Origin of the sequence: Paracoccus yeei ATCC BAA-599, assembly GCF_000622145.1 — a bacterium.
GTDB lineage: Bacteria > Pseudomonadota > Alphaproteobacteria > Rhodobacterales > Rhodobacteraceae > Paracoccus > Paracoccus yeei.
In genome coordinates this window covers 227221-282606 of sequence record NZ_KK211402.1, presented here as the reverse complement: position 1 = coordinate 282606, position 55386 = coordinate 227221, and the positions used below count along the sequence as shown (strand labels likewise).

General features: G+C 69.3%; 54 protein-coding genes and 2 riboswitches (2 of these 56 cut by a window edge). Of the genes, 25 read left to right on the top strand and 29 right to left on the bottom strand.

Going from position 1 to position 55386, the window contains the following annotated elements; all coding sequences use genetic code 11:
• The 3 genes in view from cobN to BU28_RS0119060 are tightly spaced (at most 19 nt apart) and all read right to left on the bottom strand, a layout consistent with a single transcriptional unit that may run on beyond the window.
• Window positions 1-716 carry the 5' end (the start) of a cobaltochelatase subunit CobN gene (gene cobN / locus BU28_RS0119070; protein WP_028720836.1) on the bottom strand. Its footprint begins 2515 nt before the window's first position, so the window shows 716 of its 3231 coding nt (coding positions 1-716); it begins with the start codon at window positions 714-716; the stop codon falls past the left edge of the window.
• Between the two features lie 19 nt (window positions 717-735).
• Window positions 736-1782, bottom strand: a complete 1047-nt coding sequence (gene cobW, locus BU28_RS0119065; protein WP_028720835.1) for a cobalamin biosynthesis protein CobW — start codon at window positions 1780-1782, stop codon at window positions 736-738.
• On the bottom strand, window positions 1779-2144 hold the full coding sequence (locus BU28_RS0119060; protein ID WP_028720834.1) for a DUF1636 family protein: 366 nt from the start codon (window positions 2142-2144) through the stop codon (window positions 1779-1781). Before BU28_RS0119060 ends, cobW begins: the two co-directional genes overlap by 4 nt.
• 103 nt (window positions 2145-2247) lie before the next feature.
• Window positions 2248-2460: riboswitch (cobalamin riboswitch) on the bottom strand.
• A 31-nt stretch (window positions 2461-2491) separates the two neighbouring features.
• Between BU28_RS0119060 and cobO the strand changes: the two genes are divergently transcribed.
• Window positions 2492-3133 carry a cob(I)yrinic acid a,c-diamide adenosyltransferase gene (gene cobO, locus BU28_RS0119055; protein ID WP_028720833.1) on the top strand — a complete coding sequence of 214 codons (642 nt, stop codon included), beginning with the start codon at window positions 2492-2494 and terminating at the stop codon, window positions 3131-3133.
• On the opposite strand, the gene BU28_RS0119050 is transcribed toward cobO, so the two are convergent.
• The 5 genes from BU28_RS0119050 to BU28_RS0119030 form a co-directional block, all read right to left on the bottom strand.
• Entirely contained in the window at window positions 3130-3543 is a 414-nt protein-coding gene (locus tag BU28_RS0119050; protein WP_028720832.1) for a pseudoazurin, read from the bottom strand. The two genes, cobO and BU28_RS0119050, sit on opposite strands and share 4 nt — an antisense overlap.
• Before the next feature lie 3 nt (window positions 3544-3546).
• Window positions 3547-4314: an ABC transporter ATP-binding protein gene (locus tag BU28_RS0119045; protein ID WP_028720831.1), complete on the bottom strand. Its 768-nt coding sequence runs from the start codon at window positions 4312-4314 to the stop codon at window positions 3547-3549.
• Window positions 4311-5351, bottom strand: a complete 1041-nt coding sequence (locus tag BU28_RS0119040) for a FecCD family ABC transporter permease (protein ID WP_028720830.1) — start codon at window positions 5349-5351, stop codon at window positions 4311-4313. The genes BU28_RS0119045 and BU28_RS0119040 overlap by 4 nt, the downstream gene beginning before the upstream one ends.
• Window positions 5348-6358: an ABC transporter substrate-binding protein gene (locus BU28_RS0119035; protein WP_036763576.1), complete on the bottom strand. Its 1011-nt coding sequence runs from the start codon at window positions 6356-6358 to the stop codon at window positions 5348-5350. Before BU28_RS0119035 ends, BU28_RS0119040 begins: the two co-directional genes overlap by 4 nt.
• Window positions 6359-6518: 160 nt before the next feature.
• A riboswitch (cobalamin riboswitch) is annotated at window positions 6519-6729 on the bottom strand.
• A gap of 41 nt (window positions 6730-6770) precedes the next feature.
• Window positions 6771-7535, bottom strand: a complete 765-nt coding sequence (locus BU28_RS0119030; RefSeq protein WP_028720828.1) for a DeoR/GlpR family DNA-binding transcription regulator — start codon at window positions 7533-7535, stop codon at window positions 6771-6773.
• Between the two features lie 178 nt (window positions 7536-7713).
• Here BU28_RS0119030 and glpD point away from each other — a divergent pair, with 178 nt between their 5' ends.
• The 8 genes from glpD (at window position 7714) to glpK (ending at window position 16891) form a co-directional block, all read left to right on the top strand.
• Complete coding sequence (gene glpD / locus BU28_RS0119025; RefSeq protein ID WP_036763733.1) at window positions 7714-9303, top strand: glycerol-3-phosphate dehydrogenase; 1590 nt, start codon at window positions 7714-7716, stop codon at window positions 9301-9303.
• Window positions 9300-10382 (top strand): ABC transporter ATP-binding protein, encoded by a 1083-nt coding sequence (locus BU28_RS0119020; protein WP_028720826.1) that lies wholly within the window; start codon window positions 9300-9302, stop codon window positions 10380-10382. The genes glpD and BU28_RS0119020 overlap by 4 nt, the downstream gene beginning before the upstream one ends.
• Window position 10383: 1 nt before the next feature.
• Window positions 10384-11475, top strand: coding sequence for an ABC transporter ATP-binding protein (locus tag BU28_RS0119015; RefSeq protein WP_028720825.1), 1092 nt, complete (start codon window positions 10384-10386; stop codon window positions 11473-11475).
• The gene (locus BU28_RS0119010; RefSeq protein WP_028720824.1) at window positions 11475-12350 is read left to right on the top strand and encodes a carbohydrate ABC transporter permease; all 876 of its coding nucleotides are present in this window, start codon (window positions 11475-11477) and stop codon (window positions 12348-12350) included. The genes BU28_RS0119015 and BU28_RS0119010 overlap by 1 nt, the downstream gene beginning before the upstream one ends.
• On the top strand, window positions 12347-13150 hold the full coding sequence (locus BU28_RS0119005) for a carbohydrate ABC transporter permease (protein ID WP_028720823.1): 804 nt from the start codon (window positions 12347-12349) through the stop codon (window positions 13148-13150). The genes BU28_RS0119010 and BU28_RS0119005 overlap by 4 nt, the downstream gene beginning before the upstream one ends.
• Window positions 13151-13284: 134 nt before the next feature.
• Window positions 13285-13566, top strand: a complete 282-nt coding sequence (locus BU28_RS0119000) for a DUF2160 domain-containing protein (protein WP_088239200.1) — start codon at window positions 13285-13287, stop codon at window positions 13564-13566.
• 57 nt (window positions 13567-13623) lie between these two features.
• Window positions 13624-15345 (top strand): ABC transporter substrate-binding protein, encoded by a 1722-nt coding sequence (locus tag BU28_RS0118995; protein WP_028720821.1) that lies wholly within the window; start codon window positions 13624-13626, stop codon window positions 15343-15345.
• Between the two features lie 52 nt (window positions 15346-15397).
• Window positions 15398-16891 (top strand): glycerol kinase GlpK, encoded by a 1494-nt coding sequence (gene glpK / locus BU28_RS0118990; RefSeq protein WP_028720820.1) that lies wholly within the window; start codon window positions 15398-15400, stop codon window positions 16889-16891.
• A 61-nt stretch (window positions 16892-16952) separates the two neighbouring features.
• Here the strand turns inward: glpK and BU28_RS0118985 are convergent, their stop codons facing one another.
• The 4 genes from BU28_RS0118985 to BU28_RS0118970 are packed head-to-tail and all read right to left on the bottom strand — an operon-like array spanning window position 16953 to window position 19549.
• Entirely contained in the window at window positions 16953-17495 is a 543-nt protein-coding gene (locus BU28_RS0118985; RefSeq protein WP_028720819.1) for a DUF2076 domain-containing protein, read from the bottom strand.
• Between the two features lie 43 nt (window positions 17496-17538).
• Window positions 17539-18264, bottom strand: coding sequence for a Bax inhibitor-1/YccA family protein (locus BU28_RS0118980; protein WP_028720818.1), 726 nt, complete (start codon window positions 18262-18264; stop codon window positions 17539-17541).
• A gap of 15 nt (window positions 18265-18279) precedes the next feature.
• Window positions 18280-19056: an anti-sigma factor gene (locus tag BU28_RS0118975; RefSeq protein ID WP_028720817.1), complete on the bottom strand. Its 777-nt coding sequence runs from the start codon at window positions 19054-19056 to the stop codon at window positions 18280-18282.
• On the bottom strand, window positions 19040-19549 hold the full coding sequence (locus BU28_RS0118970) for a sigma-70 family RNA polymerase sigma factor (protein ID WP_232525935.1): 510 nt from the start codon (window positions 19547-19549) through the stop codon (window positions 19040-19042). Before BU28_RS0118970 ends, BU28_RS0118975 begins: the two co-directional genes overlap by 17 nt.
• 333 nt (window positions 19550-19882) lie before the next feature.
• Here BU28_RS0118970 and BU28_RS0118960 point away from each other — a divergent pair, with 333 nt between their 5' ends.
• From BU28_RS0118960 to BU28_RS0118935, 6 genes are read left to right on the top strand one after another with little or no spacing between them, the layout of a single operon-like run.
• Complete coding sequence (locus BU28_RS0118960; RefSeq protein WP_028720815.1) at window positions 19883-21082, top strand: ABC transporter substrate-binding protein; 1200 nt, start codon at window positions 19883-19885, stop codon at window positions 21080-21082.
• Entirely contained in the window at window positions 21082-21855 is a 774-nt protein-coding gene (locus BU28_RS0118955) for an ABC transporter ATP-binding protein (protein ID WP_036763569.1), read from the top strand. Before BU28_RS0118960 ends, BU28_RS0118955 begins: the two co-directional genes overlap by 1 nt.
• On the top strand, window positions 21852-22556 hold the full coding sequence (locus tag BU28_RS0118950; RefSeq protein WP_028720813.1) for an ABC transporter ATP-binding protein: 705 nt from the start codon (window positions 21852-21854) through the stop codon (window positions 22554-22556). The genes BU28_RS0118955 and BU28_RS0118950 overlap by 4 nt, the downstream gene beginning before the upstream one ends.
• A gap of 1 nt (window position 22557) precedes the next feature.
• Window positions 22558-23445 carry a branched-chain amino acid ABC transporter permease gene (locus tag BU28_RS0118945; RefSeq protein WP_028720812.1) on the top strand — a complete coding sequence of 296 codons (888 nt, stop codon included), beginning with the start codon at window positions 22558-22560 and terminating at the stop codon, window positions 23443-23445.
• 1 nt (window position 23446) lies between these two features.
• Window positions 23447-24445, top strand: coding sequence for a branched-chain amino acid ABC transporter permease (locus BU28_RS0118940; protein WP_028720811.1), 999 nt, complete (start codon window positions 23447-23449; stop codon window positions 24443-24445).
• Complete coding sequence (locus BU28_RS0118935; protein WP_028720810.1) at window positions 24445-26040, top strand: GMC family oxidoreductase; 1596 nt, start codon at window positions 24445-24447, stop codon at window positions 26038-26040. The genes BU28_RS0118940 and BU28_RS0118935 overlap by 1 nt, the downstream gene beginning before the upstream one ends.
• A 19-nt stretch (window positions 26041-26059) precedes the next feature.
• Here the strand turns inward: BU28_RS0118935 and ilvD are convergent, their stop codons facing one another.
• Window positions 26060-27907 (bottom strand): dihydroxy-acid dehydratase, encoded by a 1848-nt coding sequence (gene ilvD, locus BU28_RS0118930; RefSeq protein WP_028720809.1) that lies wholly within the window; start codon window positions 27905-27907, stop codon window positions 26060-26062.
• Between the two features lie 108 nt (window positions 27908-28015).
• On the opposite strand from ilvD, the gene BU28_RS0118925 reads away from it, so the two are divergent.
• Entirely contained in the window at window positions 28016-28915 is a 900-nt protein-coding gene (locus BU28_RS0118925) for a LysR family transcriptional regulator (RefSeq protein ID WP_198944962.1), read from the top strand.
• A gap of 3 nt (window positions 28916-28918) precedes the next feature.
• Here BU28_RS0118925 and BU28_RS0118920 read toward each other — a convergent pair whose 3' ends face one another.
• The 6 genes from BU28_RS0118920 to ssuD are packed head-to-tail and all read right to left on the bottom strand — an operon-like array spanning window position 28919 to window position 34755.
• The gene (locus BU28_RS0118920) at window positions 28919-29698 is read right to left on the bottom strand and encodes an ABC transporter ATP-binding protein (RefSeq protein ID WP_081791478.1); all 780 of its coding nucleotides are present in this window, start codon (window positions 29696-29698) and stop codon (window positions 28919-28921) included.
• Window positions 29685-30503 (bottom strand): ABC transporter permease subunit, encoded by an 819-nt coding sequence (locus BU28_RS0118915; RefSeq protein WP_028720806.1) that lies wholly within the window; start codon window positions 30501-30503, stop codon window positions 29685-29687. The genes BU28_RS0118920 and BU28_RS0118915 overlap by 14 nt, the downstream gene beginning before the upstream one ends.
• 11 nt (window positions 30504-30514) lie before the next feature.
• On the bottom strand, window positions 30515-31495 hold the full coding sequence (locus BU28_RS0118910) for an aliphatic sulfonate ABC transporter substrate-binding protein (RefSeq protein ID WP_028720805.1): 981 nt from the start codon (window positions 31493-31495) through the stop codon (window positions 30515-30517).
• An 11-nt stretch (window positions 31496-31506) separates the two neighbouring features.
• A complete protein-coding gene (locus BU28_RS0118905; protein WP_028720804.1) occupies window positions 31507-32085 on the bottom strand; it encodes an NAD(P)H-dependent oxidoreductase in 579 nt (192 codons plus the stop codon).
• 26 nt (window positions 32086-32111) lie between these two features.
• A complete protein-coding gene (locus BU28_RS23850; protein WP_051578320.1) occupies window positions 32112-33557 on the bottom strand; it encodes an FAD/NAD(P)-binding protein in 1446 nt (481 codons plus the stop codon).
• Between the two features lie 4 nt (window positions 33558-33561).
• Window positions 33562-34755: an FMNH2-dependent alkanesulfonate monooxygenase gene (gene ssuD, locus BU28_RS0118895; protein WP_028720803.1), complete on the bottom strand. Its 1194-nt coding sequence runs from the start codon at window positions 34753-34755 to the stop codon at window positions 33562-33564.
• A 272-nt stretch (window positions 34756-35027) separates the two neighbouring features.
• Between ssuD and BU28_RS0118890 the strand changes: the two genes are divergently transcribed.
• Complete coding sequence (locus tag BU28_RS0118890) at window positions 35028-35855, top strand: DUF6635 family protein (protein ID WP_028720802.1); 828 nt, start codon at window positions 35028-35030, stop codon at window positions 35853-35855.
• Here the strand turns inward: BU28_RS0118890 and BU28_RS0118885 are convergent.
• The 6 genes from BU28_RS0118885 to pcaD all read right to left on the bottom strand — a co-directional run bounded on the left by BU28_RS0118885 (window position 35852) and on the right by pcaD (window position 40658).
• Window positions 35852-37165 (bottom strand): class-II fumarase/aspartase family protein, encoded by a 1314-nt coding sequence (locus tag BU28_RS0118885; protein ID WP_028720801.1) that lies wholly within the window; start codon window positions 37163-37165, stop codon window positions 35852-35854. The genes BU28_RS0118890 and BU28_RS0118885 overlap by 4 nt on opposite strands.
• Before the next feature lie 82 nt (window positions 37166-37247).
• A complete protein-coding gene (locus BU28_RS0118880) occupies window positions 37248-38084 on the bottom strand; it encodes a 3-oxoadipate:acetyl-CoA acetyltransferase (RefSeq protein ID WP_028720800.1) in 837 nt (278 codons plus the stop codon).
• A 12-nt stretch (window positions 38085-38096) separates the two neighbouring features.
• The gene (gene pcaG, locus BU28_RS0118875) at window positions 38097-38708 is read right to left on the bottom strand and encodes a protocatechuate 3,4-dioxygenase subunit alpha (RefSeq protein ID WP_036763567.1); all 612 of its coding nucleotides are present in this window, start codon (window positions 38706-38708) and stop codon (window positions 38097-38099) included.
• Complete coding sequence (gene pcaH / locus BU28_RS0118870) at window positions 38708-39502, bottom strand: protocatechuate 3,4-dioxygenase subunit beta (RefSeq protein WP_081791477.1); 795 nt, start codon at window positions 39500-39502, stop codon at window positions 38708-38710. The genes pcaG and pcaH overlap by 1 nt, the downstream gene beginning before the upstream one ends.
• Entirely contained in the window at window positions 39499-39882 is a 384-nt protein-coding gene (gene pcaC / locus BU28_RS0118865; protein ID WP_028720797.1) for a 4-carboxymuconolactone decarboxylase, read from the bottom strand. The genes pcaH and pcaC overlap by 4 nt, the downstream gene beginning before the upstream one ends.
• On the bottom strand, window positions 39879-40658 hold the full coding sequence (gene pcaD / locus BU28_RS0118860; RefSeq protein WP_028720796.1) for a 3-oxoadipate enol-lactonase: 780 nt from the start codon (window positions 40656-40658) through the stop codon (window positions 39879-39881). Before pcaD ends, pcaC begins: the two co-directional genes overlap by 4 nt.
• A 66-nt stretch (window positions 40659-40724) precedes the next feature.
• Here pcaD and BU28_RS0118855 point away from each other — a divergent pair, with 66 nt between their 5' ends.
• The 4 genes from BU28_RS0118855 (at window position 40725) to pobA (ending at window position 45286) form a co-directional block, all read left to right on the top strand.
• Window positions 40725-41639 carry a LysR substrate-binding domain-containing protein gene (locus BU28_RS0118855; RefSeq protein WP_158212787.1) on the top strand — a complete coding sequence of 305 codons (915 nt, stop codon included), beginning with the start codon at window positions 40725-40727 and terminating at the stop codon, window positions 41637-41639.
• Window positions 41640-41787: 148 nt separating this feature from the next.
• Window positions 41788-43062, top strand: a complete 1275-nt coding sequence (locus BU28_RS0118850; protein WP_028720794.1) for an MFS transporter — start codon at window positions 41788-41790, stop codon at window positions 43060-43062.
• A gap of 55 nt (window positions 43063-43117) precedes the next feature.
• Window positions 43118-44005 (top strand): helix-turn-helix domain-containing protein, encoded by an 888-nt coding sequence (locus tag BU28_RS0118845; RefSeq protein WP_036763563.1) that lies wholly within the window; start codon window positions 43118-43120, stop codon window positions 44003-44005.
• A gap of 114 nt (window positions 44006-44119) precedes the next feature.
• The gene (gene pobA, locus BU28_RS0118840; RefSeq protein WP_028720792.1) at window positions 44120-45286 is read left to right on the top strand and encodes a 4-hydroxybenzoate 3-monooxygenase; all 1167 of its coding nucleotides are present in this window, start codon (window positions 44120-44122) and stop codon (window positions 45284-45286) included.
• A gap of 51 nt (window positions 45287-45337) precedes the next feature.
• On the opposite strand, the gene BU28_RS23845 is transcribed toward pobA, so the two are convergent.
• From BU28_RS23845 to panB, 3 genes are all read right to left on the bottom strand, one after another.
• On the bottom strand, window positions 45338-47248 hold the full coding sequence (locus BU28_RS23845; RefSeq protein ID WP_051578336.1) for a DEAD/DEAH box helicase: 1911 nt from the start codon (window positions 47246-47248) through the stop codon (window positions 45338-45340).
• A gap of 142 nt (window positions 47249-47390) precedes the next feature.
• Window positions 47391-48245, bottom strand: a complete 855-nt coding sequence (gene panC / locus BU28_RS0118830; RefSeq protein ID WP_028720791.1) for a pantoate--beta-alanine ligase — start codon at window positions 48243-48245, stop codon at window positions 47391-47393.
• Entirely contained in the window at window positions 48242-49072 is an 831-nt protein-coding gene (gene panB / locus BU28_RS0118825; RefSeq protein ID WP_028720790.1) for a 3-methyl-2-oxobutanoate hydroxymethyltransferase, read from the bottom strand. Before panB ends, panC begins: the two co-directional genes overlap by 4 nt.
• Before the next feature lie 155 nt (window positions 49073-49227).
• Here panB and BU28_RS23840 point away from each other — a divergent pair, with 155 nt between their 5' ends.
• Window positions 49228-50760 carry a phospholipase D-like domain-containing protein gene (locus BU28_RS23840; RefSeq protein WP_036763559.1) on the top strand — a complete coding sequence of 511 codons (1533 nt, stop codon included), beginning with the start codon at window positions 49228-49230 and terminating at the stop codon, window positions 50758-50760.
• Between the two features lie 83 nt (window positions 50761-50843).
• On the opposite strand, the gene BU28_RS0118815 is transcribed toward BU28_RS23840, so the two are convergent.
• Window positions 50844-51521: a DnaA N-terminal domain-containing protein gene (locus tag BU28_RS0118815; protein ID WP_028720789.1), complete on the bottom strand. Its 678-nt coding sequence runs from the start codon at window positions 51519-51521 to the stop codon at window positions 50844-50846.
• 479 nt (window positions 51522-52000) lie between these two features.
• On the opposite strand from BU28_RS0118815, the gene BU28_RS0118810 reads away from it, so the two are divergent.
• The 3 genes from BU28_RS0118810 to BU28_RS0118800 all read left to right on the top strand — a co-directional run.
• The gene (locus BU28_RS0118810) at window positions 52001-53305 is read left to right on the top strand and encodes an AAA family ATPase (protein WP_028720788.1); all 1305 of its coding nucleotides are present in this window, start codon (window positions 52001-52003) and stop codon (window positions 53303-53305) included.
• Entirely contained in the window at window positions 53302-54411 is a 1110-nt protein-coding gene (locus BU28_RS0118805) for a ParB/RepB/Spo0J family partition protein (protein WP_028720787.1), read from the top strand. Before BU28_RS0118810 ends, BU28_RS0118805 begins: the two co-directional genes overlap by 4 nt.
• Before the next feature lie 203 nt (window positions 54412-54614).
• Window positions 54615-55386, top strand: partial view of an ROK family protein gene (locus tag BU28_RS0118800; protein WP_028720786.1) — the 5' portion only. 137 nt of this gene lie beyond the right edge of the window; 772 of the gene's 909 nt are visible here — the first part of the coding sequence; the start codon lies at window positions 54615-54617; its stop codon lies beyond the right edge, outside the window.

The window sequence follows — 55386 nt, the reverse complement described above, 5'->3', positions numbered from 1 at the left end:
GAGGGCACGAACAGCCCCGCCGCCGAAAAGCCGCGCGCGCGCAGGGCCGCGATCAGGGCGCAGACTGGCTGGGTGTCCCCGGCCACCAGCCAGGCGCGATAGAAGACGACGGCCACGGCAGGCCCCTCGCCCACGGGCGGCGCCGAAATGACGCCCCGGTCGGGATCGAACCAGCCGCAATCGGGCAGCGCCTGGCCTTGCGGGGGTGGCGCGGCCTCAAGCCCCGCCGCCCGGGCCAGCGCCGAAAGCGCCGCCCAGCCCGCATCCGGCCCGCCCGCCCGGCACAGGTCCGAGAGTTCGCGCAGCACGGAAACCGGCAGCGTGGACAGGTCGTCGAGACGCGGATCCTCGGCCCCATCGCCGGGCAGGACCGCAAGCGCGATCCCCTGCCGGCGGGCCAGGTCCTGCACCGCCATCAGGCCGTAGGACCAATAGCTTTCCCCGCCGATCAGCCGGACCAGAATGGCCCGGGCGCCCGCCAGCGTGCGTTCGACATAGGTATCGACCGACACCGGATGGCGCAGCGCCGCAAGGTTCGCAAGCCGCAACCCGGGCAGCGGCCGTCCCGCCGCCCGAGCGCGGTGCCAGCCCTCGGCAAAGCCGCCGAGGTCGCTGTCCGAAAACGACAGCACCACCAGATCGGCCGGGTCCTGACCCAGGTCGGTCGGCACCGCCGCATCCTCAAGCCCAAGGCTCTCGCGAAAGACGACGTGCATCAGAGGGGACCGTGCCCGCTCATGGCGCGGCCGGGGCCGGGACCAGCGCAGCGTGCAGCGCCGCGGCGTCCAGGTCGCCCTTTTCCGCGATCACCACCAGGCGCGAGGCGCGCGGGCCACTCCAGGGCCGGTCGTACTGATGACGCACCCGGTCGCCCACTGCCTGCACCAGCAGCCGCATGGGCTTGCCCTGCACGGCGACATGGCCCTTGATGCGCAGCAGACGGTGGTCGCGGGCCAGCCGCGCAAGCCTGTCCGCCAGCGCCGCGGGATCGGCGATCTCGGGCAGGTCCAGCACCACCGTGTCGAAATCGTCGTGCTCGTGATCCTCGGCCCCGTCGTGGTGCGAGGGGCGGGCCGACAGGTCGTCCTCGGCCCGTGCGTCCAGGCCCAGGACCAGGCGCGGGTCGATCACCCCCTCGGTCAGGGGCAGGATGGGGACCGGGCGCGACAACTCGGCATGGACGGCCGCCAGCGCTGCGGCGACGCCGGCCTCTCCGGCCAGATCGGCCTTCGACAGCAGCACGATGTCGGCGCAGGCGATCTGATCCTCGAACACCTCGGACAGGGGCGTTTCGTGGTCCAGGCTGTCGTCGGCCGCGCGCTGCGCCGCGACCGCCGCGGGGTCGGGGGCAAAGCGGCCCGCCGCCACCGCCTCGGCATCGGCCAGCGCGATCACCCCATCCACCGTGATGCGCGAGCGGATCGCCGGCCAGTCGAACGCCTTGAGCAGGGGTTTGGGCAGCGCAAGGCCCGAGGTCTCGATCAGGATGTGGTCGGGACGCTCGGGCAGCGCCATCAGCCGTTCGATGGTCGGGATGAAGTCGTCGGCCACGGTGCAGCAGATGCAGCCGTTGGCCAGTTCGACGATATTGCCCTCGGGGCAGTTCTCGTCGGCGCAGGCACGCAGCAGGTCGCCATCGACGCCGAGCGCGCCGAATTCGTTGACCACGACCGCCAGCCGCTTGCCCTGCGGATGGGCCATCAGGTGGCGGATCAGGGTCGTCTTGCCCGCGCCCAGAAAGCCGGTGATGACGGTGACGGGGATCTTGTTCAGGTCGGTCATGGCAGAGCCTCGGCTGGGGGGATACGGGCAAGCGTCTGCTTGCGGAACAGGATCGAGCGATCGCGCCAGGGCACGATGCCGTCGGGGGCGGCGGCATAGGCGGTCGCGCCGGCGACGATCTCGGGGGCGTGGGCCTCGGCCAGGCCGGCATAGACATAGGTCCAGCGGCCCGGGGCCGACAGGACCAGCGCACAGCCCTGCGAGCAGGCGGACAGGCAGGCGACCGGGCGCAGGGCGAAGGGCGCGCCTGCGGGACGCGCGGCCTGAACCGCCGCGAACAGGCGCTCGCCCGCGCAGGGCACGCCTTCGTGTTGCGGCTGGCCCGCGCGGCAGGTCGTGCAGATCGTCAGCGTGACCGTCATATGCCCTTCGTCCCATGGGACGGGCGGGGACGGACCTGCGGGGACGGGACGTGCGCAAGCGGACGCGACCCTGCCCAAGCCGGTCGCGGAACACCCCGTCCGCCGTTGCTCCTTGACGCTGGCAGGTCTCCCGGCTTGCGGATATCGGGGCCTTCGGCCCCGGCGGCGCCGCGCTCCTTCCCAGGCCCTTGCGGGGCCCAGTGGCATCGCGGACCTTCCCGGTCACGGTCGCGGGGGCGGCTGCGTTCGGGGCCAAGACCCCTTCGCATTCCCTCTTGGCCTGTCATAGACAGGAACCAGCGCGCGCCCAGATGACCGGGAACGCGGGGCAATGTCAAGGAGAGGCCATGACCGACGCAACCCTTCCCCCCCCTGCCGTTTCCCCCGAGGAAGCCGCCCGGCACGCGCAGAAGAAGGCCCGCATCAAGCAGGCCCGCGACCGCATGATGGCCGAAAAGACCGGCAAGAAGGGGCTGGTCATCGTCCATACCGGGCCCGGCAAGGGCAAGTCCTCGGCCGCGTTCGGGATGATCTTTCGCATGATCGCCCATGACATGCCCTGCGCCGTGGTGCAGTTCATCAAGGGCGCGCGCCAGACCGGGGAACGCGCCCTGATCCAGCGCCATTTCGCGCATCTGTGCCAGTTCCACACCATGGGCGAGGGGTTCACCTGGGAAACCCAGGACAAAGCCCGCGACATCGCCGCCGCCCGCGCCGCCTGGGACAAGGGCAAGGCGCTGATCCGCGACCCCGCCATCCACATGGTGCTGCTGGACGAGATCAACATCGCCCTGCGCTACGGCTACCTGGACCCGGCCGAGGTCGCGGCCTTTCTGCAGGGCGAAAAGCCGCCGATGACCCATGTGGTGCTGACCGGGCGGAACGCGCCGCCCGAAGTGCTGGAGATCGCCGACTTGGCGACCGAGATGGCGCTGATCCGCCACCCGTTCCGCGACGGCATCAAGGCCCAGCCGGGGGTCGAGTTCTAGTCCCCAGCCAGGATCGCCTGGAACCGTTCGCGGGCGCGGGCGGGCAGGTCGTCGGGCAGGACCGGGGGCTCGGCCTCGCCCACCTCGATCAGCATGACCATGCCCATCGCGACATGGGGCGAGCACTTGATGCCATAGCTGCCCGGCCGGATCAGCGTGACCGAGAAATCCTCGTTGATCTTCGAGCGGAAGGGTTCGGCCCCCTCGGGGATCATGCCGTCGATGGTGGCGGCGTTGTGGCCGGGCTGGGTCGGCAGGAACCGCACCGTGTCGCCCGGCGCGATGCGCAGGCGCTGGGGTTCATAGACCATCGGCCCCTGGTCGTTGCGGTTCAGCATGTGGACCTCGTGCACCTCGGCCAAGGCGGCATGGGGCAGGATCAGCAGGGCGGCGGTCAGCAGGGTTTTCATGGCTTATTCCTTGAGACAGTGAAAGCGCAGCAGCGTCGCCGCGTCGACCGGATCGGTCAGGCGGCGCGCGCCGACGCGGAAGGTCCCGGCAAGGCGGGCATCGTCCAGCACCGCGGCCGGGGGGCCGCTGGCGACCATCCGGCCGCCCGCCATCACCCCCAGCCGATCGCAGCCCATTGCCTGGTTCAGGTCGTGCAGCGCCACGATCACCGTCACCGGCAAGCCGGCGATCAGGCGCAGCAGCGACAGCTGGTGGTGGATGTCCAGATGGTTCGTCGGCTCGTCCAGCAGCAGCAGGCGGGGCCGCTGGGCCAGGGCGCGGGCGATGCTGATGCGCTGGCGTTCGCCCCCCGACAGCGTGGCCCAGGGGGCGTCGGCCAGGGCCATCATCCCCACCGCCGCCAGCGCCTGTTCGACGATGGCCGCATCGGCATCCGAAAAGGGTGCCAGCGCCGACAGCCAGGGCGTGCGGCCCAGGGCCACCACCTCGCGCGCGCTCAGCGCCTCGGCGGTGTCGGCCTGCTGCTCGACCAGCGCCACGCGCTGCGCGATCTGGCGCCGGGACAGCGAGGCCAGGGGCGCGCCGTCCAGCGCGACCTGCCCCAGGGCGCGCGGCAACAGGCCCGCGACCAGCCGAAGCAGCGTGGACTTGCCCGAGCCGTTCGGACCGACCAGGCCGAACGTCTCGCCCGCGGCGATCGACAGGCTGACGCCCTGGACGATGGCGCGGGGGCCGGCGCGCCAGCCCAGGTCGCGGGTCTCGACCCTCATACCCGCCTCCGGTTGCCGATCAGGATCAGGGCAAAGCCCGGCGCCCCGACCAGCGCGGTGACGACGCCGATGGGCACGACCTGGCCGGGGATCAGCAGGCGCGAGGCGACGTCGGCTGCGATCAGGAACACCGCCCCCGCCAGGGCCGAGGCCGGGACCAGCGCGCGGTGGCCCGGCCCTACCAGAAAGCGCATGGCATGGGGCACGACCAGCCCGACGAAGCCGATCGAGCCGACCAGGCTGACCATCACCGCCGTCATCAGCGTGGTCACGCCGATCAGCACCACCTGGACGCGCCGCACGGGCACCCCCAGCGCCGCCGCCGACTGCGCGCCAAAGGCAAAGGCATCCATCGCCCGCGCGTGCCACAGACAGGCCAGATAGCCCAGCAGCGCCGCGGGGACCGCCAGCGTCACGTCGGGCCAGCGCACGCCCGACAGGTTGCCCAGAAGCCAGAACATGATGCCGCGCGCCTGTTCGGCGTTGGCCGAACGCGCGATGAAGAACGAGGTCAGCGCATTGAACAGCTGCGATCCCGCGATGCCCGCCAGGACCAGCTGCGCGGGTCCGCCCCCCGCCGCCCGGGCCAGCGCCGCGACCAGGCCAAAGGCCAGCCCCGCCCCGGCAAAGGCGCCCATCGACAGGCCGATCAGCCCGCCGCCCAGGCCCATGATCGTGACCGCGACCGCCCCGGTCCCCGCCCCGGCCGAAACGCCCAGCAGATAGGGATCGGCCAGCGCGTTCCTGACCAGCGACTGCAGGACGACGCCCGCCAGCGCCAGCCCCGCCCCGCACCCCGCCGCGACCAGCGTGCGGGGCAGGCGATAGTTCCACAGGATGCCGGCCTCGATCGGGTCGACCGCGTGGGTCCCCAGGCCCAGCCGGTCGGCCAGCACCGCCAGCACGGTCAGGGGCGAGACCGGGGTTTCCCCGATCGCGACCCCGGCCAGCACGGCCAGCGCCAGCAGGGCCGCGCCAAGCGCCCTCCGCCGCAGCAGGACGGGCGCGCGCGGGGCCGGGGCTGCGGCCTCGGTCATTTCAGGCCAAGGCCGGGCAAGGCCTCGGCCAGGGTCTCAAGCGCCGCGACGTTGCGGATCGAGGGGTCCATCGAATGGGCGTCCAGCACGATGATGCGGTCGTTCCTGACCGCGTCCATCTGGCTGGCCACCGGGTCCGATTTCAGGAAGGCGAGCTTCTTTTCCACGTCGTCCGCCTCGAATCGGCGGCGGTCCATGCGCGCCACAACGATGACCGAAGGGTTGGCGCGGGCGATGCTTTCCCAGCTGACGGTCGGCCATTCCTCGTCGCTTTCGACCACGTTGCGCAGGCCAAGCGCCTGCATCATAGAGCCGGGCGGCCCCTTGCGGCCTGCCACATAGGGGTCGATGTCCATCTCGGCCGAGGAAAACCAGAACACCGCCGAGGCGTCCTTGAGGTCCAGCGCACGGGCCTTTTCGACGGCGGCGGCCTCGCGCGCCTTCAGGCTGTCGACCAGCGCCTCGCCCCGGTCGGGCACGTCGAAGATCTGCGACAGTTCGCGCACGCCGGCATAGACGCTTTCCATCTCGAACATGGCGGTGCGCGTGCCGTCGGATCCGGTCGAATTGTCCTTGGCCCAGCAATCGGCCGGCAGGATATAGGTCGGGATGCCCAGGTCGTCGAACTGCTCGCGCGTGGCCACGATCCCCTGCGGGCCGACGTGCCATTCGTATTGCACGGCGACCAGCCCGGGCCGCTTGGCGACCACGGCTTCGAAGGAAGGATCGTTGTCGGCCAGCCGCTCGATCCCGGCATTCACAGCCTCGTATTCGGGCAGGACCTTGGTGAACCAGACGGCGGTGCCGGTCACCTTGTCGGCCAGGTCCAGCGCATAGAGCACCTCGGTCGCGGCCTGGCCCAGGCTGACCACGCTGTCGGGCGCCTGCTGGAAGGTCAGCGTGCGGCCGCAGTTTTCAAGCTGCAGCGGATAGGCGGCTTCGGCCGCGGCGGGCAGCGCAAGACAGGTCGCGCCGAGCAGCGGGGCGAGAAAGCGGGCAGACGTCATGGGTGATCTCCGGTCATGAGAGCGACCGGAGACAGGCGAACGGGAGGAGCAGCCCAGGACCAGGCGCGCGCCGGGGCGGCGCGGTCTGACGGAAACGGGCGTAACGGGTCACACCAGGGGCAAACATCATAGGACACCTCCCCGGACACCCCGCCCGGGCCGCGTTGCATTTGTGCCGGCAGGTCTCCTGACTGGCGGATCGCGGGGTTGTCGCGTCCTTCCCATGACAAGCGCCACAGTGGATGCGTTGCGAAAACCCTAGCCGCCTACAGTTGCGGGGGCAGTTCCGGTTCGCCTTGCGGGGTCGGACCCCGGGCCGGCGGCGGATTCCCTTTCAATTCCTTTCGGAAACCGACGCATCCAGATAGCCCGGGCCGCACCACCGGGCAAGCCCCTTGTCACCGCGCGCGCGTCAGGGCGGGCAAAGCCGCACCGTGGTCCCCCAGTCGGCGCAGCGGGCCGCAAGGGCGCGGGGCAGCGGCTGGTCGGTGAAGACGGTGTCGATTTCGGACAGGCTGGCGATGCGGGCGGGTGCAGGGCGGCCCAGCTTGGAATGGTCGGTGACCAGGAAGGCGCGCCGCGCCTGGCGCAGGATCGCGCGGCTGACGCGCACCTCGGCCAGGTCGAAATCCAGCAGATCCCCGTCGATGTCCAGCGCCGAGGTGCCGATCACCGCATAATCGACCTTGAACTGTTCGAAGAACTGGGTGGTCAGTTCGCCCACCAGCCCGCCGTCCGAACGCCGCAGCGCGCCCCCCGCCACCATGATCTCGCAGCCCGGGTTCGCCAGCAGGATGTTCGCGACGTTCATGTTGTTCGTCACCACCGTCAGGTTCTGGTGGTGGACCAGCGCGCGGGCCACCGCCTCGGTCGTGGTGCCCAGGTTCAGGATCAGGCTGGAGTTGTCGGGGATCGCCGCGGCGCAGGCGGCGCCGATGACGGCCTTGGCCTCGGCGTTCATGCGGCGGCGCGATTCGTAGCCCAGGTTCACGGCGCCCGCGCGCGGCACCGCGCCGCCATGCACCCGGTCCAGCAGCCCCGCCTCGGCCATCTCGCCCAGGTCGCGGCGGATGGTCTGCAACGTCACCTCGAACCGCTGGGCCAGATCCTCGACCAGCACGCGGCCCTCGGACCGGGCAAGGTCCAGGATCTCGTTCTGCCGGATGCTCAGGGCCATGCGCCGTCCTTTCCTGTCCGACCGTCGCGCATGTGCGCAAACCGGCCGATCCGCGCGATCAGAGGCGCATGATTGTTCGTTTTCCCGAATTTCGCAAGACAAACGAAAATATTCATTGACGACTGCGTGAGCGGCGATGCACCTTCGCCCCAAGGGCTGAGGCCGTGGAGGGGTTTTGGTGTCGACACAGCCGGGGTCGGTCAGCGACCTGTTCATCCTTGGGGGCGGCATCAACGGCTGCGGCATCGCGCGGGACGCCGCCGGCCGGGGCCTGTCGGTCACGCTGGCCGAGATGGGGGACCTGGCGCAGGCCACCTCCAGCGCCTCGACCAAGCTGTTCCACGGCGGGCTGCGCTATCTGGAGTTCTTCGAGTTCCGCCTGGTCCGCGAGGCCCTCGCGGAACGCGAGACGTTGCTGCGCGCCATGCCCCACATCAGCTGGCCCATGCGCTTTGTCCTGCCCTGGTCGCCCGAGATGCGCTTTGAAAGCGACACGCCCACCTCGCGCCTGCTGGGGCTGGTCATGCCCTGGATGCGCGGGCGGCGGCCGGCCTGGCTGATCCGGCTGGGGCTGTTTTTGTACGACCACATCGGCGGGCGGCGCATCCTGCCCGGCACGCGCCGGCTGGACCTGTCGACGGACCCGCTGGGCGCGCCGCTGAAGCCGTTCCGCCGCGCCTGGGAATATTCCGATTGCTGGGTGCAGGACGCCCGGCTGGTGGTGCTGAACGCCCGCGACGCCGAGGCGCGTGGTGCAACCATCCTGCCCCGCACCCGGGTCACCCGTGCGACCCGCACGGACGGGCTGTGGCAGATCCGGACCGAGGGCGAGGACGGCCCCCGCACCCACCACGCCCGCGCGCTGGTCAATGCCGCCGGTCCCTGGGTGGCCGAGGTGATCCGCGACGTCGCGCATATCGGCTCGGCCGAAAGCGTCCGCCTGGTGCGCGGCAGCCATATCGTCGTGCCGCGCCTTTACGACCACGACCGCTGCTATTTCTTCCAGGGCAGCGACGGGCGGATCATCTTTGCCATTCCCTATGAACAGGACTTCACCCTGATCGGCACGACCGACGTGGACCACCACGGCGCGCCCGGCGAGGCCCGCTGCACGCCTGATGAGCGCGACTACCTGTGCCGCTTCGCCAGCGCCTATTTCCGCGCGCCGGTCACGCCCGACCAGGTGGTCTGGACCTATTCCGGGGTGCGGCCGCTTTACAACGACGGCGCCAAGTCGGCGACGGCGGCGACGCGCGACTATGTGCTGAGCCTGGACCAGGACGGCCCGCCGCTGCTGAACGTCTTTGGTGGCAAGATCACCACCTATCGCCGCCTGGCAGAAGGCGCCCTGGCGAAACTCGGGCCGTTCTTTCCCAAGGCGGGCGGGCCCTGGACCGCCGGCGTCCCCTTGCCCGGCGGCGATTTCCCGGTCGATGGCGTCGAGGCGCTGGAGGCCGGGATCGCCGCCCGCTATCCCTTCCTGACCCCGCGCGAGGTGCGGCGCCTGCTGCGCACCCACGGGACGGAAACCTTCGCCGTCCTGGGCACGGCGCAGGCGCGCGAGGACCTGGGCCGGGACTTCGGCGCCGGCCTGTCCGAGGCCGAGGTGCGCTGGTTCCTGGATCGCGAATTCGCCCGGACGGCAGAGGACATCCTGTGGCGGCGCACCAAGCTGGGCCTGCACATGACCCTGGCCCAGATCGCGGCGCTGGGGGAGTGGCTGGGCGAAACGGCCCCCTCCGCCGCGGCGCAGGGGGGCCATCCATGACGCTGGAGCTGCAAGGTGTGTCCCGATCGGTCGAAGGCCGGGTCCATATCCATCCGACGGACCTGGTGTTTCGGGGCGGCACGATGAACGTGCTGCTGGGCCCGACGCTTGCCGGCAAGACCAGCCTGATGCGGCTGATGGTCGGGCTGGACCAGCCGACCACCGGCCGCATCCTGTGGGACGGCGCGGACGTGACCGGCCAGCGCGTGCAGGATCGCGGCGTCGCCATGGTCTATCAGCAGTTCATCAACTATCCCGGCCTGACGGTCTACGAAAACATCGCCTCGCCCCTGCGCATCTTGCGCCGGCCCCGGGCCGAGATCGACGCCCGCGTGCGCGAGATCGCCGCCATGCTGCGCCTGACCCCGATGCTGGACCGCCGCCCGCTGGACCTGTCGGGCGGCCAGCAGCAGCGCTGCGCGCTGGCGCGCGCGCTGGTCAAGGGGGCGGGGCTGGTGGTGCTGGACGAGCCGCTCGCGAACCTCGACTACAAGCTGCGCGAGGAGCTGCGCGTGGAAATCCCCCGCATCTTCGAGGCTTCGGGCGCGATCTTCGTCTATGCCACCACCGAACCCGAGGAGGCGCTGCTGCTGGGCGGCAACACCGCGACGCTGTGGGAAGGCCGCGTGACGCAGTTCGGGCCGACGCCGCAGGTCTATCGCCAGCCGCAGGACGCGATCACCGCGCGGGTGTTTTCCGACCCGCCGATGAACTTCGCCCCGGCCGAACGCCGGGGCGGGCGGCTGGTGCTGGGCCAGGGCGTCGCCGCCCCCGCGGCGGCCGGGGACCTGGCCGACGGCACCTATCTGGCGGGCTTTCGGGCCAATCACCTGTCGATCGCGCGCCCTTCCCCGGCGGCGCTGGAGTTCCCCTGCGAGGTTGTCGTGACCGAAATCACCGGATCGCAAAGCTTCCTGCACGTCACTCACGGCCCGGAACGCTGGGTGGCGCTGGTCGAGGGCGTCCACGACCTGGCCCCCGGGACCGCCCTGCCGCTGTGGCTGGATCCCGGCCATGTCTATCTGTTCGACGGCGACGGGCGGCTGGCCGCCTCGGCCCGCCATGCGCGGGCGGCCTGACATGGCGCGGATCACCCTGGAAAACCTGGCCCACAGCTACAGCCCGAACCCTCGGGGCGACGGCGACTTCGCGCTCAAGACGATGACCCACGTCTGGCAGGACGGCGGCGCCTATGCGCTGCTCGGCGCCTCGGGCTGCGGCAAGACCACGCTTCTGAACATCATCTCGGGGCTCTTGCATCCCAGCCAGGGCCGCATCCTGTTCGGCGACCGCGACGTGACGAACGCCCCCACGGCCGCGCGCAACATCGCCCAGGTGTTCCAGTTCCCTGTCGTCTACGACACCATGACCGTGGCCGAGAACCTGGCCTTTCCCCTGCGCAACCGCGGCCGGGACGCAGCCTATGTCAAGGACCGCGTGGACCGCATCGCCCGCATGATCGGTCTGGAGGCGATGCTGCCCCGCCGCGCCCAGGGGCTGACGGCGGATGCCAAGCAGAAGATCAGCCTGGGCCGGGGCCTCGTGCGCGAGGACGTGAACGCGATCCTGTTCGACGAGCCGCTGACCGTGATCGACCCGCACATGAAATGGGAACTGCGCGCGCAGCTGAAACAGCTGCACCGCCAGTTCGGCCATACGATGATCTACGTCACCCACGACCAGACCGAGGCGCTGACATTCGCCGATCGGGTCGTGGTCATGCACGACGGCCGCGTGGTCCAGACGGGCACGCCGCAGGAACTGTTCGAAACCCCGGCCCACAGCTTCGTCGGCTATTTCATCGGCTCGCCCGGGATGAATTTCCTGGATGCGACGGTCGAGGGGCGCGCGGCCCGGCTGGAGGACGGGCAGGTGCTGGACCTTGGCGCCGCCTATCCGCCGCTGTCGGGCCGGGTCCAGGTCGGCATCCGGCCCGAACACGCGCATCTGACGGATCACGGCGGGCTGGCCGCCACCATCCGCCGGGTCGAGGACGTGGGCCGCCACCGCATCCTGCGCGCGGAACTGGCCGGCCGACCCTTCGATGTGATCCTGCCCGAAGGCGCCCCCCTGCCCCCCGGCCCCGCCCGGCTGGCCTTTGCTCCGGGGCGCGTGGGCGTCTATGCCGACGACTGGCGGGTGGCGCCGCTTTCCGGGGAAAGGGCCGCATGATGGGCAAGGTCCAGAACAACAAGGCGTGGTTCCTGGTGCTGCCGGTGCTGCTGCTGGTCGCCTTTTCCGCCGTCATCCCGCTGATGACGGTGGTGAACTATGCCTTCAACGACACCTTCGGGAACAACGAGTTCTTCTGGGCCGGCCTCGAGTGGTTCGACGAGATGGTCCATTCCTCGCGCCTGCATGCGGCGCTGGGACGGCAGGTGCTGTTTTCCGCCGCCATCCTGGCGATCGAGGTGCCGCTTGGCATCTTCGTCGCGCTGAACATGCCCAAGCGCGGCTTCTGGGCATCCTTCTGCCTGGTGGTGATGTCGCTGCCGCTGCTGATCCCGTTCAACGTGGTGGGGACGATCTGGCAGATCTTCGGGCGCATGGACATTGGCCTGCTGGGCCACACGCTGGCGGCCCTGGGCATCGACTACAATTACACGAACGACCCTGTCGACGCCTGGGCGACGGTGATCGTGATGGATGTCTGGCACTGGACCAGCCTTGTCGCGCTGCTGTGCTATGCGGGGCTGCAATCCATCCCGCAGGCCTATTACCAGGCGGCGCGCATCGACCAGGCCAGCCGCTGGGCGGTCTTTCGCCATATCGAACTCCCGAAGATGAAGGGCGTGCTGCTGATCGCGATCCTGCTGCGCTTTATGGACAGCTTCATGATCTATACCGAGCCCTTCGTCGTCACCGGCGGCGGGCCGGGCAACTCGACCACCTTCCTGTCCATCGATCTGGTCAAGATGGCGGTGGGCCAGTTCGACCTGGGGCCGGCGGCGGCGTTCAGCCTGATGTATTTCCTGGTCATCCTGCTGGTTTCATGGGTGTTCTACACGGTGATGACCAACCTGGACAACGAGGAGGCGGCGCCATGAAGCTGCGCGGCGCGGGCGTCGTGATGACGCTTTACCTGCTGTTCCTGATGATCCCGGTCTATTGGCTGCTGACCATGAGCCTCAAGACCAATGCCGAGATCACCGGCGCCTTCAGCCTGTTTCCCCACCAGCCGACCCTGCGCAACTATCGCGTCATCCTGACCGATCCCAGCTGGTACATGGGTTACGTCAACTCGATCATCTATGTCGTGATGAACACAGTGATTTCCATCTCGGTGGCGCTGCCGGCGGCCTATGCGTTCAGCCGCTATCGCTTCATGGGCGACAAGCACCTGTTCTTCTGGCTGCTGACGAACCGCATGGCGCCGCCGGCGGTCTTTGCGCTGCCGTTCTTCCAGCTTTATTCCTCGATCGGGCTTTTCGACACCCATATCGCGGTGGCGCTCGCACATTGCCTGTTCAACGTGCCGCTGGCCGTCTGGATCCTGGAAGGCTTCATGCGCGGCGTCCCGCGCGAGATCGACGAGACGGCCTATATCGATGGCTATTCGTTCCCGCGCTTTTTCATCCGCATCTTCATGCCGCTGATCGCAAGCGGAATCGGGGTCGCGGCCTTCTTCTGCTTCATGTTCAGCTGGGTCGAACTGCTGCTGAGCCGGACCCTGACCTCGGTGAATGCCAAGCCCATCGCCGCCACCATGACCCGCACCGTCAGCGCCTCGGGCATGGACTGGGGCGTGCTGGCCGCCGCGGGCGTCCTGACCATCGTGCCCGGCGCCTTGGTCATCTGGTTCGTGCGCAACTATATCGCCAAGGGCTTCGCCCTGGGAAGGGTGTGATGGCCGGCCCCGCCGCCCGCCCCGCCCGCTGGCCCGCGATCTATGCGATGGCCGTCCTGATCCTGGGCGCCGCGCTGGCCTTTCTTGTCTGGGCCACACCCGTCCGGGACGGCGCCCGCGACTGGACCGCGCCGATGATCCCGGGCGGCTGGATGGCCTGGACATTCCCGGTCGCGGCCTTCTTCTGGACCATCGCCAGCCTTCTTGTGCTGTTCACCATCCTAGCGATCCGTTTTCCCGAAACCCCGCGGCGCGGCATCCTGCGGACGCTGACGACGCGGGGCGACCGGCTGTTCATCACGCTGCTCGGCTCGGCCTTCATCTGCCTGGGCTGGCTGTTCTTTGCCGGGCCGCCGCTGTGGTGGGCGCTTGGACTGTGCCTTGTCTATGCCGCAGCGGTGTTCCGCTGGGTCTGAAATACCCGCCGCAGAGGGGGCGGCGGGAACGCAGGACGTCTCATCAGGGAGGATGACATGAGACCGACACGAACGACCACCGCCATCGCGCTGGCGCTGATGGTGACGGGGGCCCCGGCCTGGGCCGACATGGAGGCCGCCAAGACATTCCTGGACGCCGAGATCGGGGATCTGTCCACCCTGTCCCGCGCCGACCAGGAAAAGGAGATGCAGTGGTTCATCGACGCCGCCAAGCCCCTGGCCGGGATGGAGATCAAGGTGGTGTCCGAGACGATCACCACCCATGAATACGAATCCAAGGTCCTGGCCCCGGCCTTCAGCGCCATCACCGGCATCAAGGTCACCCACGACCTGATCGGCGAAGGCGACGTCGTCGAAAAGCTGCAGACCCAGATGCAGACCGGCGAGAACATCTATGACGGCTACATCAACGACAGCGACCTGATCGGCACGCACTGGCGCTATCAGCAGGCCCGCGACCTGACCAAGTGGATGGCCGAGGAGGGCAAGGCCTTTACCAGCCCGACGCTGGACCTGCCCGATTTCATCGGGCTGAAGTTCACCACCGCGCCCGACGGCGACCTGTATCAGCTGCCCGACCAGCAGTTCGCGAACCTCTACTGGTTCCGCTACGACTGGTTCAACGACCAGAAGACCAAGGACGACTTCAAGGCCAAGTACGGCTATGACCTGGGCGTGCCGGTGAACTGGTCCGCCTATGAGGACATCGCCGAATTCTTCACCGGCCGCGACATGTCCTATATCGAGGGCGGCCCCGCCAAGGCCTGGGGCAACATGGACTATGGCAAGAAGGACCCCAGCCTCGGCTGGCGCTATACCGATGCCTGGATGTCCATGGCCGGCATGGGCGACAAGGGCGAGCCGAACGGGCTCCCGGTCGACGAATGGGGCATCCGCGTCGACGAGAACTCGCGTCCCGTGGGGTCCTGCGTCGCGCGCGGCGGCGCGACGAACGACGCCGCCGCCGTCTACGCGGTGACCAAGGCGATCGACTGGCTCAAGAAATACACCCCGCCCGAAGCCCAGGGCATGACCTTCAGCGAGGCGGGGCCGGTTCCCGCGCGCGGCGACATCGCCCAGCAGATGTTCTGGTACACCGCCTTTACCGCCGACATGGTCAAGGAAGGCACGCCGGTCATGAACGCGGACGGTACGCCGAAATGGCGCATGGCGCCCAGCCCGCACGGCGCCTACTGGTCCGAAGGCACCAAGATCGGCTATCAGGACGTGGGATCCTGGACGCTGATGAAATCCACGCCCGTGGACCGCGCGCAGGCCGCCTGGCTTTACGCGCAGTTCGTGACCTCGAAGACCGTGGACGTGAAGAAATCCCACGTCGGGCTGACCTTCATCCGCGACAGCACCATCCACGACAAGTCCTTCACCGAGCGCGCGCCCAAGCTGGGGGGCCTGATCGAGTTCTATCGCTCGCCCGCGCGCACCCAATGGTCGCCGACCGGGACCAATATCCCGGACTATCCCAAGCTCGCGCAGCTGTGGTGGCAGAACATCGGCGATGCCATGTCGGGCGCCAAGACCCCGCAAGAGGCGCTGGACAGCCTGTGCGCCGAACAGGAACGCGTGCTGGAACGGCTGGAACGCGCCGGCGTGCAGGGCGACCTTGGCCCCAAGATGAACGAGGAAAAGGACCCGCAGGAATGGCTGGACGCCCCCGGCGCGCCCGTCGCCAAGCTGGACAATGAAAAGCCCAAGGGCGAAACCGTGTCCTATGACGAGTTGATCAAGTCCTGGCAGTAACACCAAAGGGGGCGGGGCGCCTGTCCCGCCCCCAGGCGACGGCGGAGCGTTCATGTCCCATATCCTTTCCATCGACCAGGGAACCAGTTCCTCGCGCGCGATCGTCTTCGATGCCGCGCTGCGGGTGGTGTCCGTGGCGCAGGCCGAATTTCCCCAGCACTTCCCGCAGCCCGGCTGGGTCGAACACGACCCCGGCGACCTGTGGGCCACGGTCGCGGCGACCGCGCGCTCGGCCATCGAACGGGCCGGCGCGCCCCGGATCGCGGCCATCGGCATCACCAACCAGCGCGAAACGACGCTGCTGTGGGACCGCGCGACAGGCAGGCCGCTGCACCGCGCCATTGTCTGGCAGGACCGCCGCACCGCCGACCTGTGCGAAGCGCTGGCCCCGCATCAGGCGCTGATCCGCGACCGCACGGGGCTGCTGCTCGACCCCTATTTCTCGGGGACCAAGCTGAAATGGCTGCTGGATCATGTCGAGGGCGCCCGCGCGCGGGCCCGGGCGGGCGAGTTGGCCTTCGGCACCGTGGATAGCTGGCTGATCTGGAACCTGACCGGCGGCAAGGCCCACGCAACCGACGCCACAAACGCCGCGCGGACGCTGCTTTACGACATCGGCGAGAACCGCTGGGACGAGGAAATCTGCGCCCTGCTGGACATCCCCATGGCGCTGCTGCCCGATGTGCGCGATTGCGCGGCCGACTTCGGCACGACGCGGCCCGACCTGTTCGGCGGCGGCATCCCGATCCTGGGCGTCGCGGGCGACCAGCAGGCCGCGACCGTGGGGCAGGCCTGTTTCCAGCCCGGCATGATGAAATCGACCTATGGCACGGGCTGTTTCGCGCTGCTGAACACCGGGGCGGAACGCGTCGCCTCGCAGAACCGGCTGCTGACCACGATCGCCTATCGGCTGGGGGGACGGACGACCTATGCGCTGGAAGGCTCGATCTTTGTCGCGGGCGCGGTGGTGCAATGGCTGCGCGACGGGCTGAAGATCATCCGCCAGGCGGCCGAGACCCAGCCCCTGGCCGAGGCCGCCGATCCGGCCCAGCAGGTGGTGATGGTCCCCGCCTTCACCGGGCTTGGCGCGCCCTATTGGCGGCCCGAGTGCCGGGGCGCGATCTTTGGCCTGACGCGCAATTCGGGGCCTGCGGAACTGGCGCGCGCGGCCCTGGAAAGCGTGGGATACCAGACCCGCGACCTGTGGCAGGCCATGCAGGCCGATTGGCCCGGCGCGGGCCAGGCGGTGCTGCGCGTGGACGGCGGGCTTGCCGCCAGCGACTGGTCGATGCAGTTCCTGGCCGACATCCTGGGCGCGCCCGTGGATCGGCCGAAGGTGACCGAGACGACGGCCCTTGGCGCCGCCTATCTGGCGGGGCTGCAAGCCGGCCTCTGTCCCGAGCCGGCCGAGTTTGCCGGACAATGGGCGCTGGATCGCCGGTTCGAGCCGCAGATGGACGAAGCCGAGCGCGCCAGGCGCTACCAGGGCTGGCAACGCGCCGTGCGCGCCACCATCGCCGCCGCCCCGGACGGCGCTGCCTCCTGAGCCAACGAAAAAGGGCGGCACCCGGCCGCCCCTTTCCCGATCCTGCCTTCGGGGCGCGAACCTACCACTCGCCGCCGTCGTCAAAGCCCGCGTCTTCTTCCTCTTGCGGCTCCTCCTGGTCCTCGGCGGGGGCCGGTTCGGCGGCATTGGCTTCGCCCCCGAACATGCCCATCACGGCATTGCCCAGCAGGACGCCCCCCGCGACGCCCATCGCGGTCTGGGCCGCGCCGGCCAGAAAGCCGCCGCCCTGCCCGGGCATCGGCCGGCCGCCGCTTTGGAACGGGCCGCCCTGCGCGCCGCCATAGGCCGGGGCGGGCTGGGGCCGGGCCTGCGCCGCCGCGGCACCGCCGCCGAACATGCGCGACAGGAAGCCGCCGCCCTGCTGGGCCTGCTGTTCCAGTTGCTCGATCCGGGCCTGCGCCGCGTTCAGCGCCTGTTCCTGCACGACGATGGTCTGGGCCATGAAATAAGGCGCGCCGGGCTGGCGGGCAATCTGGTCGCCGATGAAGCGCTCGGCCTCGGCGTCGCGGGGCGGCGCCTGCCGTTCGACCTGCGAGAGCTTGCCGAACAGCGTCTCGATGGCATGCCTGTCGTTCTGGTCCATGTCTGTTTCCTTTTTCTTGTGGGCCGGTTTTCTCAAAGGGCGGTCATTCCTCGCGCTGGCCGGTCAGGCTCAGCAGAAGCTGGAAGATGTTGACGAAGTTCAGGTACAGCGACAGCGCGCCCATCACCGCCAGCTTCTGGCGCGTCTCGTCGTCGTGGTGTTCGGCATATTGCAGCTTGATCGACTGGGTGTCCCAGGCGGTCAGGCCGACGAACACCAGGATCCCGATGATCGAGATCGCGAACTGCAGCGCCGACGAGCCCAGGAAGATGTTGATGATGCTGGCGATGATGACGCCGATCAGGCCCATGATCAGGAAGCTGCCGAACTGGCTGAGATCGCGGTTCGTGGTATAGCCGTAAAGGCTCATCGCGCCGAACATGGCGGCGGCGCCGAAGAAGGCCCGCGCGATCGAGGTGCCGGTGAAGACCAGGAAGACCGAGGCCAGCGACAGGCCCATCACCCCGCAGAAGGCCCAGAACAGCGTCTGCGCCGTCGCGCCCGAAATCGCCTCGATGCGGAAGGACAGGAACATCACGAAGCCCAGCGGCGCCAGCATCACCAGCCATTTCAGCGGCGTGCCGAAGATCGGGACGTAAAGCGCGGGGACCGAGGCGACCAAGACCGCGACCAGCCCGGTCAGCACCAGTCCCAGCCCCATGTAGTTGTAGATGCGCAGCATATGGGCCCGCAGCCCCTGGTCATAGGCAATGGCCTGCGTCCCGGCGGGGGCAAAACCGGCGCTGCGGCCTCGGGTGTCGTAATCCATGGGTGTCTCCTTTTTTCAGTAGAGAGTGGCGGACAGGCGGCGCGCGGTCGCCTCGAGCGTCTCGACGCTGCCGCGGTCGGCGATCAGGACATGCGCCGTCTCGCCGATCTGGAACCAGGCGACGCTGTCGCCGTGAAGGTCCTGGGCGTGGGGCATGGTGACGGCAAAGCTGCCGGTGCGAACGGCAAAATGGGTCACGCGCCCCAGGGTGCCGCTGTCAAAGACCAGCTCGATCCCAGGGCCCTGGGGCGAGGGGAAGACCTGCGCGTCGCGCATCCGCCAACCCTCGTCGAAGCGGGGCAGCAGGATGCCGGTGGCGGCCCGCATCTCGGCCGCGTCAAGCTCGGGGCTTTGCGGCTGCGACCGCATGGGCAGGCGCACCAGCGCGGCGTCGCGCGCGGACAGCGCGGCCTGAACCACCGGGGGCACGGGATGGGCCGCGACAAGAGGCGTCACCGACAGCGGCCCCAGCCCGGCATGGGCCAGCCAGCCCGCGACGACCAGGGCCGCGACCGGGACAAGCCGGACAAGGCGGCGCAGCCGCCGGTCGCGCCGCATCGCGCGGTCCAGTTGCGCCGCCGCCATCCGCAGGCCGGCGGGCGCGGGCGAGGCAGGCGCCAGCGCCAGCCGCAGTTCGCGCCGCAGCCGGATGTCGTGCATGACCCGCGCGGCGTCCTGCGGATGGCGCGACAGGTGGTCCTCGACCCGCATGCGCTGCCAGTCGTCCAGCTGTTCGTCGACATAGGCGGTCAGGTCCAGATCCGAGACGGTGGTATCAGGGGCGGTCTGCATCGCGTCCTCCGACCAGTTTCAGGGCAGGACCGTCGCCTTGGGCGGTCCCGCCGTCCTCGAATTCGCGCAGCCAGGCACGGGCGCGCGACACCCGCGACATCAGCGTGCCGACCGGTACGCCGGCCAGCGCCGCGGCCTCGGCATAGGTCAGCCCCTCGACCGCGACCAGGGTCAGGGCCTCGCGCTGTTCGTCGGGCAGCATCATCAAGGCCGCGCGCAGTTGCGACAGGCGCACGGCGGCGTCCTGGGGCGCGTCCATGGACAGGGGGGCGTGGGCGGCCACCTCGGCTTCGCGCCGCGCCTCGGCCTTGCGCGAGCGGCTGCGGTCCAGAAAGGCGTTGCGCAGGATGGAAAACAGCCAGGACCGCAGGTTGCCGCCCGGCCGAAAGCTGCGCCGTCCTTCGTGCCCGCGCAGCAGCGCCTCCTGCACCAGGTCGTCGGCATCGGCCTGGTTGCGGGTCAGCGCCAGGGCATATCGCCTCAGGGCGGGCATCTGGGCCTGTATGGGTGCATCATCATCCATTGCTACAGATATACGACGCCGAACCCGAAGACCTTGCATCGCACCGGCAAAAAAATGGCGCCCGCCGACGCGCTGCGGGAACATGCCGTCGCGTCAAGCTTTTTTTCACCGGACGGCCGCCACGTCACGGCGGCCGATCGCCGCAAAGCCGGCCCCCGAACGGGCTTGTGCGACGAAAAAAATCCGGCCATCCTTGCCGTCGAAGCGGGGGTCACAGGCCATGACCGCGCCCGTTTCGAAGCAGCGTTCCCACCCGACGGGCCCGTCCCCGCGGCAGAAGGAACGCACCAGGGGAGGAATGAAATGCGAAAGTTTCTGCTGTCGACCGTTGCGGTCGGCCTGTCCGTCACGCCTGCGCTGGCCGAGGTTTCGGACGGCAAGGTCAAGATCGGCATCCTGAACGACCAGTCCGGCGTCTATGCCGACTTTGGCGGCAAGTCGTCCTATCAGGCCGCGCTGATGGCGGTCGAGGATTTCGGCGGCAAGGTCCTGGACGCGCCCATCGAGGTCGTGACCGCCGACCACCAGAACAAGGCCGACATCGCCTCGAACATCGCGCGGCAATGGTATGACACCGAACAGGTCGACAGCATCATGGAGCTGACCACCTCGTCCGTGGGTCTGGCGGTGCAGGCGTTGTCGCTGGAAAAGAAGAAGATCACCATCAACACCGGCGCCGCGACGACCGAACTGACCGGCGCGCAATGCTCGCCCTATGGTTTCCACTGGGCCTATGACACGCATATGCTGGCGGTGGGCACCGGCGGCGCGCTGGTCAAGGCGGGCGGCGACAGCTGGTTCTTCCTGACGGCGGACTACGCCTTCGGCTATTCGCTCGAGGAACAGACCTCGAACCTGGTCAAGGCCCAGGGCGGCACCGTGGTGGGCGCGGTCCGTCACCCGCTGGCGACGACGGATTTCTCGTCCTTCCTGCTGCAGGCGCAAAGCTCGGGGGCCAAGGTCATCGGCCTGGCCAACGCCGGCATGGACACCCAGAACGCGATCAAGCAGGCGTCCGAATTCGGCATCACCCAGGGCGGGCAGAAGCTTGCCGCGCTGCTGTTCACCCTGGCCGAGGTGCATGGCCTGGGGCTTGATGCCGCGCAGGGGCTGAACCTGACGGAAAGCTTCTACTGGAACCGGGACGAGCCATCGCGCAAGTTCGCCGAGCGATTCAAGGAACGGGCCGGCGTGATGCCGAACATGGTCCACGCCGGGACCTATTCCGCCGTGACCCAGTATCTGAAGGCCATCGAGGCCGCCGGCACGGACGAGACCGAGGCCGTCGCCGCCAAGCTGCACGAGATGCCGGTGGACGATGTCTTTGCTCAGGGCGGCAAGGTTGGCGCCAATGGCCGCCTGATCAAGGATGTCTACCTGATGGAGGTCAAGAAGCCCGACGAGGTGACCGAGGACTGGGATTATTACCGCATCGTCGCGACCATCCCCGGCGCCGAGGCCTTCGCCGACCCGGCCGAAAGCGGCTGCCCGCTGGCCAAGTGATGGCGGCCCCTGCCCCGCAGGCCGAACCGCGGGTGGTCCTGTCCGCCCGCGGCCTCGGCAAGGATTTCGCCGGCTTCACCGCCGTGAACGACGTCGATCTGGATGTGGAACATGCCCGCATCCATGCGCTGATCGGGCCCAATGGCGCCGGCAAGACCACCGTGTTCAACCTCTTGACCAAGTTCCTGCAACCGACGCGGGGCCAGATCACGCTGCTGGGGCACGACATCACCCGCGAGCGGCCCGACAAGGTGGCGCGGATGGGGCTGGTGCGCAGCTTCCAGATCTCGGCGGTGTTTCCGCACCTGACGGTGCTGGAAAACGTCCGCGTCGCGCTGCAACGGCCTGCCGGGCTTGCGGTCCAGTTCTGGCTGCCGCTCTCGTCGCTCGACCGGCTGAACGACCGGGCCGAGGCGCTGATCGAAAGCCTTGGCATCGCGCAATACCGCGACCACCGCGCGGCCGACCTGTCCTATGGCAGGAAACGCGTGCTGGAGATCGCCACCACCCTGGCGCTGGACCCGCAGGTCCTGCTGCTGGACGAACCGATGGCCGGGATGGGCCAGGAGGACGTGCGCATGGTGGCCGAGATCATCCGCGAGGTCGCCCGCACCCGCGCCGTGCTGATGGTCGAACACAACCTGAACGTGGTCGCCGACATCTGCGACCATGTCACCGTGCTGCAAAGGGGCGAGATCATCGCGCGCGGCGATTATGCCACCGTGGCCGCCGATCCGCGCGTCCGCACCGCCTATATGGGGACCGACGCATGAGCGCGCCGCTGCTCGAGGTCCGCGACCTCAACGCCTGGTACGGCGAAAGCCACGTCCTGCACGGCGTGAACCTGCATGTCGACCAGGGCGAGACGATCTGCGTCCTGGGCCGCAACGGCATGGGCAAGACCACGACCCTGCGCGCGATCATGGGCATCCTGCGCAAGCGCAGCGGAACCATCCGCTTCGACGGGCGCGACCTGATGGCGATGCCGCTGCACGGCGTCGCCCGCGCGGGCCTGGGCTTCGTCCCCGAGGAACGCGGCATCTTCGCCACCCTCTCGGTCGAGGAAAACCTGATGCTGCCCCCGCGCGTCGCCGATGGCGGCATGTCGGTCCAGGAGATCTATGCGCTGTTCCCGAACCTCCAGGAACGCCGGAACAGCCCCGGCACCAAGCTGTCGGGGGGCGAACAGCAGATGCTGGCCATGGCCCGCATCCTGCGCACCGGGGCCCGCTGCCTTTTGCTCGACGAGCCGACCGAGGGTCTGGCCCCGGTCATCATCCAGGCCATCGGCGAGGTTCTGGTCCAGCTCAAGGCGCGCGGCATGACCGTCGTGCTGGTCGAACAGAACTTCCGCTTCGCCTCGAAGGTGGCGGACCGCTTTTACCTGATGGACCACGGCGTGATGACGGCCGAGTTCCCGACCCGCGACCTGCCGCAACGGATGGACGCATTGCACCAGGTTCTGGGGGTATGACATGACCATGATCTTTGGCGTGCCGGTCCAGGCGCTGATGGGGCAACTGCTGGTCGGGCTGATCAACGGCAGCTTCTATGCGCTGCTGTCGCTGGGGCTGGCGGTGATCTTTGGCCTGTTGCGGGTGATCAACTTTGCCCATGGCGCGCAATACATGCTGGGCGCCTTCACCGCGCTTCTGCTGCTGACGGTGGGCGGCGTGAACTACTGGTTCGCGCTGATCCTCGCGCCGGTCATCGTGGGCCTGTTCGGCGCGGTGATCGAACGGACCATGCTGTCGCGGCTTTACAAGCTGGACCACCTTTACGGTCTCTTGTTCACCTTCGGCCTGGCGCTGGCGATCGAGGGCACCTTCCGCTATTTCTACGGCGCCTCGGGCAAGCCCTATGCGCCGCCGTCGCAACTGACGGGGGCGGTGAACCTGGGGTTCATGTTCCTGCCGATCTATCGCGGCTGGGTGGTCGTCGCCTCTCTGGCGGTCTGCATCGCGGTCTGGCTCTTGATCGAGAAGACCAAGCTTGGCTCCTATCTGCGCGCGGCGACCGAGAACCCGGTGCTGGTGCAGGCCTTTGGCGTCAACGTGCCCCTGCTGCTGACGCTGACCTATGCGCTGGGGGCGGGGCTTGCGGGCTTTGCCGGGGTGCTGGCCGCGCCGGTCTATCAGGTCAGCCCGCTGATGGGATCGAACCTGATCATCATCGTCTTTGCCGTGGTCGTCGTCGGCGGCATGGGCTCGATCCTGGGGGCCATCGTCACCGGCTATCTCCTGGGCGTAATCGAGGGGCTGACCAAGGTCTTCTACCCCGAGGCCTCGAACATCGTGATCTTCGTCATCATGGCGATCGTGCTGATCCTGCGGCCGGCCGGCCTTTTCGGAAAGGATGCCTGACATGTCCGCGAAATCCGACGCACCCGCCGGCGAACACATCCCTGCCCACCCGCATGCCGGCCGCTTCCAGCTTGCCCTGTTGGCCCTGGGGCTGGTCCTGCTGCTGGTTGCGCCGCAGTTCCTGTATCCCGTCTTCCTGATGAAGCTTCTGTGCTTTGCGCTCTTTGCCTCGGCGTTCAACCTGCTCCTGGGCTACACCGGGCTTCTGAGCTTTGGCCATGCGGCCTTCTTCGGGGGCGCTGCCTATTTCACCGCGCATGCGGTGAAGGAATGGGGCTGGCCGCCCGAGGCCGGCATCCTGCTGGGCGTCGCCGGCGCGGCCCTGCTGGGGCTGGTGATGGGCGCCATCGCCATCCGCCGCCAGGGCATCTATTTCGCCATGATCACGCTGGCGCTGGCGCAGATGTTCTTCTTCTTCTGCCTGCAGGCCGGCTTCACCCATGGCGAGGACGGCATCCAGTCGGTCCCGCGCGGGCACCTGTTCGGCCTGATCGACCTGGGCCAGACCATGAACATGTATTACTTCGTCCTGGCGGTCTTCGCCCTGGGGCTGCTGGTGATCTGGCGCTTCGTGAACTCGCCCTTCGGCATGATCCTGAAGTCGATCCGGGAAAACGAACAGCGTGCCATATCGCTGGGCTATTCGGTCGCGCGCTACAAGCTGGGCGCCTTCGTCATGTCGGCGGCGCTGGCCGGGCTGGCCGGGGGCCTCAAGGCGCTGGTCTTTCAGTTCGCGACCCTGACCGACGTGGGCTGGCAGATGTCGGGCGAGGTCATCCTGATGACGCTCTTGGGCGGCATCGGCACGCTGGCCGGGCCGGTCTTCGGGGCGGGGCTGGTCGTCACCTTGCAGAACTACCTGGCAACCTCGGACTTTCCCGTCACCATCATCACCGGCCTCGTCTTCATGGTCTGCGTGCTGCTGTTCCGCCGCGGGCTGGTCGGAGAGTTCTTCGCCTCGCGCCTGGGCCGGCGGCTGGGCTTCCGGTCCGAATCCTGATGCAGGGCGCGGATTACATCGTGATCGGGGCGGGCAGCGCGGGCTGCGTGCTGGCCAACCGCCTGTCCGCCGATCCCCGCAACCGCGTCCTGCTGGTCGAGGCCGGGGGCCGCGACAACTATCACTGGATCCACATTCCGGTCGGCTATCTCTATTGCATCGGCAATCCGCGCACCGACTGGCTGTTTCGCACCGAGGCCGAGCCGGGGCTGAACGGCCGGTCGCTGCTTTACCCGCGCGGCCGGGTTCTGGGCGGCTGCTCCTCGATCAACGGCATGATCTATATGCGCGGCCAGGCGGCGGATTACGACCATTGGCGGCAGATGGGCTGCACCGGCTGGGGCTGGGACGACGTGCTGCCCCTGTTCCGCGCGCAAGAGGATTTCTATCGCGGCGCCGACGACATGCACGGCGCGGGCGGCGAATTGCGGGTCGAAACGGCCCGTGTCCGCTGGGCGGTGCTCGACGCCTTCATGGAAGCGGCCGAACAGGCCGGCATCCCGCGCACGCCCGATTTCAACCGTGGCGACAACGAGGGCAGCGGCTATTTCGACGTGACCCAGCGCCGGGGCTGGCGCTGGTCGGCGGTCAAGGCGTTCCTGCGCCCCGCCCTGCCGCGTCCGAACCTGACGGTGCTGACCGGGGCCGAGGTCGAGCGCCTGCTGATCGAAGGGGGCGAGGTCCGAGGCGCCGTCATCCACCACAAGGGCCAGCGGCAGGAAATCCGGGCGGCGCGCGAAACCGTGCTGTCGGCGGGGGCCATCGGCTCGGTCCAGATCCTGGAACGCTCGGGCATCGGCCGGGGCGAGGTTCTGCAGGCTGCGGGCATCGCTCCCCTGGCCGAGGTGCCGGACGTGGGCGAGAACCTGCAGGACCATCTGCAACTGCGGCTGGTCTACAAGGTCAGGGGCGTGCCCACGCTGAACGAAAAGGCATCGCGTCTGATGGGCAAGGCGGCCATCGGGCTGGAATACCTGCTGAAACGGTCGGGCCCCATGGCGATGGCGCCCAGCCAGGTCGGCATCTTTACCCGCTCGGGGCCCGACAAGGCGACAGCGGATCTGGAATATCACGTCCAGCCCGTCAGCCTGGACAAGTTCGGCGAGCCGGTGCACCCCTTTCCGGCGATGACCGCCAGCGTCTGCAACCTGCGCCCCGAAAGCCGCGGCTCGGTCCATGTGACCGGCGCCGATTTCCGCGCCCCGCCGGCGATCCGGCCGAACTACCTGTCGACCCCCGGCGACCGCGCGGTCGCGGCGCGCGCCATCCGCCTGACCCGCAAGATCGCGGCCCAGCCCGCGTTCGCCCGCTTCGACCCCGAGGAGCATTTGCCCGGCATCGCCTTCCAGACCGAGGCGGACCTGGAAAAGGCGGCGGGGGCCATCGGCACGACCATCTTTCACCCCGTCGGCACCTGCCGCATGGGCGCGGACGGCGGCGCGGTGGTCGATCCGCGGCTGCGGCTGCGGGCGCTGGGGCGGCTGCGCATCGCCGACGCCTCGGTCATGCCGGCGATCACCAGCGGGAACACCAACGCCCCCGTGATGATGATCGCCGAAAAGGCCGCGCGCATGATCCTCGAGGACGCGCGCTAGCCCAAAGGCCGAGTCTTACTTACTCGATCTGGCTCACGTCGCGGACAGCCCCGCGCGAGGCGTTGGTGGTCAGCGCCGCATAGGCGCGCAGCGCCGGCGAGACGTGGCGCTTGCGGCCCTTGGGTTTCCACGCATCCTTGCCTCGCGCCTCCATCTCCTCGTGACGGCGGGCAAGTTCCGCATCGTCCACCACCAGCCGGATAACCCGGTTCGGAATGTCGATCAGGATCCTGTCGCCCGGCGCGACCAGGCCGATCAGCCCGCCCTCGGCCGCCTCGGGCGAGACATGACCGATGGACAGCCCCGAGGTGCCGCCCGAGAAGCGCCCGTCGGTAATCAGCGCACAGGCCTTGCCCAGGCCCTTCGACTTCAGATAGCTGGTCGGATACAGCATCTCCTGCATCCCGGGCCCGCCCTTGGGGCCTTCGTAACGGATGACGACAACGTCGCCTTCCTTGACGTCGCCGCCCAGGATCGCGACCACGGCGGCCTCCTGGCTTTCATAGACCTTGGCGTTGCCTTCAAAGACCAGGATGGATTCGTCCACGCCCGCCGTCTTGACGATGCAGCCCTCGGGGGCAAGGTTGCCGTACAGAACGGCCAGGCCGCCGTCCTTGCTGAAGGGATGCTCGGCATCGCGGATCACGCCGCCGACGCGGTCCAGATCCAGTTCTTCCCAGCGGGTGGACTGGCTGAAGGCCTGGGTGGTGCGCACGCCGCCCGGCGCCGCGCGATAGAATTCGCGCACGCTGTCGCTGTTGGTGCGGCCCACGTCCCAGCGGTTCAGCGCATCGGCCATGCTGGGCGAATGGACGGTGGGCAGGCTGGTGTCCAGCAGCCCCGCCTTGTCCAGTTCGCCCAGGATCGACATGATGCCGCCGGCGCGGTGCACGTCCTCCATGTGGACGTCGTTCTTGGCGGGCGCGACCTTGCACAGGCAAGGCACGCGGCGCGACAGCCGGTCGATGTCGGCCATGGTGAAATCGACCTCGCCCTCGATGGCGGCGGCCAGCAGGTGCAGCACGGTGTTGGTCGACCCGCCCATGGCGATGTCCAGACTCATGGCGTTTTCGAACGCGGCCCGCGTCGCGATGGAGCGCGGCAGCGCGCTCGCGTCGTCCTGTTCGTAATAGCGCCGCGCCATGTCGACGATGGTGTGGCCCGCCTCGCGGAACAGCTTCTCGCGGTCGGCATGGGTCGCCAGGACCGAGCCGTTGCCCGGCAGCGACAGCCCCAACGCCTCGGTCAGGCAGTTCATCGAATTCGCGGTGAACATGCCCGAGCACGACCCGCAAGTCGGGCAGGCGGCTTCCTCGATCGCCTGCACTTCCTCGTCGGTATAGGATTCGTCGGCGGCGACGACCATGGCGTCCACCAGGTCCAGCGCGACCGTCTTGCCGCGAATCTGCGCCTTGCCCGCCTCCATCGGCCCGCCCGAGACAAAGATCGCCGGGATGTTCAGCCGCATCGCGGCCATCAGCATGCCGGGGGTGATCTTGTCGCAGTTGCTGATGCAGACCAGCGCGTCGGCGCAATGGGCGTTGACCATGTATTCCACCGCATCCGCGATCAGCTCGCGCGAGGGCAGCGAATACAGCATCCCGTCGTGGCCCATGGCGATCCCGTCATCGACCGCGATGGTGTTGAATTCCTTGGCGACGCCGCCCGCGGCCTCGATTTCGCCGGCGACCAGCTGGCCCAGGTCCTTCAGGTGGACGTGGCCCGGCACGAACTGGGTGAAGCTGTTGGCGATGGCGATGATCGGCTTGCCGAAATCGCCGTCCTTCATGCCTGTGGCGCGCCACAGGCCGCGGGCGCCGGCCATGTTGCGGCCGTGGGTGCTGGTGCGGGAACGATATTGGGGCATGGGTCTATGGCTCGTCTGGATACGTTTTGGCTGGCCGCGACCATAGACCCTTGGCACTAGGTTGTGAAATATATTATTATGGCATGATTAATTCACCACAGGATATGAATGGCCATCGACCTGCGCCAGTTGCGCCATGTCCTGACCCTGGCGCAGACCCTGCATTTCGGCCGCGCGGCCGAAATCCTGGGCATGACCCAGCCGCCGCTGAGCCAGTCGATCATGGCGCTGGAGCGGGAACTGGGCGCGGCCCTGTTCCTGCGCTCCAAGCGCAGCGTCGCGCTGACCGAATTCGGCCGGCAATGGCTGGACCACGTCCGCCCGGCGCTGGCCGCCGTCGAGGCCCTGCCCGAGATCGCCCGCCAGCTGCGCGAGGGGCGCGCGGGCCGGCTGTCCCTGGCCTTCGTCAGCACCGCCGATTACAGCATCCTGCCGCGCCTGATCCACGATCACGCCCTGGCCTATCCGGGCGTCGAGATCGAGCTGATCGAGGCGACCAGCGACCGCCAGTTCCAGGACCTGGCCGAAGGGCGCATCCATGCAGGCATCGCCATTCCGCCCGACACCGCCCTGCCGCCCTCGCTGGATTACCGGCCCCTGCTGCGCGAGCCGCTGATCGCCGCCGTGCCGCAGGACTGGCTGGACGGCAAACAGATCCTCGCCCGCGCGGGGAGGATCGCGGGCGAGGACTGGATGCGCCACCCGCTGGTCATCTTTCCGCGCAGGGTGGCGCCTCGGTTCCATGACCTGATCCTGGGCCATTACCGGGGGCGGGGCCACCAGCCGCGGATCCGGCAAGAGGCGATCCAGATGCAGACGATCATCAGCCTGGTTTCGGCCGGGATCGGCATGGCGCTGGTGCCGCAGTCGCTGCGCAGCCTGGCGCGGACGGGCGTGCGCTATCTGGACATCGACGACGCGCCGGTGCTGGAAACCGGGCTGGTCTGGCGGCGGGGCGACGATGCGCCCACGCTGGCCGGGCTGCGGCGGCTCGCCCTGGGCGAATGACCCTCAGGCGGCAAAGATCGCGTCCAGGATCTCGGCCTCGATGGCGGCCAGTTCGGCGCTGCCCCGGGTGACGGGCCCGACGCGCAGGATCTCGGTCTCGTTCAGGATGCCGCCTTGGCCCAGGACGATGATGCGGTCCGACATGGCCACCGCCTCGGCCACGTCATGGGTGACCAGGACGGCGGTAAAGCCCGCGCGGTCGTGCATGTCGCGGATGAGGTTCTGCATGGTCAGCCGGGTCAGCGCGTCCAGCGCGCCCAGGGGCTCGTCCAGCAGCAAAAGCCCCGGATGGCTGACCAGCGCGCGGGCCAGCGCGACCCGCTGGCGCTGCCCGCCCGACAGTTGCGCCGGCCAGAAGTCCGCCTTGTCGGCCAGTTGCACCGACTCCAGCGCTTCGGCCACCGCCTTCGGGTCGGGCCCGCCGCGCAGGCCCACGGCCACATTGCCCGCGACCGAGGCCCAGGGCAGCAGGCGCGGTTCCTGGAACATGATCCGCAGCCGGTCCCCGGCCTGATGCGCGGGCGTGCCGTCCACCGTCACGCTGCCGACCGAAGGCCGGTCGAGCCCGGCGATCAGCCGCAGCAGCGTGGACTTGCCGCAGCCGCTTTTGCCGACGATGGACAGGAACTCGCCCGGCCGCACCGTCAGATCCAGGTTGGCCAGCACCCGGTTGCCGTCGAAGCTGCGGCTGACATGGCTCAGGGCGACGGCGGCACCGGCACGGTTTGCGCGCAGCATGGGCGGCACCGCGATGTCGCGGGGCAGAAGCTCAGCGGTTTGCATAGGCGGGGCTCCATTTCAGGGCGCGGCGTTCCAGCGCGCGGGTCAGCGTGTCCGCCAGCTTGCCAAGCGCCGCGTAAAGCAGGATCGACAGCACGACGACATCCAGCACCATGAATTCGCGCGCCTGCATCGCCATGTAGCCCAGTCCCGACGAGGCCGAGAGCGTTTCGGCCACGATCAGCGTCAGCCACATGATGCCCAGCCCATAGCGCAGCCCGACGAAGATCGAGGGCAGCGCGCCCGGCAGCACGATGCGGCGGAACAGTTGCCGCCCGTTCATGCCATAGGCGCGGCCCATCTCGATCAGTTGCGGATCGACGTTGCGGATGCCGTGCAGCGTGTTCAGGTAGATCGGAAAGAACACGCCAAGCGCGACCAGGAACAGCTTGGCGCCCTCGCCGATGCCGAACCACAGGATGACCAGCGGGATCAGCGCCAGATGCGGGATGTTGCGCACCATCTGCAGGGTGCTGTCGGTCAGCGTCTCGCTGATGCGCGAGGCGCCGTTGGCGACCCCCAGCGCAAAGCCGATGCCGCCGCCGACGACCAGTCCGGCCAGCGCCCGCGCGGCCGAGACGCCGAGATGGGTGAACAGCTCGCCCGACAGCGTCATGCGCACGGCCGTGGCCAGGATCTCGGACGGGCGCGGCAGGACGCGGTCGCCGATCAGGCCGGTCGCGCCGGCGATTTCCCAGGCCAGCAGGATGGCAGCGGGCACCGCATAGGGCAGCAGCGCGCGGCCAGGGGGCAGGCCCGGCCGCCATCCGGCCAGGCGCTGCACGTTCAGGGTTTCGGCAAGGCTCATGGACTGTCTCCTCAGCTTGCGGTCTGCGGGGTCCAGACGACCGAGGCGATGTCCAACTGCCGGGGGATGATCCCGAGCTTGAAGAACTCGTCCGCGACGCCCTGTTCATAGGCGACGTGCTTGGGCTCGACGAAGCCGACCAGCCCGAGGTCGCTGCCCTTGCGCGTCAGGAAGCGGTGCATGACGGCTTCCGACAGGCCGGTTTCCCGGGCAAAGGTGCGGGTCGTCGTGTCCAGGTCCTGCTGCCCCTTCTGGCCCACCGCCTGCACGGTGCGGACCAGCTGGGCGACCAGTTCGGGATTTTCCTTGGCATAGTCGCCGTTCGCGGAATAGAAGTTGTAGTCCTGTTCCAGCCCCTCGGTCGTGCGCAGGACACGGGTGTTCGGGCGCTCCTCGGCCATGGCGAAATAGGGGTCCCAGATCGTCCAGGCGCCGATCGCGCCGGCGTCGAAGGCGGCGATGGCGTCGGGCGGGGCCAGGTCCTGGGGGGTGATGTCATCCAGCGTCAGCCCCGCCGTTTCCAGCAGCCTGATCGTGGCGTAATGGGCGGAACTCCCGCGCTTGAAGGCGACCTTCTGGCCCTTCAGGTCGGCCACGGTCCTGATCGGTGAATCCGCCGGCACCAGGATCGCATGGCCTTCCCGCGAGCCCTGGGCCGCGCCCACAAAGACCAGGTTGCCGCGCGCGGCATGGGCAAAGATCGGCGGCACGTTGCCGGTATAGCCGAAGTCCAGCGCATTGGCCGACAGCGCCTCAAGCAGCGGCGGGCCCGAGGTGAATTCGGACCAGCTGACGCTGATGCCTTGCTGGGCCAGCGCGTCCTCGAAGGCCTGCGAGCCCTTGACCAGGCCCAGAAGGCCGCCCTTTTGCCAGCCGACGCGCAGCGCCTTGGCGGGGGCGGCGCGCACCAGCGCCGGGGTGGCCAGCGTCGCCAGGGCGGCAAGCCCCAGGCCCAGGGCGGCGCGGCGCGAGACTGTCGTGGTCGTCGTCATGGTCTGTCCTTTCAAAGCGCGCGCAGGATGACGGGTTCGGGGGCCGAGCGGGACGGCGCGGAGGCGAGATAGGGGGCGAACTGGGTCACCGCGCGGCCAAGGCGCGCCCGCGCCGCCTCGTCCGCCAGCTTGCCGCCGACGAACTCGCGGTCCGAGACATAGACGCCGGTGGCCAGGCTCTGCGCCTCGAAAAAGCCGAACAGCGGGCGCAGCTGGTGTTCGATCACCAGCGCGTGGCGATCGCCGCCGCCGGCGGCCGCCAGCAGGATCGGCTTGCCGGCCAGCATGCCCGGGTCCAGCAGGTCGAAGACATGCTTGAAGAGCCCGGCATAGCTGCCCTTGTGGACCGGGCTTGCGATCACCAGCGCGTCCGAACGGATCAGCGCGGTGACATGCTCCAGCGCCTCGGGCTCAAGATCGCCCAGATGGCGCGCGGCGCCCAGCGAGGGGCCGAGGTCGTTCAGGTCGAAGACATGGCCGATGGCGTCGAAACGCTGGGTCGCCAGCTCGACGGCGGCTTCCACCAGCGAGCGTGTGCGCGAAGGCGCGGAAAGGCTGCCGGCAAAGCCGGTGATGGTCAGGGTGGTCATGGGATGCACGACTCCGTCAAAGGGGGTCAGGTCGGGCGGGCGCCTCGGGCTTGCTGGCCAAAGGCGGGCCTCAGGATCGGCGCGAGCATGACGCGCCGGGCGATTTCTCGGGCAATGTGGCGGGCGTGGGCGGCGCATTCCGGCGCGCCGACCAGTTCGCCCACATGGCCCCGCGCCAGGGGACCGGCAATCAGGATGCGGTCGCTGGTCCGGCCCTGCGCATCCTGGGCCTTGCAGATCGCGGTCGTGGCAAGACCAAGGCCCAGCGGACAGGGCGCGATCAGCCCCAGACGGGCCAGCGCCGCCAGCGCGGGATTGGCGCCGATACATCGGTCCTGCGCGGGGCCCGTGGTGACGACGATGCGGTCGAAGCGCTCGCGCCGCAGGGTGTCGGTACCGCGCGGCCGCCAGGTCACATCCGCGCCGCCGTCGCGCCGCTCGGCCGCGACCAGATGGCCGGCGGCATAGTCCAGCCGCCCCTCGTCCAGCAGCCGGGCGATGACCGCCTCGACCTGGGGCGCCAGGCGATAGCGGTGGACGTCCCACCAGGTCCGCAGGTGGCGCAGCAGGCGGGCGCGGGCGTCCATGTCCAGCGCCGCCCAGATCTGCGGCCCCTGCGCGCGCAGCCGATAGAAGGTGGCATGCCAGCCCTGCCCGCGCGCCTGGTCGTCGACGATGGCGTCGCGCACCCGGCGCAGCAGGTCCGAGGCTTTCGTCGCGGGCGGGTCGGTGAAATCGGTGCCGCTGTCCTGGCAGACGGGCCCCTGCGCGCGCGACCGCAGGCCGCGCCGCGACAGGCAGGTGATCTGGCCGCGATGGCCCTGCCGGTCCAGGGTCGCGATCACGTCGGCGGCGCTCAGCGCGGCGCCCAGGATCAGGACGCGCGCATCCTCGGGGATGTCGGCCAGGCGCACGGCGTCGCCCGGATCGGGCACCAGCACGGCCGAGCCGGTCAGCCCCGCCACCACCTTGGGCACGGCGGGCGCCGGATGGCCGGTCGCCAGCACCAGAAGGTCGGCGCGGATACGGGTCTCGTCCGACAGCAGCAGCACCAGCGCGCCGTCGGCGCTGCGTTCCACGTCGCTGACCCGCGCCCGGATGTGGCGGATCGCGCCGGACTCCAGGTGCGGCGCCAGCCGTTCCGAGACATAGCGGCCGAACAGCGCGCGCTGGGGGTAAAGGTCGCCGCTGGGGGCGACCGCCTGCGGGTCCAGCCGCGCCGCATCCTCGGCGATCCATTCGGCGAAATCGGCGCGGTTGTCGGGGTCGATCGACATGCGATGCGCCGGCACGTTGATGCGATGGGTCGGATCGGTCGCGGAATAGGCCAGCCCCCGGCCCAGCTCGGCCCGCGGCTCGACCACGGTGATCCGCGCGGGCAGGGTCATGCCGGCAAGCTGCCAGGCCAGGCTGGCGCCGGTGAAGCCGCCGCCGACGATGACCACGCGCAGGGGGGACTGGATCGCGTTCATCGCCTCAGCCTCCGGTCACCAGCACGGGGCGCGGGCGGGTATCGGCGGCCGGGCGATAGTCGTTGCCCACCGTCTCGCCAAAGGGGCCCATGTTCGCGGCCAGTTCGGCCTGCGGCAGCGGGTGGTCCAGCGGCAGCAGCGGCAGCACGCGTTCGCCAAAGCTGTAGGCTTCCTCGAGGTGCGGATAGCCGGACAGGATGAAGGTGTCGATGCCGATGCGGCGGTATTCGTCGATCCGCTCGGCCACGGTCGCGGCGTCGCCGACCAGCGCGGTCCCTGCGCCCCCCCGCACCAGGCCGACCCCGGCCCAAAGGTTCGGGCTGATCTCCAGCTTGTCGCGGCGCCCGCCGTGCAGTTCGGCCATGCGGCGCTGGCCGACCGAATCCATGCGGGCAAAGGTTTCCTGCGCCTTGGCGATGGTGGCGTCGTCCAGCCGGCTGATCAGGCGTTCCGCCGCGTCCCAGGCCTCGGCGGTGGTTTCGCGCACGATCACGTGCAGGCGGATGCCGAAGCTGACGTCGCGGCCTTCGGCCTCGGCCAGGCGGCGGACGCTCTCGATCTTGTCGCGCACCTGTTCGGGCGGCTCGCCCCAGGTCAGGTATTTGTGGATCTGCTTGGCCGCGACCGCGTTCGCCGCCTCCGAGGAGCCGCCAAAGAACAGGGGCGGGCCGTTTTCCTGAAGCGGCGGGAACAGCAGCTTGCCGCCGTCGATCTTCAGGTGCTTGCCGCGGAAATCCACCGTCTCGCCAGCCAGCAGCGCCTTGTAGACGGTCAGGAATTCCTGCGTCACCTCATAGCGCTCGGCATGGGACAGGTGAATGCCGTCACCCGCGTTCTCGACCGGGTCGCCCCCGGTCACGACGTTGATCAGCAGCCGCCCGCCCGACAGGCGGTCCAGGGTCGCCGTCATCCGCGCCGCCAGCGTCGGCGATTGCAGGCCGGGGCGCACCGCGACCAGGAACCGCAGTTTTTCCGTCTGCGAGGCCAGGGCGGCCGCGACCACCCAGCTATCCTCGCAGCTGCGGCCGGTGGGCAGCAGCACCCCGTAATACCCCAGCGAATCCGCCGCCTGGGCGATCTGGCGAAGATAGGGCAGGTTCACCGCCCGCCCGCCTTCCGCGGTGCCCAGATAGCGGCTGTCCCCATGCGTGGGCAGAAACCACAGCACCTTGATCTTGTCGGGAACGGCAATGGCCATGACGCATCCTCTCGCAGCTTTTGATCCGCAGCCCCCAGGGGCGCGCAGTGATTCATGGCGAAAGAATACCTGTAAAGACGACCGAGTATATAGATATTTGCAGCCTGCCCGCGATTGAGAAAATCCTTCCCCAGAAGCGCGCCAGCGGGAAAAAGACCTGTCGACACGCACACCGTCAGGGGAAGGATGCTTCTGCCCCGCCATTTCCGTCCCCTGCTTGAGCACGGCGCCCGGGGACCCTAGAGTGGGTCCAGCAGCCCCTGGATACCGCCATGCCGCCCGTTCCTGCCGATCCCGGCCCGATGACTCGGCGCGAGGCCGAGGTGCAGCGCTTCGTGCGTCACCGTTTCGGCCTGCGCGGCACGCTGCGCCTGCATCGCGCGGCGCTTGGGTGGGATCTGCTGCGCGCGCCGGTTAACGTGGCCCTGTCGCCGGTTTTCCTGATCCTCAAGCTGGTCGCCGCCCTTCTGGGCTGGTGCGGCGCGCGCCGCACTGCGGCCTGGCTGGGATCGCGGCGGATCTTTCTGCCCTCGGACGTGGCCCGGCAGCTGGAAGCCGATCTGACGGCGCTGGTCGAGCGGCTGGATGCGCAGGGCGTCGGACCATGCGCGCCCCTGGACGTGACCCGCGCCGCCATCGCCGCCCAGGCCGAGACGCGCAATGCGGTGTCCGAGATCACCACCTCGGCCCTGGTGCTGCTGGGGGGATTCCTGCTGTTTCACCGTGCGACGCTGGGCGTCATGTCGCTGGCGGGGCCGGTCGCGCAACTGCGCGCGCAAAGCCAGGCCATCGCGGATTTCGCCCTGGGCAGCTGGGCCGGGAGGCTGTGGTACGGGTTCTTCCCCACCAGCCTGTCGCCTTGGGAGGTTCTGCTGACCGGCGTCGTGCTGGCCGTCGCGGCCTCGCTGGTCACGACATTCGCCGGGCTGCTCGCCGATCCGGTGCAGCTTTGGACCGGGGTGCACCGCCGCCGGCTGATGCGGATGCTGGCGCGGCTGGACCGCCAGCAGGGCCCCGCCGGGATCGAACGCGAGCATGTCCTGGCCCGGCTGGGCGATCTGGGCGACATCGCCTCGTCGATCTGGCGCGGGCTGCGCTAGGTGCCCGCCTGATCGGCAAAGGCGCGCGCCTCGTCCGGCGCGGTGCCAAGGCCGCCGGCGGCGGCAAGGTCCAGGTCGGGAAAGTCGCGCGCGACCAGCACGGGGAGCGCTGCGCCCGTGGCCCCGGCTTCCTTGCACAGCGCCTTGATGCGGGATTGCGCCTCGGGGCGCGGCATGTGGCGGGCCAGGGCAAAGGTGAAGGCCTCGGCGTGGATCAGCCCGCTGCCGTCGTCGAGGTTCGCGGCCATCGCCTGTGCATCGGGGCTGATCGCACCCGCCAGGTCCTGCGCCAGCGCGATCCCGCGCCCGGCCGAGATGCACAGCTGCGGCAGGGTCAGCCATTCGACGAACCAGGCCGCGCCGTCGCGCTGCTGGCGGTGCAGCCCCGCGCCCTGGATGGCCCCCGCCAGCGCCACCGCCTGCCGCGCCAGCGCGACCAGCACCGAGGGGCCGACGGGGTTCTGCTTTTGCGGCATGGTGGACGAACCGCCCGCCCCTTCCAGCCGGATCTCGTTGATGCCGGTCTGCGTCATCAGGATCAGGTCCTCGCCCATCTTGCCGAAGGTGGCGGCCAGTCCCGCCATCCAGGCGGCAAAGGCGCCCATGCGGTCGCGTTCGGCGTGCCAGCTGTGGCCCGGATCGGCCAGGTCCAGCGCCTGGGCCAGGCCCGCTCGGACCTCGGGCCCCTGCGGACCCATCGCCGACAGCGTGCCCGCCGCGCCCCCCAGCGAGACGGTCGCCAGGCCCGCCCGCACCTCGGCCAGCCGGGCGCGGTGGCGGATCAGCGGATGGCCCCAGCCCGCGACGACCGCGCCGAAGCTGGTCGGCGTCGCCGCCTGCCCATAGGTGCGCGCGGCCATCGGCAGCGCCGCGTGCCGGCGCGCAAGCCGCCCCAGCGCGGCGATGAGATCCCCGAGCCGTTCGTCCCAGATCTGGGTCACGCGGCGCAGGCGCAGCGCCAGGCCGGTTTCCATGATGTCCTGGCTGGTCGCGCCCCAATGCAGGTATTGCGTGTGATCGGGCGCGTTCATCGCCTTGCGGAAGGCCGTGACCAGGGCCGGGACCGGCACGCCGTTCGTCGCCGTCTCGGCCCCCAGGGCGGCGGGGTCGATCTGCACCTCGCGGCTCGCGCGGTCGATGAAGGCGGCCGCCGTTTCGGGGATGATGCCCAGTGCGCCCTGAACACGCGCAAGCGCGCCTTCGACCAGCAGCATGGCGCGGATCTCGGCGCTGTCGGTGAAAAGCGCGGCCGTCGCATCGTCGGAAAACAGGCTGCGGTAGATGGCGCTGTCGGCGGCTGAGGCGGGCATGGGCAGTCCTTTGTGGAACGCGAAGGACCGGGGGCTGTCTGCCCCCGGACCCCCGAGGATATTTCGGCAAGAAAGAAACGCCTCAGGCGGCGGGGCGCAAGCCCAGGATCTGGCGCGCCTGCTGCCAGGTGGCGACGGGGCGGCCGTATTTCTCGCAAAGCTCCGCGGCGCGTTTCACCAGGGCGGCGTTCGAGGGCGCCAGCCGCTCGCGGTCGAGGCGCACGTTGTCCTCGAGCCCGGTGCGGGCATGGCCGCCCGAGGAAATCGCCCAGTCGTTCAGCACGTTCTGGTTCGGGCCGATGCCGGCCGCGCACCATGGGGCGTCCTCGCCGAACAGGCGCTTGACGGTATAGATATAGTAGTCGAACACCTCGCGGTCGGCGGGCATGGCGTTCTTCACGCCCATCACGAACTGGACATAGGGACGATCCGTGATCTGCCCCGCCGTCCACATCTGATGCGCCTTGAGGATATGGCTGAGGTCGAAGGCCTCGATTTCCGGCTTCACCCCGTATTTCACCATTTCCGACGCCAGCCAGTCCACCAGGTCGGGCGGGTTTTCATAGACCCGCGTCGGGAAGTTGTTCGAACCGACTGACAGAGAGGCCATGTCGGGCGCGAGCGGCAGCATGCCACCCCGCGCCTGTCCCGCGCCCGAGCGTCCGCCCGTCGAGAGCTGCACGATAAGGCCGGGGCAGTGCTTTTCCAGCCCCTCCTTGAGCGCGGCGAAGCGGTCCGGGTCGCTGGTCGGGCGGCCCTCGTCGTCGCGGACGTGGCAATGGGCAATGCTCGCACCCGCCTCGAAGGCTTCCTGCGTCGACTCGATCTGCTCGGCCACGGTGATCGGCACCGCCGGGTTGTTGTCCTTGGTCGGAAGCGAGCCGGTGATGGCGACGCAGATGATGCAGGGATTGCCCATGGTCACGCCTTCTCAGATGTCGAAGAACACGGTTTCGTTGTCGCCCTGCAGCTTGAAATCGAAGCTGTATTCGCCGGGGCCGGTCCTTTTGGCCAGCAGGGTCTGGACGCGGGCCTTGTGCTCGATCCGGGCCAGAACCGGGCATTCGGCATTGGCCGCTTCCTCGTCATCGAAATAGATGCGGGTCTGCAGTCCCAGGTTGATGCCGCGCGCCACCAGCCAGATGTTGATGTGCGGCGCCATCAGACGGCCGTCCGGAAAGGGCACGCGGCCCGGCTTGATCGTCTCCAGCCGATAGATGCCGGTGTCGAAATCCGCGGCGACCCGGGCCCAGCCGGTGACGTTCGGATCGGCCCGGCCGCGCGGGTCGTTGGCGGGATAGATGCCCTCGGCATCCGCCTGCCAGCTTTCGAACAGCGCATCGCGCAGGATCATCTCGGCGCCGTCGATGACGCGGCCGGTGATGGTGATGCGCTCGCCCTTGGCGCCCTCGCGGATGGGCGAGCCGCCCAGGTCCTCGGGATAGATGCCGGGGTTTCCGAGCGCGTTCGGGGTCAGCCCGATGTGGACATAGGGGCCCGCCGTCTGCGAGGGCGTCTCCTTGAGATAGTCCAGCTTCTGCATCACAGCCCCTCCTTGCGGTTTTCGAAGAACGACTGGCGGCGGCCGCGCAGCACGATGTCGAACTTGTAGGCCAGGCAATCCATCGGGATCGCCCGGTTCATGTCAAGCGGCGCGACCAGCGCCTGGATGGCGCGCTCCTGCCCGATGGTGTTCACGATGGGGCATTTCGCGATCAGGGGGTCGCCCTCGAAATACATCTGGGTGATCAGGCGCTGCCCGAACCCCGAGCCGAAGACCGAGATGTGGATGTGCATCGGCCGCCAGTTGTTGACGTGGTTCGGCCAGGGATAGGCGCCGGGCCGCACGGTCAGGAATTCATAGGACCCGTCGCGGCCGGTCAGGGTACGCCCGCAGCCGCCGAAGTTCGGGTCCAGCGGGGCCAGATAGCCGTCCTTCTTGTGGCGATAGCGCCCGCCCGCGTTCGCCTGCCAGATTTCCACCAGCACGCCCGGCACGCCGCGGCCGTTTTCGTCCAGCACCCGGCCGTGCATGATGATGCGTTCGCCGATCGCCGGCTCGCCGGTGAAGTTCAGGATCAGGTTGTTGTCCAGATCCCCGATCATCGAATGGCCGAAGGCCGGGCCGGCTTCCTCGGACAGAGTGGACCCCAGCGCGACCAGTGCGCGCTGCGGGGCGCGGGTCATCGAGGTCTTGTAGCCCGGCGTATAGGCCGGCGGATGCCAGTCGCGGTCGCGAAAGAACAGGGGGCCGGGGACGAACGAATGGTCGATCTCCTCCCCCGCGGGATTGCGCAGATGGGGCTTGACCTGGAAATCGGCCTGGCTGCGGGTCATGGACGTGTCTCCTCCATTTCGGCGAAGGTTTCCTTCGCGATCTTGATGGCATGGTTCGCGCGCGGCACGCCGGCGTAGATGGCGACATGCAGAAGCGCCTCGAGCACATCCTGCCGGCTGGCGCCGGTGCGGGCGGTGGCGCGGATGTGCATGGCCAGTTCGTGGTCGTTGCCCAAGCCCGCCAGCAGCGCGATGGTCAGCATCGAACGTTCGCGCTTGCTGATCGTGTCGCGCGACCAGACCGAACCCCAGGCGCCTTCGGTGATCAGCGTCTGGAAGGGCGCGTCGAAATCGGTCTTGGCGGCCTCGGCGCGGTCCACATGGGCATCGCCCAACACCGTGCGGCGCGTGGCCATGCCCTGGTCAAAGCGTTCGGTCATCGGGCGTGTTCCTGGACAAAGGGGGCAAGGATCGCGGCATAGGCCGCGGGCTGTTCGACGCAAGGCAGATGGCCCGCATCGGGAATGACGTGAAATTCCGCGCCGGGGATCAGGTCGGCCGTGGCCTTGACCAGTTCGGCGGGCGAGGACCCGTCCTGATCGCCCGCGATGACCAGCACCGGCAGGCGCAGGCCGGCGGTTCCGGCCGCCAGGTCGGTCGCGGCCAGCGCCTCGCAGGCGGCGGCATAGCCGGCGACCGAGGTGCGCACGACCATGTTGCGCCAGGCGGCAAGCTCGGGCCGGGCGCGGAAGCCGGGCGCGAACCAGCGCTCCATGATGGTGTCCGCGATCGAGCCCAGGCCGGGTCCGCGCACCGCCGCGATGCGGTCGGCCCAGCTTTCGGCCGTGCCCATCTTGACGGCGGTGTTCGACAGGACCACGGCGCGCAGCAGATCGGGGCGGCGCGCCGCCAGCGACTGCGCGATCATGCCGCCGATGGACAGGCCCACGAAGACCACCGGCCCCACGCCCAGATGCTCGATCAGCGCGGCTGCGTCTTCGGCCAGGTCGTCGATGGAAAACGCGCCGCCCTCGTCGGACAGGCCGTGGCCGCGCTTGTCGAAGCGGATCGCGCGCAGGCCGGGCATCTTGGCCAGAAGCCCGTCCCACAGCCGCAGGTCGGTGCCCAGAGAATTGGCAAAGACGACGGCGGGCCCATCGGCCGGACCGTCGACGCGGTAATGCATCGCACCCCAGGGGCGGTTCAGAACTTGCATGGCATTCTCCCTTGTTCGATAATCTCTCATATCGAAAACGGCTTGGATAATGCAAACTTCGCCCTGATGGATAACCGTACCGCTATGCATCCGGGCGTCAAGCTGCGCCATATCCGCGCCTTTCTGGATATTGCCGCCGAAGGCGGGCTGACGGCCGTCGCCCGCGCGCAGGGCATCACCCAGCCGGCGCTGTCGCGCACCCTGGCGGAACTGGAAACGCTGCTGGGTCAGCCCATGTTCCTGCGCCAGGGCCGCCGCCTGGTCCTGACCGAGGCCGGGGCCCTGTTCCGCCGCCATGCCAGCGCCGCCGTCCAGGCGCTGGAGGCCGGGGCCGCCGCCCTTCGCCCCGGCAGCAGCGGCACGCTGCGCCTCGGCGTGCTGCCCACGGTCGCGACCCGCTTCCTGCCCCGCGTCGTCCTGCGCTTTCGCGAGATACGCCCCGAAATCGTGCTGGCGGCCGAAACCGGGCCGCATTTCCACCTGATGCGGCTTTTGCGCGAAGGCTCGGTCGATCTGGTCGTGGGCCGGCTGCCCGGCGCCTCCGAGATGGCGGGCCTGAGCTTCGATCACCTGTATGAGGAGGAGGTGATCCTGGCCGCGCGCGCCGATCACCCGATGCGCGCCCGCCCCGCCCCCGAGGCGCTGGCGGCGTCCCCCGTGATCCTGCCGCCCGCGACCGCGCTGATCCGGCCGGTGGTGGACAGCTACCTGGCCGCGAACGGTCTGGCCGGGCTGCGCCCCGCGATCGAGACGGTGTCGCTGGCGCTGGGGCGCGGCATCTGCCTGGCCTCGGACGCGCTGTGGTTCATCTCGCGCGGGGTGGTGGTCCACGAACTCGACAAGGCCGAGATGATCGAACTGCCGACCGGGGCGCGGTTCCTGTCGGGCGCGGTGGGCATGACGCGACGTCAGGCCTCGGCCGCGCCGGGGCTGGCGGATTTCGCCGAAATCGCGGCCGAGGTCGCGCGCCAGATGCCCTGAGCCGGCGGCCGGACGACCGAAAGTTTCAAAAACCCCTTGCATGAAGTCCATTTACGCAAGGCAAATGCATTGATACGGGGCCCCGCAAGGCCGGTGCCGAAAAAAGCCGGTCCCGGATTTCCGAGCGAACAGGAGGGATTCGATCTTGGTGACGCAAACACAGCCGCGCGGCATGGCGGCAACGACCTGGGTGGCCAGCCTGTGCTGGATCGCCGTGGTGCTGGACGGGTTCGATCTGGTGGTGCTGGGCGCCCTGATCCCGACGCTGACGGGGGGCGAATCGTCCTTCATGACCAAACCCGAGGCGACCTTCGTGTCGACCATCAGCCTGGTCGGGATGACGCTGGGGGCGCTGACCATCGGCGCGCTGACCGACCGGGTCGGGCGGCGCAAGGCGATGATCTGGGCGGTCGCGGCCTTTTCGGTCGCCACACTGGCCTGCGCATTCGCGCAGAACTGGGGACAGCTTGGCCTGTTCCGCTTCCTTGCGGGCTTTGGCCTGGGCGGCTGCCTGCCCACCGCCATCGCCATGGTGACCGAGTTCTCCTCGGGCAAGGCGGGCAAGGCCTCGACCCGGGTGATGACGGGCTATCACGTCGGCGCGGTCGCGACGGCGCTGCTGGGACTGGTGCTGCTGCCCCTGCTGGGCTGGCGGTCCATGTTCTGGGCGGGCGCCCTGCCCGGCTTCGTGCTGGTGCCGCTGATGATGCGCCACCTGCCCGAATCGCCCTCGTTCCTGCTGGCCAAGGGGCGCCGGGACGAGGCGCTGGCCGTCGCCCGCGCCAACAACCTGGTGCTCGAGCCCGAGGCCCCCACCCCCACGGCCGAGGCGGCCATTTCGGGCAGCGCCCTGTTTCGCGCGCCCTTCCTGCGCAATTCGCTGGGGATCTGGGTCACGTCCTTCATGGGGCTTCTGCTGGTCTATGCGCTGAACACCTGGCTGCCCACGCTGATGATCGAGGCGGGCTACGGCCTGCAGCGCGGCCTGTGGTTCCTGCTCCTGATGAACGTCGGCGCCATCGTGGGCCTTCTGGTCGCAGGCCAGGTCGGCGACGCCATCGGGCTGCGCACCGCGGTCATCATCTGGTTCCTGGCCAGCGCCATCCTGCTGGCGGCGCTGTCGGTCAAGGTCCAGGTCGGGCTGCTTTACCCGCTGGTCTTCGTCACCGGCTGCTTCGTCTTTTCGGCGCAGGTGCTGGTCTATGCCTATACGGCGGCGAACCATCCCCCGGCCGTGCGGGCCACCGCGCTTGGGATGGCGGCGGGCATCGGCCGGCTCGGCGCGATCTCGGGACCGCTTCTGGGCGGCACGCTGGTGTCGATGGGCATCGGCCACCCCTGGGGCTTTTACGTCTTCGCCCTGGTGGGCCTGCTGGCCGCCATCGCCATCACCTCGACCCGGGTGATGCGGCAAAAGGTCTGATCCCCCTCGCCCGGCGCCCCGATGCGGGCGCCGGGTCCCGCGGCCAAGGCGAGCCATGTCCAGCGACCAGCCGATCCCGCATTACTATCTTTACGGCGACAGCGGCGCCGACGTCGAACGCGACTTCCTGCATGTCGAGCCGATCCTGGACCGCAGCGGCCCGCACGGCTGGCGCATCAGGCCCCATGCCCATCCCGACCATGCCCAGGTCTTCCTGATCCACCAGGGCGGCGGCACCGTCCGGTTCGAGGACCGCACCCTGGCAATCCCCCTGCCCGCCGTCATGGTCGTGCCCGCGGGCTGCGTCCACCAGTTCGAATTCCAGCCCGGCACCGACGGCTATGTGGTGACGGCGGCGCTTGGCTGGCTGCAGGCGGCGACGGCGGGCGACCCGCAGCTGGCGCAGGTGCTGGCCGATCCGGCGGTGCTGGCGCTCGAAGGCTCGGGCATCCACGAACCCACGGTGATCGACAGCTTCGACTGGCTCCTGCGCGAATTCGTCTGGTCGGCACCCGGGCGGCGCACGGCGATCATGGCGCTTTACCTGCGCATCCTGGTCATCGTGCTGCGCCTGCGCGTCGCGCATCAGGCCCTGGCGGGGCCCACGCCCCTGGACCGCGACCAGGACCTGCTGGTGCGCTACCGCGCCCTGATCGAGCGGCATTTCCGAAAGCAGCGCGCGCCGGCCTTCTACGCCGATGCGCTGGCCGTCACCGTCGCCCGGCTGAACGCTGCCTGCAAGGCCCGCGCCGGGCGCACCGCCAGCGCGGTGCTGCACGAACGCATCCTGCTCGAGGCCAAGCGCATCCTGCTTTACACCGACCACACGGTCGCCCGCGTGGCCCACATGACAGGGTTCGAGGACCCGGCCTATTTCAGCCGGTTTTTTGCGCAGCGCACGGGCCGGTCCCCCGCCAGCTGGCGCAAGCTTCAGGCCGGCTGACGATCCGTCCAAGTTTTTCGACGCCCCGTCCATTCCCCGGAAAGCCCCGGTTGCGCCATTTTGCCGCATCAGCGCGGGCCCCCCCTCGCCCGCGACCGGAAGGGAGGAAAGACCATGCGTCACCAGGTCTGCATCATCGGCGGCGGCCCCTCGGGCCTGCTGCTTTCGCTGCTTTTGCGCCGCGCCGGCGTCGATTCCGTCGTGCTGGAACGCCGCTCGCGCGACTATGTGCTGTCGCGCATCCGGGCGGGCGTGCTGGAACAGGGCCTGTGCGACATCCTGCGCAAGGCCGGCGTCGGCGCGCGCATGGATGCCGAAGGTTTCGTCCATGACGGCACCATCATCACCGCCCATGGCACCACCGTGCACATCGACTTCAAGGCGCTGGTGAACAAGTCCGTCATGATCTACGGCCAGACCGAGGTCACGCAGGACCTTTACACGGAACTCGACCGCATCGGCGCGCCGATCTTTCACGAGGCCGAGGATGTCGCGATCCACGGCGCCGACAGCGACGCGCCGCATGTGACCTTCACCCAGGGCGGCAAGCCCCACCGCGTCGATTGCGACCATATCGCGGGCTGCGACGGGTTCCACGGCGTCAGCCGCCGCACCATCCCCGAAAGCGTGCGGCGCGAATTCGAAAGCGTCTATCCCTTCGGCTGGCTGGGCATCCTGTCCGAAACCCCGCCGGCCGCCGAGGAACTGATCTATTCCGGCCACGAACGCGGCTTTGCGCTGTGTTCCATGCGCAACGCCAACCTCTCGCGCCACTATCTGCAGGTGCCGCTGACCGACACGCCCGAGGCCTGGTCCGACGACGCCTTCTGGGACGAACTCCGCCGCCGCCTGCCGCCGCATTTCGCCGAAACCCTGGTGACTGGCCCCAGCATCGAGAAAAGCATCGCGCCGCTGCGCAGCTTCATTTCCGAACCGATGAGCTGGGGGCGCATCCACCTGGCGGGCGACGCCGCCCATATCGTGCCGCCGACCGGCGCCAAGGGGCTGAACCTGGCCGCGTCCGATGTCTGGTATCTGTCACAGGCGCTGATCGCGCTTTACGCGGGCGATCCGGCACCGCTGCGGGACTATTCCGCGACGGCGCTGGCGCGGGTCTGGAAAGCCTCGCGCTTTTCCTGGTCGATGACGCGGATGCTGCACCAGTTCCCGGCCGAGGGCGCGTTCCTGGCCCGGATGCAGGCGGCCGAGGTCGACTATCTGGCGCAGTCCAGGGCCGCCCAGACCGCGCTTGCGGAAAACTACGTCGGCCTGCCCTACTGACGGCGGCCGGAACGGAAAACGCCCGGGGGACGACCTCCCCCGGGCGTTTCTTCATGCCTTGCGGCCCTTCGGGGCATAGCCGCCCCGGTCGGCCTTGCCCTTGGTCCCCGGCTTGGCCCAGCCGGGCTTGCCGGCGAACTTGCCCTCGGGCCGGCCGGCGGGCTTCTGGTCGAACTTGCCGTGCGGCTTGTCGCGCGGGGGCGCGGCGTCACCTGCGGCGCGCTTGGCGGCCTTGTCTGCCGTGCTCCAGCGGGCCTTTTTCGGCGCGGCCTCGGCTTCGGCCGGGCGCTCGGCCTCGGGCGTGGGGGCGGGCGCGCGGCGGGGATAGCCTTTCTTCTCGGGCGTCTCGCGGCGCGGGGGCGCGGCGCTGCGCTCGAAATTCGGCATGCCCTCCAGCCGGACCATCATCAGCCCGTCCTCAAGCTCGGTCGCCTCGCCGAAGGCCGGGGCCGCCTCGCGCGCGATCTGCACGAAGCTTTCGTGGTCGCGCACCTTGATGGCGCCGATCACGTCCTTGGTCACGCGACCCGCCTCGCAGATCTTGGGCAACAGCCAGCGCGCCTCGGCCCGGCCGGAATAGCCGACCGACAGCGAGAACCAGACCGAATCGCCGAAGTCGCGCGGCTCGCGCGGCGCCAGCGCATCGGGGCGTTCGCGCACAACGGTCAGTTCCTCGGGGGCCGGGCGGCCTTCGCGCCACAGCCGGATGAAGGCGGCGGCGACCTGCTCGGGGCCAAAGCGCGCGATCAGGTCCGCGGCCTGCTCGGCCTCGTCTCCGGCGGGCTCGGCCAGGGCGGGGTGCTCCAGCATCCGCTGGTCGTCGCGGGCGCGCACCTCGTCGGCGCTGGGGGCGCCGCCCCAGGTCGCCTCGACCCGGGCGGTCTTCAGCAGGCGCTGCGCCTTCTTGTATTCCGGCGCGACCACGATCAGCGCCGAAACGCCCTTCGACCCCGCCCGGCCGGTCCGGCCCGAACGGTGCAGCAGGGTTTCGGCATTGGTCGGCAGGTCGGCGTGGATCACCAGCTCCAGCCCCGGCAGGTCGATGCCGCGCGCGGCCACGTCGGTCGCGATGCAGACGCGGGCGCGGCCATCGCGCAGCGCCTGCAGCGCATGGGTGCGTTCCTGCTGGCTCAGCTCGCCCGACAGCGCCACCGCCTTGAAGCCGCGGTTGCCCATCCGCGCCAGCAGGTGGTTCACATTGGCGCGGGTCTTGCAGAAGATGATCGCCGTCTGGCTTTCATGCAGCCGCAGCAGGTTGAAGATCGCCGGTTCCCGGTCGCGGACCGAAACGCTGATCGCCCGATATTCGATGTCGCCGTGCTGGCGCGCCTCGCCCTGGGCCACGATGCGCAGGGCGTCCTTCTGGAAATCCTTGGCCAGCTTCTCGATCGCCGGCGGCACTGTGGCCGAGATCATCAGCGTGCGGCGGCTGTCGGGGGCCGATTGCAGGATGAACTCCAGGTCCTCGCGGAAGCCCAGGTCCAGCATCTCGTCGGCCTCGTCCAGGACGGCGGCGCGCAGGCCCGAGAGGTCCAGCCCGCCGCGCTCGATATGGTCGCGCAGCCGGCCGGGGGTGCCGACGACGATATGGGGCCCGCGTTCCAGCGCCCGGCGTTCGGTGCGATAGTCCATGCCGCCCACGCAGGTCGCGATGCGCGCGCCCGCCTCGGCGTAAAGCCATTCCAGTTCGCGCGCGACCTGCAGGGCCAGTTCGCGCGTCGGCGCGATGGCCAGGCCCAGCGGCACGTCGGCCGGCAGCAGCACCGCGCCCTCGCCCAGGATGTCGGGCGCCACGGCCAGGCCGAAGGCCACCGTCTTGCCCGATCCGGTCTGCGCCGAGACCAGCATGTCGCGGCCCGCCGCGTCGGCGGCCAGCACCGCCTGTTGCACCGAGGTCAGGCTGGCATAGCCCTTGGCCGCCAGCGCCGCGGCCAAGGGCGCGGCAATAGTCAGTTCGTTCATGTGATCGCCAGAAAAGGGGGGTGCCGAACACCCGATGGACGGCACCTTGCCCTTGCGGCGGCCCATGGAAACCCGCCGCCCCGGACATGCGGAGCCAAAGCGCGCTTTCTAAGCCCAGGGCGCGCCGAAGGCAAGCGCAAAATCACGAAGCCAGGCGCACCGGCACATTGTCGATCAGCCGCACCCCGTCCAGCCAGACCGCGACCAGCAGCCGCGCCTCATGCCCCGGGCGCGGGGCGTCGAGCGTCTGCGCGTCGCGCAGTTCCAGATAATCCAGCGGCCCAAGCCCCGCGTCGCGCAGGCGGGCGCGCGCCTCGTCCAGCACCGGGGCCAGGGCCGCGCCGCCCTCGATCCCGCGCCGCGCCGCCGTCAGCGCCTGCGGAATCGCCGCCGCGCGGCGGCGCGCATCGGGCGACAGCCGCTGGTTGCGCGACGACAGCGCCAGCCCGTCCTCGGCCCGGATGCTGGGGCAGGCGACGATGCGGACGGGCATGCGCAGGTCGGCGACCATCTGCCGCACGACCTGCAGCTGCTGCCAGTCCTTTTCCCCGAAATAGGCCCGGTCCGCCCGCGTCAGGTTCAAAAGCAGCGCCACCACCGTCGCCACCCCGTCGAAATGCCCCGGCCGGTGCGCGCCCTCCAGCAGCGTTCCGATGCCACCGACCGACACCACCGTGGCGTGGCCCGGCGGATAGACCTCGGCCGCGTCCGGCACGAACAGCGCATCGACCGCCAGAGGCGCCAGGATCGCGGCATCGGCGTCTTCGGTGCGGGGGTATTTCGCGAAATCCTCGGGGTTGTTGAACTGGCGCGGGTTCACGAACAGAGTCAGGATCACCCGGTCGCATTCGCCTTGCGCCGCGCGCACCAGGCTCAGGTGGCCCTCGTGCAGCGCGCCCATGGTCGGGACCACGCCGATGGTCGCGCCCTCGGCCCGCCAGTCGCCGATCAGGGCGGCCAGTTCGCCCGCACCGCGGATGATGGGCACGCCGCTCATGCGGGCTTGCCCTGGTCGGCAAAGCCGTGCTCGGGCGCCGGAAAGCGGCGGGCGCGCACGTCCTCGGCATAGGACGCGATGGCCGCCTCGGCCGCGCGGCCCAGATCCGCATAGCGGCGCACGAACTTGGGCTGGAAATCGGCGAACAGCCCCAGGATGTCGTCCACGACCAGGACCTGCCCGTCGCAGCCCGCGCCGGCGCCGATGCCGATGGTCGGGGCCGCGATCCCCTCGGTGATGCGCGCCCCCAGGGACTCGGGCAGCTTTTCCAGCACCACCGCAAAGGCCCCGGCCTCGGACAGGGCCTGCGCATCGGCCGCGACGCGCGCGCCGTCCTCGCCCCGGCCCTGCACCTTGTAGCCGCCAAGCGCGTTCACCGATTGCGGCGTCAGCCCGACATGGCCCATCACCGGAATGCCGCGTTCGACCAGGAAGCGCACCGTTCCGGCCATGTGCTGCCCGCCCTCAAGCTTGACCGCCTGACAGCCCGTCTCGGCCACCAGCCGCGCGGCATTGCGCATGGCCTGTTCGGGGCTCTCCTCGTAGCTGCCGAAGGGCATGTCCACCACCAGGCAGGCGCGCTCGATGCCGCGCGCCACCGCCCGGCCGTGCAGGATCATCATCTCCATCGTCACGCCCAGGGTCGAGGGCAGCCCGTGCAGCACCATGCCCAGGCTGTCGCCCACCAGCACCAGGTCGCAGGCGCGGTCCATCAGCCGCGCCATCGGCGTGGTATAGGCGGTCAGGCAGGCGATCGGCGCGCCCCCCTTGCGCGCGCGGATGTCGCCGGGCGTCAGCCGGGTCCGGCGTTCTGGCGTGGCGCTCATCTCATGGTCCCCCTTGCGTTTCCAGTCGGTTCGGGCGACTGAATGGCCGATTCCCGCGCCGATGTCGCGTGAAAAGATGCGCGGCGCGGCCCGGAACGCCCACGGCGGCGGGCCCCCCTGCCCCGCTTTCAAGACCCAGTAACCCTTGGTGAACCATGCCCGAGTTCCAGTTCCAGCCCGACCGCAACTGCTGGCGGGTCGAACGCGCCAGCTGCTTTTCCTTCATCATCGACGGGCAGGCCTATTTCCGCGCCCTGCGCGAATCCCTGCTGAAGGCGCAGCGGCTGATCATCATGGTCGGCTGGGACTTCGATTTCGAAATCGAGATGCTGCCCGGCGAAAGCGACGATCAGGGCATGGCCCCGGACGGGTTGCCGAACCAGGTCGGCCCCTTCATCGACGCGCTGGCCGACCGCCGCCCCGACCTCGACATCTACCTGCTGAAATGGAGCGGCGGCGCCCTGATCGCGCCGGGACGGGTGCTGCCCGCCGCGCGCATCAAGCTGCTTTCGCCCGACCAGGTGCACCTGGCCTTCGACGGGCGCCACCCGATCGGCGCCTGCCATCACCAGAAGATCGCGGTGATCGACGATTCGCTGGCGTTCTGCGGCGGCATCGACATGACCGACGGGCGCTGGGACCGGCCCGAGCACGCGCCGGAAGACGATCTGCGCCGGCTCAAGAACGGCGACGTGGCCCAGCCCTGGCACGACGCCTCGGCGGTGGTGTCGGGGCCGGTGGCGGCGGCGCTGTCGGAACTGGCCCGCGACCGCTGGGCCCGCGCCAACGACGCCGAGATGGACGAGGCGTTCCGCCCCGGCGGCGACCTCTGGCCCGACAGCATCGCCCCCCTGCTGCGCGACGTCGAGATCGCCATCGCCCGGACCGAGCCGCCCGGACCCGACAGCCCCACCGTGCCCGAGATCGAGAACCTCTATCTGGACAGCATCCGCGCGGCGCGGGATTACATCTACCTGGAATCGCAATATTTCTGCGCCGACAGCATCACCGCCGCGATCCGCGAGCGGCTGGCCGACCCGGACGGTCCCGAGGTCGTCGTCATCACCCCCATGGCCGCGCAGTCGGTGGTCGAGGACGCCGCCATGCACGTCAGCCGCTCGCGCATGGTGCGCGAGCTGCGCGCGCATGATCCGCATGGCCGCTTCCGCATCTTCTATCCCGTCAACGCGGCGGGCGAGCCGATCTATGTCCATGCCAAGATCAGCATCATCGACGATTGCCTGCTGCGGGTCGGCTCCTCGAACATCGACCGCCGCTCGATGGCCTTCGACACCGAATGCGACGTGGCGCTGGCGGGCCGCGACCCGGAGGGCCGCCGCGTCATCGGAGAGTTGCGCGACCGGCTGCTGGCCGAGCATCTGGACCGCGACCCGGCCACCGTCGCGCGCGCCTTGCGCGACAAGGGCGGGCTGATCCCGGCCATCGAGGCGCTGAACCGCGATTCGGGCCGGGGCCTGCGCGACCTGCCGCTGCGCAAGGAAACGCTTCTTGGCAGCCTGCTGGCCGACACCCGCTTCTTCGATCCGCGCTATCGCCGCTCGGCGCAGGCGCGGCTGGGGCTGACCTCGCGCCACCTGATGCTGGGGGCCGGGCTGGCGCTTGGCGGCGCGCTGCTCTGGCGCCACCTGCGCCAGCAACACAGGGCGCAGCAGCCACCACGGGAATGACAGTACCCGCACCCTTATCCCCGATTCGCCCCTTTCGGACAGGATCGCGGATGGGTGCCAAGATTTCCTTGACGCACAGCCTTTCAGGGCGCGATGACCCGCACGCGCTGCACCGTGCCGTCGCTGCGCCGCACGGCCGTCGCCAACCGCTCGGCCAGATGGGTCTGGACGTAGGACGCATGAAACCGCGACGGCGCCAGCAGCGTCAGGCAGCCGTCCTCGACCGCCGCCTCGGACAGGGCGGCGAACCAGCTTTCGAACAGGGTGCGGTCTTCCTCGGCCAGCCGGGCGCAGGCCTGCGCCCACAGCCCCTCGCCCCGGGGCAGGACGGGCCGGGCCGGCCGCAGCGGCACGACATTGTCCGCGCCGGCCCCCTGCCCCGCCAGCCGGGCCACGAAATCCGGGCCGATGTTCTCCCACTCGGGCCGCGTGTCCAGCATGATCCGCTCCAGCTCCAGCCCCAGGACCGACACCCGCCCCCGGGCCCCCGGCTGGCGCACGGCAATCCAGCCCATCGCCCGCAGCCGCGCCATCTCGCGCTTGACGGTGCGCTCGTCCACGCTCCACAGCCGCGCGATCTCGCGCTGGCCCACGGTCAACTCGTCCCGCTGCCAGTTGTAGCGGCTGGTGATCAGCGCCATCAGCCGCAGGACCAGCCGCTGGCGATGCTTGTCGCCGGCCAGGGCATGGGCCATCATGGCCGACAGGATATCGTATTTCTTGGCCGCGGCCTCACGCCCGACGGCTCGTATCACCTGCATCTCGCTCCTGCCCCCGGGGACCGCCCGGCTGCTTCATGACCCGGGTGCTGACCCCGGTACTGCCCTGGGAGGCCCGCGCCGGTCTTTGCCGCCAACGCTTTTCGTCATCCCTACCTCATTTGCGTCCTGTTTGACGATTCTGTCAAGCGGCCCGGATCAGGGCGCCGAAAACCCCGGATGACTCTCCCAAACCTGATTGCAAAATCGGTATTAATGGTATTGGGGGACAGACAGGATGACACCCTGTTCTGCCGTTTTGTCCCCCATTCCGCCGCGCGGGCGCCATTTTGCGTCCCCCAGTTCCGGCTCCGTCTCGACGGCTGGCCAGGCAACGCGCGTTGCCGGCGATTCGCGGGCCAGGCCGTGTTTTCAGGGCCTTGGGGAGAATTCCTGCTCCGATGAAAAATGGTTTTTGCCAGAAAGGCAAATCCGACGTAAAAGCGGGACAGAAGAAAATTAACGTTCCATGAGACAGGCAGATGTACACGCACGAAGACCTCGCCCGGCTGCAGGCCCAGTCCCTCAAGATGCAGGGCTGGATCCGGCGCCAGACCTTCAGCCCGGCCAATGAAAAGACCCTGCGCCGCTTCTCCTCCTGGGAGGTGGCCGAGCTGATCTTCCGGATGAACCAGTCGACCTTCCGCGGCAAGCTCGCCGCCGACCCGAACCTTCCCCTCGGGGAAGTCGAGGAGGACGGCCGCCAGCGCTGGTTCTCGCTCGACGAGGTGAACGAGCTGCGCCGCCGCATCAAGGTCAACCGCAAAAGCCTGATGCCGCCCCGCCCCGAGGGCAAGCGCGCCTTCCGCGCCGCCATCGCGAACTTCAAGGGCGGCGCCGGCAAGTCGACCGTGGCGCTGCACTTCGCCCATGCCGCGGCGCTCGACGGCTACCGCGTCCTCCTGGTGGACTTCGACCCCCAGGCGACGCTGTCGCACAGCATGGGCCTGACCGACGTGGGCGAGGATCATACCGTCTGGGGCATCATGGCCCGCGACCTGGAACGCGAAACCGACCGCATGAACGCCGTCGCCCGCGGCGCCGAATCGGGCACCGCCCTGCCCCAGCGCAAGCTGCCCGCCTCGATCCGCGACATGGGTCTCGGCACGCTGCGGCCTGCGGACTTCATCAAGCCCACCGCCTGGCCCACCATCGACATCATCCCCAGCTGCGCCAACGCCGCCTTCGTCGAGTTCGCCAGCGCCCAGTACCGCCACCTGAACCCGGAATGGACCTTCTTCGGCGCGGTCTCGCGCTTCCTCGACAGCCTCGCGGACGATGCCTACGACCTGATCCTCTTCGACTGCCCGCCGGCCATCGGCTACCAGTCGATGAACGCGGTCTTTGCCGCCGACATGCTCTATATCCCCTCGGGTCCCGGCTACTGGGAATACGACTCGACCACCAGCTTCATCGGCCAGCTCTCCGAGGCGCTCGAGGACCTCTCGCACGGGTTCGAGAACTTCCCCACGGGGAAGATCCGCCTGCCCAAGGCCTTCGCCGATGTCCGCTTCCTGATGACGCGGTTCGAGCCCTCGAACGAATTGCACCAGGCCATGCTCGGCGCTTTCCGCCAGGTCTTCGGCGATCGCATGGCCGAGCACCCGATCGAGCTGACCCGCGCCGTCGAGCAATCCGGCCGCTTCCTCAGCTCCATCTACGAGATCGACTACCGCGAGATGACCCGCGGCACGTGGCGACGCGCCCGCGCGACCTTCGATCAGGCCTATGAGGAGTTCAAGTCCCACGCCATCGCAGCCTGGGCCAAGCTGGAGGATCAGGCATGAGCCGCAAGCGCCGCATGTTCGACATCGAGATGCCCGACGAGCCCGCCCCCGGCGTCCCCGCGGGGAAGGTCGAGCCCGTCCCCGAGGCCGAGCCGCCGCGTCGCGGTCCCATGGCCACCGCGATCAGCGAAACCGCCGAATCCAGTCGCGAGCGCGCCCGGCTTGAAGCCGATATCCGGGCCGAGAACGACGCGCTGGCTGCCGAGCATGTCCGGCTGAAACGGGCAGGGCTGATCACCGACCTGATCCCGATCGACGCCATCGACACCCGTAAGCTGATCCGCGACCGCGCGCCCGGTCCCGATTTCGAACTGGCCGAACTGGTCGCCTCGATCCGCGAGATCGGCCTTTCGAACCCGATCCGCGTCGAGCCCGCCGGGAACGGCCGCTACGAACTGATCCAAGGCTGGCGCCGCCTTTCGGCCTATCGCCAGCTGCTCGAGGAGACCGGCGACGCCGAAACCTGGGGCCGGATCCCGGCCGGCATTGCGGCGCGCGGCGACGAACTGGAGCGCCTCTACCGCCGCATGGTGGACGAGAACCTGGTGCGCAAGGACATCTCCTTCGCCGAGATGGCCCAGCTCGCCCTGCATTACGCCATGGACCCGCTGACGCCCGAGAACGACCCCGAGAAGGCCGTGGCGATCCTGTTCAAGTCCGCCGGCTATCAGAAGCGCAGCTATATCCGCAGCTTCATCCGCGTGGTCGAGGCGCTGGACGGCGTGCTCCTCTACATGGCCGAGATCCCGCGCGCCCTGGGCCTGGCGCTGGCGGCGCGCCTGGACGAGGTGCCGGGCCTGGTCGGCGCTATCCGGGCCGAGCTCAAGGACTGGGACACCCGCAGCATCAAGGACGAACTCGATCTGCTCCGCCGCTTCGCAGGGCAGGGCGAGGATGCGGTCACCGCGCCCGCACCCAAGGCCAAGTCCCCGACCGTCCCCGCGGGGAAGGCGCGCACTACCTTCCAGATCGCGCGCCCTCAGGGCAGCGCCAAATGCACCGCCGCGAACGGCCGGCTCGAGATCCGGCTGCCACGCGACTTCTCGGCCATTGACCGCCGCAAGCTCGAGGCCGCCGTCCGCTCCATGCTGGAAAGCCTTGAGTGACCTTCCCCGCGGGGAAGCCGCCCCCAGTGCTTCTTTCTTGCCCAAATATCCCGCAGGGGGCCCGGGGGACGCGAAGTCCCCCGTGCGGCCGCGCCACAGGTGAATGTTCTTGTTATGTTCCGTTCGCCCGCGCTTTGCCTCGCCGGGCGGACGTGCTAGCCCGGCCTGAAAACCGGGCGACGCCGGGGCAGGGACAACGGGCGATGGCAGGCAGGATCAGCGGGGCGATAGACCTGGGCGGCACCAAGATCGAGGCGCGGCTTTTCGACGCGGGCTTCGCCACGCTCGACCGCCACCGCCTGCCGACGCCCACTCAGGATTTCGACGCGCTGATCGAGGCCGTCGCCGCCCAAGTCGCCTGGCTGGAGGGGCTGGGGGGCGCGGCCCTGCCCATCGGCATCTCAATCGCCGGGGTGATCGACCCCGACACCGGCCGCGCCACCGCCGCGAACCTGCCGGTCACCGGGCGCGACCTTGGCCATGCCTTGCGCGGGCGGCTGGGCCGCGATCTGCCCTTGATGAACGACTGCACAGCCTTTGCCTGGTCCGAGGCCCATGGCGGGGCGGGGCAGGGGACGCGTTCGGTCCTGGGGCTGGTGCTGGGCACCGGGGTCGGGGCCGGCATGGTGCTGGACGGCCGGCCCATGCACCGCGCCTCGGGCCTTGCCGTCGAAATCGGGCATATGGGCGTGCCGGCCCGGGCGCTGGCGCGGCATGGGCTGCCACTGTGGGATTGCGGCTGCGGCCAGGCCGGATGCTATGAGAATTATGTCTCGGGCCCCGGGCTGGCCCGCATCGCGGCCTGGGCCGGGATCGCGCAGACCGACCCCGCCGCGCTGGCCGGCGACCCGGCGGCCGCGCCGGCGCTGGCGATCTGGACCGATCTGGCGTCCGAGATGCTGTACGACGCGCAGCTGATGCTGGACCCGCAGGTGATCGTCCTGGGTGGCGGGTTGTCGAACATGGCGGGCATTG

Bases quoted from the DNA above. Each gene is read 5' to 3' on its own strand.
- cobW (WP_028720835.1), bottom strand. From the start codon at position 1,782: ATGACCGACCTGAACAAGATCCCCGTCACCGTCATCACCGGCTTTCTG.
- BU28_RS0119060 (WP_028720834.1), bottom strand. From the start codon at position 2,144: ATGACGGTCACGCTGACGATCTGCACGACCTGCCGCGCGGGCCAGCCG.
- cobO (WP_028720833.1), top strand. From the start codon at position 2,492: ATGACCGACGCAACCCTTCCCCCCCCTGCCGTTTCCCCCGAGGAAGCC.
- BU28_RS0119050 (WP_028720832.1), bottom strand. From the start codon at position 3,543: ATGAAAACCCTGCTGACCGCCGCCCTGCTGATCCTGCCCCATGCCGCC.
- BU28_RS0119045 (WP_028720831.1), bottom strand. From the start codon at position 4,314: ATGAGGGTCGAGACCCGCGACCTGGGCTGGCGCGCCGGCCCCCGCGCC.
- BU28_RS0119040 (WP_028720830.1), bottom strand. From the start codon at position 5,351: ATGACCGAGGCCGCAGCCCCGGCCCCGCGCGCGCCCGTCCTGCTGCGG.
- BU28_RS0119035 (WP_036763576.1), bottom strand. From the start codon at position 6,358: ATGACGTCTGCCCGCTTTCTCGCCCCGCTGCTCGGCGCGACCTGTCTT.
- BU28_RS0119030 (WP_028720828.1), bottom strand. From the start codon at position 7,535: ATGGCCCTGAGCATCCGGCAGAACGAGATCCTGGACCTTGCCCGGTCC.
- BU28_RS0119020 (WP_028720826.1), top strand. From the start codon at position 9,300: ATGACGCTGGAGCTGCAAGGTGTGTCCCGATCGGTCGAAGGCCGGGTC.
- BU28_RS0119015 (WP_028720825.1), top strand. From the start codon at position 10,384: ATGGCGCGGATCACCCTGGAAAACCTGGCCCACAGCTACAGCCCGAAC.
- BU28_RS0119010 (WP_028720824.1), top strand. From the start codon at position 11,475: ATGGGCAAGGTCCAGAACAACAAGGCGTGGTTCCTGGTGCTGCCGGTG.
- BU28_RS0119005 (WP_028720823.1), top strand. From the start codon at position 12,347: ATGAAGCTGCGCGGCGCGGGCGTCGTGATGACGCTTTACCTGCTGTTC.
- BU28_RS0119000 (WP_088239200.1), top strand. From the start codon at position 13,285: ATGATCCCGGGCGGCTGGATGGCCTGGACATTCCCGGTCGCGGCCTTC.
- BU28_RS0118995 (WP_028720821.1), top strand. From the start codon at position 13,624: ATGAGACCGACACGAACGACCACCGCCATCGCGCTGGCGCTGATGGTG.
- glpK (WP_028720820.1), top strand. From the start codon at position 15,398: ATGTCCCATATCCTTTCCATCGACCAGGGAACCAGTTCCTCGCGCGCG.
- BU28_RS0118985 (WP_028720819.1), bottom strand. From the start codon at position 17,495: ATGGACCAGAACGACAGGCATGCCATCGAGACGCTGTTCGGCAAGCTC.
- BU28_RS0118980 (WP_028720818.1), bottom strand. From the start codon at position 18,264: ATGGATTACGACACCCGAGGCCGCAGCGCCGGTTTTGCCCCCGCCGGG.
- BU28_RS0118975 (WP_028720817.1), bottom strand. From the start codon at position 19,056: ATGCAGACCGCCCCTGATACCACCGTCTCGGATCTGGACCTGACCGCC.
- BU28_RS0118970 (WP_232525935.1), bottom strand. From the start codon at position 19,549: ATGCCCGCCCTGAGGCGATATGCCCTGGCGCTGACCCGCAACCAGGCC.
- BU28_RS0118960 (WP_028720815.1), top strand. From the start codon at position 19,883: ATGCGAAAGTTTCTGCTGTCGACCGTTGCGGTCGGCCTGTCCGTCACG.
- BU28_RS0118955 (WP_036763569.1), top strand. From the start codon at position 21,082: ATGGCGGCCCCTGCCCCGCAGGCCGAACCGCGGGTGGTCCTGTCCGCC.
- BU28_RS0118950 (WP_028720813.1), top strand. From the start codon at position 21,852: ATGAGCGCGCCGCTGCTCGAGGTCCGCGACCTCAACGCCTGGTACGGC.
- BU28_RS0118945 (WP_028720812.1), top strand. From the start codon at position 22,558: ATGACCATGATCTTTGGCGTGCCGGTCCAGGCGCTGATGGGGCAACTG.
- BU28_RS0118940 (WP_028720811.1), top strand. From the start codon at position 23,447: ATGTCCGCGAAATCCGACGCACCCGCCGGCGAACACATCCCTGCCCAC.
- BU28_RS0118935 (WP_028720810.1), top strand. From the start codon at position 24,445: ATGCAGGGCGCGGATTACATCGTGATCGGGGCGGGCAGCGCGGGCTGC.
- ilvD (WP_028720809.1), bottom strand. From the start codon at position 27,907: ATGCCCCAATATCGTTCCCGCACCAGCACCCACGGCCGCAACATGGCC.
- BU28_RS0118925 (WP_198944962.1), top strand. From the start codon at position 28,016: ATGGCCATCGACCTGCGCCAGTTGCGCCATGTCCTGACCCTGGCGCAG.
- BU28_RS0118920 (WP_081791478.1), bottom strand. From the start codon at position 29,698: ATGCAAACCGCTGAGCTTCTGCCCCGCGACATCGCGGTGCCGCCCATG.
- BU28_RS0118915 (WP_028720806.1), bottom strand. From the start codon at position 30,503: ATGAGCCTTGCCGAAACCCTGAACGTGCAGCGCCTGGCCGGATGGCGG.
- BU28_RS0118910 (WP_028720805.1), bottom strand. From the start codon at position 31,495: ATGACGACGACCACGACAGTCTCGCGCCGCGCCGCCCTGGGCCTGGGG.
- BU28_RS0118905 (WP_028720804.1), bottom strand. From the start codon at position 32,085: ATGACCACCCTGACCATCACCGGCTTTGCCGGCAGCCTTTCCGCGCCT.
- BU28_RS23850 (WP_051578320.1), bottom strand. From the start codon at position 33,557: ATGAACGCGATCCAGTCCCCCCTGCGCGTGGTCATCGTCGGCGGCGGC.
- ssuD (WP_028720803.1), bottom strand. From the start codon at position 34,755: ATGGCCATTGCCGTTCCCGACAAGATCAAGGTGCTGTGGTTTCTGCCC.
- BU28_RS0118890 (WP_028720802.1), top strand. From the start codon at position 35,028: ATGCCGCCCGTTCCTGCCGATCCCGGCCCGATGACTCGGCGCGAGGCC.
- BU28_RS0118885 (WP_028720801.1), bottom strand. From the start codon at position 37,165: ATGCCCGCCTCAGCCGCCGACAGCGCCATCTACCGCAGCCTGTTTTCC.
- BU28_RS0118880 (WP_028720800.1), bottom strand. From the start codon at position 38,084: ATGGGCAATCCCTGCATCATCTGCGTCGCCATCACCGGCTCGCTTCCG.
- pcaG (WP_036763567.1), bottom strand. From the start codon at position 38,708: ATGCAGAAGCTGGACTATCTCAAGGAGACGCCCTCGCAGACGGCGGGC.
- pcaH (WP_081791477.1), bottom strand. From the start codon at position 39,502: ATGACCCGCAGCCAGGCCGATTTCCAGGTCAAGCCCCATCTGCGCAAT.
- pcaC (WP_028720797.1), bottom strand. From the start codon at position 39,882: ATGACCGAACGCTTTGACCAGGGCATGGCCACGCGCCGCACGGTGTTG.
- pcaD (WP_028720796.1), bottom strand. From the start codon at position 40,658: ATGCAAGTTCTGAACCGCCCCTGGGGTGCGATGCATTACCGCGTCGAC.
- BU28_RS0118855 (WP_158212787.1), top strand. From the start codon at position 40,725: ATGGATAACCGTACCGCTATGCATCCGGGCGTCAAGCTGCGCCATATC.
- BU28_RS0118845 (WP_036763563.1), top strand. From the start codon at position 43,118: ATGTCCAGCGACCAGCCGATCCCGCATTACTATCTTTACGGCGACAGC.
- pobA (WP_028720792.1), top strand. From the start codon at position 44,120: ATGCGTCACCAGGTCTGCATCATCGGCGGCGGCCCCTCGGGCCTGCTG.
- BU28_RS23845 (WP_051578336.1), bottom strand. From the start codon at position 47,248: ATGAACGAACTGACTATTGCCGCGCCCTTGGCCGCGGCGCTGGCGGCC.
- panC (WP_028720791.1), bottom strand. From the start codon at position 48,245: ATGAGCGGCGTGCCCATCATCCGCGGTGCGGGCGAACTGGCCGCCCTG.
- panB (WP_028720790.1), bottom strand. From the start codon at position 49,072: ATGAGCGCCACGCCAGAACGCCGGACCCGGCTGACGCCCGGCGACATC.
- BU28_RS23840 (WP_036763559.1), top strand. From the start codon at position 49,228: ATGCCCGAGTTCCAGTTCCAGCCCGACCGCAACTGCTGGCGGGTCGAA.
- BU28_RS0118815 (WP_028720789.1), bottom strand. From the start codon at position 51,521: ATGCAGGTGATACGAGCCGTCGGGCGTGAGGCCGCGGCCAAGAAATAC.
- BU28_RS0118810 (WP_028720788.1), top strand. From the start codon at position 52,001: ATGTACACGCACGAAGACCTCGCCCGGCTGCAGGCCCAGTCCCTCAAG.
- BU28_RS0118805 (WP_028720787.1), top strand. From the start codon at position 53,302: ATGAGCCGCAAGCGCCGCATGTTCGACATCGAGATGCCCGACGAGCCC.